48 protein-coding genes (1 of these 48 running past the window's edge) are annotated in these 57,671 nt (G+C 59.9%); 32 read left to right on the top strand and 16 right to left on the bottom strand.

Annotated elements, in window-relative coordinates; all coding sequences use genetic code 11:
• Positions 1–2,673 carry the 5' portion of a PKD domain-containing protein gene (locus tag ACKVY0_RS03135; RefSeq protein WP_409213335.1) on the bottom strand. Its footprint begins 2,046 nt before the window's first position, so the window shows 2,673 of its 4,719 coding nt (coding positions 1–2,673); the start codon lies at positions 2,671–2,673; its stop codon lies beyond the left edge, outside the window.
• Between the two features lie 112 nt (positions 2,674–2,785).
• Positions 2,786–4,216 (bottom strand): protein adenylyltransferase SelO, encoded by a 1,431-nt coding sequence (locus tag ACKVY0_RS03130; protein WP_409213334.1) that lies wholly within the window; start codon positions 4,214–4,216, stop codon positions 2,786–2,788.
• 120 nt (positions 4,217–4,336) lie between these two features.
• On the opposite strand from ACKVY0_RS03130, the gene ACKVY0_RS03125 reads away from it, so the two are divergent.
• The 7 genes from ACKVY0_RS03125 to ACKVY0_RS03095 all read left to right on the top strand — a co-directional run bounded on the left by ACKVY0_RS03125 (position 4,337) and on the right by ACKVY0_RS03095 (position 9,125).
• Positions 4,337–4,798, top strand: coding sequence for a hypothetical protein (locus ACKVY0_RS03125; protein ID WP_409213333.1), 462 nt, complete (start codon positions 4,337–4,339; stop codon positions 4,796–4,798).
• A 59-nt stretch (positions 4,799–4,857) separates the two neighbouring features.
• A complete protein-coding gene (locus ACKVY0_RS03120; RefSeq protein WP_409213332.1) occupies positions 4,858–5,754 on the top strand; it encodes a metal ABC transporter substrate-binding protein in 897 nt (298 codons plus the stop codon).
• Between the two features lie 2 nt (positions 5,755–5,756).
• Positions 5,757–6,182: a hypothetical protein gene (locus ACKVY0_RS03115; RefSeq protein WP_409213331.1), complete on the top strand. Its 426-nt coding sequence runs from the start codon at positions 5,757–5,759 to the stop codon at positions 6,180–6,182.
• Positions 6,179–6,976 (top strand): metal ABC transporter ATP-binding protein, encoded by a 798-nt coding sequence (locus ACKVY0_RS03110; protein ID WP_409213330.1) that lies wholly within the window; start codon positions 6,179–6,181, stop codon positions 6,974–6,976. The genes ACKVY0_RS03115 and ACKVY0_RS03110 overlap by 4 nt, the downstream gene beginning before the upstream one ends.
• A 14-nt stretch (positions 6,977–6,990) precedes the next feature.
• Complete coding sequence (locus ACKVY0_RS03105; RefSeq protein ID WP_409213329.1) at positions 6,991–7,839, top strand: metal ABC transporter permease; 849 nt, start codon at positions 6,991–6,993, stop codon at positions 7,837–7,839.
• A gap of 453 nt (positions 7,840–8,292) precedes the next feature.
• Entirely contained in the window at positions 8,293–8,505 is a 213-nt protein-coding gene (locus tag ACKVY0_RS03100) for a hypothetical protein (RefSeq protein ID WP_409213328.1), read from the top strand.
• 236 nt (positions 8,506–8,741) lie between these two features.
• A complete protein-coding gene (locus tag ACKVY0_RS03095; RefSeq protein WP_409213327.1) occupies positions 8,742–9,125 on the top strand; it encodes a hypothetical protein in 384 nt (127 codons plus the stop codon).
• Between the two features lie 333 nt (positions 9,126–9,458).
• On the opposite strand, the gene pstB (ACKVY0_RS03090) is transcribed toward ACKVY0_RS03095, so the two are convergent.
• From pstB (ACKVY0_RS03090) to ACKVY0_RS03070, 5 genes are all read right to left on the bottom strand, one after another.
• Complete coding sequence (gene pstB, locus ACKVY0_RS03090) at positions 9,459–10,250, bottom strand: phosphate ABC transporter ATP-binding protein PstB (RefSeq protein ID WP_409213326.1); 792 nt, start codon at positions 10,248–10,250, stop codon at positions 9,459–9,461.
• A 38-nt stretch (positions 10,251–10,288) separates the two neighbouring features.
• Positions 10,289–11,077, bottom strand: coding sequence for a phosphate ABC transporter ATP-binding protein PstB (gene pstB, locus ACKVY0_RS03085; RefSeq protein ID WP_409213325.1), 789 nt, complete (start codon positions 11,075–11,077; stop codon positions 10,289–10,291).
• Between the two features lie 14 nt (positions 11,078–11,091).
• The gene (gene pstA, locus ACKVY0_RS03080; protein ID WP_409213324.1) at positions 11,092–12,267 is read right to left on the bottom strand and encodes a phosphate ABC transporter permease PstA; all 1,176 of its coding nucleotides are present in this window, start codon (positions 12,265–12,267) and stop codon (positions 11,092–11,094) included.
• Positions 12,268–12,434: 167 nt separating this feature from the next.
• Positions 12,435–14,369, bottom strand: a complete 1,935-nt coding sequence (gene pstC, locus ACKVY0_RS03075; RefSeq protein ID WP_409213323.1) for a phosphate ABC transporter permease subunit PstC — start codon at positions 14,367–14,369, stop codon at positions 12,435–12,437.
• A 95-nt stretch (positions 14,370–14,464) separates the two neighbouring features.
• Positions 14,465–15,271: a PstS family phosphate ABC transporter substrate-binding protein gene (locus ACKVY0_RS03070; protein WP_409213322.1), complete on the bottom strand. Its 807-nt coding sequence runs from the start codon at positions 15,269–15,271 to the stop codon at positions 14,465–14,467.
• 300 nt (positions 15,272–15,571) lie between these two features.
• Here ACKVY0_RS03070 and ACKVY0_RS03065 point away from each other — a divergent pair, with 300 nt between their 5' ends.
• Entirely contained in the window at positions 15,572–17,113 is a 1,542-nt protein-coding gene (locus ACKVY0_RS03065; RefSeq protein WP_409213321.1) for a porin, read from the top strand.
• Between the two features lie 159 nt (positions 17,114–17,272).
• On the top strand, positions 17,273–18,100 hold the full coding sequence (locus tag ACKVY0_RS03060) for a hypothetical protein (RefSeq protein ID WP_409213320.1): 828 nt from the start codon (positions 17,273–17,275) through the stop codon (positions 18,098–18,100).
• Between the two features lie 91 nt (positions 18,101–18,191).
• Here ACKVY0_RS03060 and ACKVY0_RS03055 read toward each other — a convergent pair whose 3' ends face one another.
• From ACKVY0_RS03055 to pyrH, 4 genes are all read right to left on the bottom strand, one after another.
• Entirely contained in the window at positions 18,192–20,738 is a 2,547-nt protein-coding gene (locus ACKVY0_RS03055) for a DUF6600 domain-containing protein (protein WP_409213319.1), read from the bottom strand.
• Positions 20,739–20,793: 55 nt separating this feature from the next.
• Positions 20,794–21,471 carry a UDP-N-acetylglucosamine diphosphorylase gene (locus tag ACKVY0_RS03050; protein WP_409213318.1) on the bottom strand — a complete coding sequence of 226 codons (678 nt, stop codon included), beginning with the start codon at positions 21,469–21,471 and terminating at the stop codon, positions 20,794–20,796.
• 83 nt (positions 21,472–21,554) lie between these two features.
• Positions 21,555–22,121, bottom strand: coding sequence for a ribosome recycling factor (frr, locus tag ACKVY0_RS03045; RefSeq protein WP_409213317.1), 567 nt, complete (start codon positions 22,119–22,121; stop codon positions 21,555–21,557).
• A gap of 45 nt (positions 22,122–22,166) precedes the next feature.
• Positions 22,167–22,904: a UMP kinase gene (gene pyrH, locus ACKVY0_RS03040; RefSeq protein ID WP_409213316.1), complete on the bottom strand. Its 738-nt coding sequence runs from the start codon at positions 22,902–22,904 to the stop codon at positions 22,167–22,169.
• 76 nt (positions 22,905–22,980) lie between these two features.
• Between pyrH and ACKVY0_RS03035 the strand changes: the two genes are divergently transcribed.
• Both ACKVY0_RS03035 and ACKVY0_RS03030 read left to right on the top strand, forming a co-directional pair.
• Positions 22,981–24,144 (top strand): trans-sulfuration enzyme family protein, encoded by a 1,164-nt coding sequence (locus ACKVY0_RS03035; protein ID WP_409213315.1) that lies wholly within the window; start codon positions 22,981–22,983, stop codon positions 24,142–24,144.
• 162 nt (positions 24,145–24,306) lie between these two features.
• Positions 24,307–24,459, top strand: a complete 153-nt coding sequence (locus ACKVY0_RS03030) for a hypothetical protein (RefSeq protein WP_409213314.1) — start codon at positions 24,307–24,309, stop codon at positions 24,457–24,459.
• Between the two features lie 554 nt (positions 24,460–25,013).
• Here the strand turns inward: ACKVY0_RS03030 and ACKVY0_RS03025 are convergent.
• Positions 25,014–25,511, bottom strand: coding sequence for a hypothetical protein (locus ACKVY0_RS03025; protein WP_409213313.1), 498 nt, complete (start codon positions 25,509–25,511; stop codon positions 25,014–25,016).
• A 139-nt stretch (positions 25,512–25,650) separates the two neighbouring features.
• Between ACKVY0_RS03025 and tig the strand changes: the two genes are divergently transcribed.
• From tig to ACKVY0_RS03005, 4 genes are all read left to right on the top strand, one after another.
• Positions 25,651–27,000, top strand: coding sequence for a trigger factor (gene tig, locus ACKVY0_RS03020; protein WP_409213312.1), 1,350 nt, complete (start codon positions 25,651–25,653; stop codon positions 26,998–27,000).
• A gap of 102 nt (positions 27,001–27,102) precedes the next feature.
• Positions 27,103–27,384, top strand: a complete 282-nt coding sequence (locus tag ACKVY0_RS03015) for a type II toxin-antitoxin system ParD family antitoxin (protein ID WP_409213311.1) — start codon at positions 27,103–27,105, stop codon at positions 27,382–27,384.
• Positions 27,385–27,852: 468 nt separating this feature from the next.
• Complete coding sequence (locus ACKVY0_RS03010) at positions 27,853–29,799, top strand: ATP-dependent DNA helicase RecQ (protein ID WP_409213310.1); 1,947 nt, start codon at positions 27,853–27,855, stop codon at positions 29,797–29,799.
• Between the two features lie 45 nt (positions 29,800–29,844).
• Complete coding sequence (locus tag ACKVY0_RS03005; protein WP_409213309.1) at positions 29,845–30,036, top strand: hypothetical protein; 192 nt, start codon at positions 29,845–29,847, stop codon at positions 30,034–30,036.
• A 178-nt stretch (positions 30,037–30,214) separates the two neighbouring features.
• On the opposite strand, the gene ACKVY0_RS03000 is transcribed toward ACKVY0_RS03005, so the two are convergent.
• On the bottom strand, positions 30,215–30,718 hold the full coding sequence (locus tag ACKVY0_RS03000) for a hypothetical protein (protein WP_409213308.1): 504 nt from the start codon (positions 30,716–30,718) through the stop codon (positions 30,215–30,217).
• Between the two features lie 141 nt (positions 30,719–30,859).
• On the opposite strand from ACKVY0_RS03000, the gene ACKVY0_RS02995 reads away from it, so the two are divergent.
• The 5 genes from ACKVY0_RS02995 to ACKVY0_RS02975 all read left to right on the top strand — a co-directional run bounded on the left by ACKVY0_RS02995 (position 30,860) and on the right by ACKVY0_RS02975 (position 35,938).
• Positions 30,860–32,113 (top strand): SGNH/GDSL hydrolase family protein, encoded by a 1,254-nt coding sequence (locus ACKVY0_RS02995; RefSeq protein ID WP_409213307.1) that lies wholly within the window; start codon positions 30,860–30,862, stop codon positions 32,111–32,113.
• A 104-nt stretch (positions 32,114–32,217) separates the two neighbouring features.
• Positions 32,218–32,976 carry a creatininase family protein gene (locus ACKVY0_RS02990; RefSeq protein ID WP_409213306.1) on the top strand — a complete coding sequence of 253 codons (759 nt, stop codon included), beginning with the start codon at positions 32,218–32,220 and terminating at the stop codon, positions 32,974–32,976.
• 16 nt (positions 32,977–32,992) lie between these two features.
• Positions 32,993–33,286 (top strand): hypothetical protein, encoded by a 294-nt coding sequence (locus ACKVY0_RS02985; protein ID WP_409213305.1) that lies wholly within the window; start codon positions 32,993–32,995, stop codon positions 33,284–33,286.
• Between the two features lie 16 nt (positions 33,287–33,302).
• Positions 33,303–34,544 (top strand): MFS transporter, encoded by a 1,242-nt coding sequence (locus ACKVY0_RS02980; protein WP_409213304.1) that lies wholly within the window; start codon positions 33,303–33,305, stop codon positions 34,542–34,544.
• A 14-nt stretch (positions 34,545–34,558) separates the two neighbouring features.
• Complete coding sequence (locus tag ACKVY0_RS02975) at positions 34,559–35,938, top strand: sulfatase-like hydrolase/transferase (RefSeq protein WP_409213303.1); 1,380 nt, start codon at positions 34,559–34,561, stop codon at positions 35,936–35,938.
• Here ACKVY0_RS02975 and ACKVY0_RS02970 read toward each other — a convergent pair whose 3' ends face one another.
• The 3 genes from ACKVY0_RS02970 to ACKVY0_RS02960 all read right to left on the bottom strand — a co-directional run bounded on the left by ACKVY0_RS02970 (position 35,939) and on the right by ACKVY0_RS02960 (position 40,067).
• Positions 35,939–36,370, bottom strand: a complete 432-nt coding sequence (locus tag ACKVY0_RS02970) for a hypothetical protein (protein WP_409213302.1) — start codon at positions 36,368–36,370, stop codon at positions 35,939–35,941.
• A gap of 11 nt (positions 36,371–36,381) precedes the next feature.
• Positions 36,382–38,685: a response regulator gene (locus tag ACKVY0_RS02965; protein WP_409213301.1), complete on the bottom strand. Its 2,304-nt coding sequence runs from the start codon at positions 38,683–38,685 to the stop codon at positions 36,382–36,384.
• A 131-nt stretch (positions 38,686–38,816) separates the two neighbouring features.
• On the bottom strand, positions 38,817–40,067 hold the full coding sequence (locus ACKVY0_RS02960) for an SHD1 domain-containing protein (RefSeq protein ID WP_409213300.1): 1,251 nt from the start codon (positions 40,065–40,067) through the stop codon (positions 38,817–38,819).
• Between the two features lie 156 nt (positions 40,068–40,223).
• Here ACKVY0_RS02960 and ACKVY0_RS02955 point away from each other — a divergent pair, with 156 nt between their 5' ends.
• The 12 genes from ACKVY0_RS02955 to tnpC all read left to right on the top strand — a co-directional run bounded on the left by ACKVY0_RS02955 (position 40,224) and on the right by tnpC (position 57,542).
• Positions 40,224–40,688 carry a hypothetical protein gene (locus ACKVY0_RS02955; RefSeq protein WP_409213299.1) on the top strand — a complete coding sequence of 155 codons (465 nt, stop codon included), beginning with the start codon at positions 40,224–40,226 and terminating at the stop codon, positions 40,686–40,688.
• Between the two features lie 117 nt (positions 40,689–40,805).
• Positions 40,806–43,256, top strand: coding sequence for a DUF1592 domain-containing protein (locus ACKVY0_RS02950; protein WP_409213298.1), 2,451 nt, complete (start codon positions 40,806–40,808; stop codon positions 43,254–43,256).
• A 51-nt stretch (positions 43,257–43,307) separates the two neighbouring features.
• Positions 43,308–43,688 (top strand): four helix bundle protein, encoded by a 381-nt coding sequence (locus ACKVY0_RS02945; protein WP_409213297.1) that lies wholly within the window; start codon positions 43,308–43,310, stop codon positions 43,686–43,688.
• Positions 43,685–45,004 (top strand): DUF1552 domain-containing protein, encoded by a 1,320-nt coding sequence (locus tag ACKVY0_RS02940; RefSeq protein WP_409213296.1) that lies wholly within the window; start codon positions 43,685–43,687, stop codon positions 45,002–45,004. The genes ACKVY0_RS02945 and ACKVY0_RS02940 overlap by 4 nt, the downstream gene beginning before the upstream one ends.
• A gap of 137 nt (positions 45,005–45,141) precedes the next feature.
• The gene (locus ACKVY0_RS02935; RefSeq protein ID WP_409213295.1) at positions 45,142–45,687 is read left to right on the top strand and encodes a NuoI/complex I 23 kDa subunit family protein; all 546 of its coding nucleotides are present in this window, start codon (positions 45,142–45,144) and stop codon (positions 45,685–45,687) included.
• The gene (locus tag ACKVY0_RS02930) at positions 45,687–46,265 is read left to right on the top strand and encodes an NADH-quinone oxidoreductase subunit J (RefSeq protein WP_409213294.1); all 579 of its coding nucleotides are present in this window, start codon (positions 45,687–45,689) and stop codon (positions 46,263–46,265) included. Before ACKVY0_RS02935 ends, ACKVY0_RS02930 begins: the two co-directional genes overlap by 1 nt.
• Positions 46,262–46,579 carry an NADH-quinone oxidoreductase subunit NuoK gene (gene nuoK / locus ACKVY0_RS02925; protein WP_409213293.1) on the top strand — a complete coding sequence of 106 codons (318 nt, stop codon included), beginning with the start codon at positions 46,262–46,264 and terminating at the stop codon, positions 46,577–46,579. The genes ACKVY0_RS02930 and nuoK overlap by 4 nt, the downstream gene beginning before the upstream one ends.
• Positions 46,580–46,588: 9 nt before the next feature.
• On the top strand, positions 46,589–48,469 hold the full coding sequence (nuoL, locus tag ACKVY0_RS02920) for an NADH-quinone oxidoreductase subunit L (RefSeq protein ID WP_409213292.1): 1,881 nt from the start codon (positions 46,589–46,591) through the stop codon (positions 48,467–48,469).
• Positions 48,470–48,481: 12 nt separating this feature from the next.
• Positions 48,482–49,939: a NuoM family protein gene (locus ACKVY0_RS02915; protein WP_409213291.1), complete on the top strand. Its 1,458-nt coding sequence runs from the start codon at positions 48,482–48,484 to the stop codon at positions 49,937–49,939.
• A gap of 198 nt (positions 49,940–50,137) precedes the next feature.
• Positions 50,138–51,610, top strand: a complete 1,473-nt coding sequence (locus ACKVY0_RS02910; protein ID WP_409213290.1) for an NADH-quinone oxidoreductase subunit N — start codon at positions 50,138–50,140, stop codon at positions 51,608–51,610.
• Positions 51,611–51,645: 35 nt separating this feature from the next.
• Positions 51,646–53,997 carry a S16 family serine protease gene (locus tag ACKVY0_RS02905; RefSeq protein WP_409213289.1) on the top strand — a complete coding sequence of 784 codons (2,352 nt, stop codon included), beginning with the start codon at positions 51,646–51,648 and terminating at the stop codon, positions 53,995–53,997.
• An 812-nt stretch (positions 53,998–54,809) separates the two neighbouring features.
• Entirely contained in the window at positions 54,810–57,542 is a 2,733-nt protein-coding gene (tnpC, locus tag ACKVY0_RS02900) for an IS66 family transposase (RefSeq protein WP_409213288.1), read from the top strand.
• The last annotated feature ends 129 nt before the right edge of the window (positions 57,543–57,671 follow it).

Here is a 57,671-nt window from a genome sequence, read left to right as displayed (position 1 = left end):
GACAGTCTCCTCACGAGTGCCTGCCGCGTTGCGCTCAATGGCGATCCATTGCGCGCCACTCCACGTCAGCAGGCGAAAATCCGGCATTGCAGGCACATTCGCCGCAAGCGTCCAAGTTCGACCGTCGATGCTGCTCAGTACGATGCCGTCATCTGCCACTGCGACGAACCTGCCGTTGCCATGTGCCACCTCTCGAATCTGTGGCAGACCCGTGGGAAAGCTGGCCGTGTACCAGAGACGCCCGTCCGGCGACCAGGCCAACTGCGCCCCACCACCAGTCGCCAGGCCACCCATGACGAAGACATCATTGCCGAAGGCCAGCTTGCCTGAGTTGTCGAAATTCGTCGGCTGTCCTACGCTGCTCCAGGTGACGCCATCCCAGCTCAAATAAACATCACCAAAGTATTCGGAAGCCACAAAACGACCTTCCCCATAAACCACGTCATCCATGTAAGTGCTGCCGGGCGCAGAGGTGGTCCATGTATCGATGGGATCGGTAACAGTCACCGTTTTCGAGACCGTCACCGTGCCGCCCTTCATATCACTGACCGTCGCGCTGAGATTGTACGTGCCGCCGACAGTCCAGCTCATCGTGAGTGAGTTCGCATTCGCCCGCACGATGCCATCCGCACTGTTCCAGTAGTAGGCCAGCGTGTCGTTGTCGGTGTCATTGCCGGTGACGGAAAAGGTGGCGCTGCTGCGTGCGGCCAGTGAGCTGGGGCCGCTGATGGCGGAGCTGGTCGGCACCGCATTGCCTGCGAAGGCCCCCAGGTTCACCCGCACATCCAGATAGGCATCCGCACCGGCGCCACCGGTGGCCAGCGGCGTGATGTGCGCATTTGCCGCTCCATCACTGAACGTGCGGCCGATGGCGATGCCTGCGTCCGTCTTGTCGCCACTGGTGGCCGGCGTCGTGTCCAGCAGCCAGCAGCGTGTCTGCCCGGCTCGTTGCCAGTTCAAATAAGCGCCCTGCGCCAACACCGGCACGCCAGGATAAAGCGCACGATAGTTCAGCCAATAGTACTCCTCGCTTCCCGGCGTGGCGACTTTGGTCACACGCACGCCGCGGTATGTGCCGGTGGTGTAGCGATCATCCACCCGATAGATGCGGTAGGTGCCTGATCCCAGCGCTGTGGCATCAGCCCACTGTGCCGACGTGAGCCAGTCCAGCTTCGCCTTCGCCTGCGCATGAAAATGCGCCTCCGGCAGGTCGCCGCCACCCATGACATCATAAGGGTCACCGTACTCCACCGTGGCACCCGTGCCACTGACGCTGCCATCACTCGTCTGCCAGAAGCTCGCGTGACCGATGCCGTAATTGTGTCCGAACTCATGCACATAGGTGTCCACGCTGTTCGTGCCCTGCATCCAGAGATTGCCGCCCCCGGCCAGACCCGCGTAACTCACACCGCCGCTGATCATCCCGATGCTCGGAAAGATCACCCCCACGATGTCATAGTTGCCAAGGCCATTGTCACCGCTGCCACTGTTATACACCGGCCCGATGTCGATGCCCGCATCCGGCCCGCTGCGGTTATTGCGGAAGCTGTTGCGCGCATCACGCAGCAGCTCGGAGTTCAGACCGCTGCCACCATTGACATAAAAAGCCGTCGTCTGCGGCACCCGGTACACATTCGCACTCACCGTGCCGGTGATGAAGGTCTTGTTGTAGGACATCGTGCGGATGTGCTCCGACGACTCCGCCAGCGCCGTCGTCGTTGCCGCCTGGCTGCCAAAGCCTCCCGCGTTGTCGGAAAAGTCGATGCGGATGATGAAGACCCTCTTCTCCGTCTCCGTCCATGCGCTGGCCTGCTCCTCCGCAGCAGATGAAGCTCCCTCAAGATCAAACCCACCGCCTGCAGCGCCATCCGCCGGCACCGGCTGATAGGCAAAAATACGCTCCGAAGCCGCCACGGGTCCCGGCTTCGTGTCCAGACTGCGCAGCGCCTCATCCAATCGCGTCAGTTCCGTGACATCCCCAAACGCAAACACCTCGCCACCAGCCACCGCGAGCACCTTGGGGCCGGACAGCGCCTTGCCCGTGGCAAAACTCCGCTCCAGCCCCCCAGCATGCGTCGGAAACTGCGCTGCCTCCTTGGCCGACACCGGCTGAAACACCACATCTCCCACCGCCGCCACACCATCCAGCACCACGCCTTGCAGCGGAATGGACTTCTTCCCCGTGATCTCCGCCCGGCTGCCAAACACGAAGGCCTCCACATGCGAGCCATCTTTGAAATGCAGTTCCACCACCGCCTCACGGCCATCAGGCGATGCTCCGCCGCAAATCGGCAAATAAACCATCTCCACTCGCTCATTGAACGGCCGCTCCACCCAAGTCCGCATCTCCGGCGGCAGCGCCGCATACTCTGAAAAGCTCACCGCCTCCGCCAGCGCCTGCCGTGGGGCCTCACGCACCAGTCGGCTCATCCGCTCCCGCCGCGTCTTGGCTAAGGCGATGCCAGCTTGCAGCTCCGCCGGTTCCACCGCCACCTCCGTCTTGCTCACCCACGCCTTCCAGGCCGCCTGGTCGATCTGCGGCATCGCTGCCCTCACTTGCCGCACCTCCACTTTCTCAATCGGTCGCGTCACCTCACCTCCCGGCCTCAGCCCAAACCAAAGAGTCACCAACAACAGCAACGGCAGGCCAACTGACCAGAGAGGACGTTTCATAATTCAAAAAGAGTGTGGCTGGAGCGCATTGCCGACCGACAACACACCCCAGCGTTAACACCGATGCAAACGACCGCAATAACTCCAGCCACCTTCGCATCAAAAAGTTCGTTCAAGTTCCGCAGAACGTCTGATACCCGGTTAAATCCGCAGACTCGCTGAACTCCGGCAAATCCTGCGTGTGATCAAACGGTGCGGCCAGCACCGTCAGCAACCGCTTCATCGGATTGAGATCGCCATGCTCCGAGGCGGCGGCCAGCGTCTCCTCAACCTTGTGATTGCGGGGAATGAAGGCGGGATTGCTGCGACGCATCAGATCAGTCACATCACTGGCCGATTGCGGCTGGCGTTTGAGCCGTTCGGACCACTGCTGCTGCCATTCCCTCGGCTCAATGCGGCCATTCGTCAGATCGCGGAAGGTATTCGTGAAATCCGCCTTCGTCTCACGCATCCAATCAAGCAGCGTTTGAATCAAAGCCTTGTCTTCACTCTCCTCGGTGAAGAGTCCCAGCTTCGCCCGCATGCCCGCGAGCCAGTGGCGCTTGAAGCGCCCCTCAAAACTCCCAATCGCCTCGTTCGCGATCTCGATGGCCTGTTTTTCATCGTCGTGAAACAACGGCAGCATCGCCTCGGCCAGGCGCGCGAGATTCCACTGCGCGATGTGCGGCTGGTTGCCATAGGCGTAGCGGCCATTGCGATCAATCGAGCTGAAGACCGTGGCCGGATCATACGCGTCCATGAACGCGCACGGTCCATAGTCGATCGTCTCGCCGCTGAGCGCCATGTTGTCCGTGTTCATCACGCCATGGATGAAGCCGACGTGCATCCACTGCGCGATCAGCGCCGCCTGCCGCTCCATCACCGCCTCAAAGAATGCTGCGTAGCCGCCTTCGACCTCCGGAAAATGCCGCTGCATCGTATGATCTGCCAGCGCTCGCAGTTCCGCTTTGTCGCCACGAGCCGTCGCATACTCAAACGTGCCGACACGAATGTGACTGGCCGCTACGCGAGTCAGCACCGCTCCTGGCTGCGACTCCTGGCGGAAGACGTTTTCACCCGTCGTCACTACCGCGAGGCTGCGCGTGGTCGGAATGCCCAGCGCGTGCATCGCCTCGCTGATGATGTATTCACGCAGCATCGGCCCCAATGCCGCACGACCATCGCCACGACGCGAAAACGGCGTCGGTCCCGGTCCTTTGAGCTGGATGTCAAACCGTGCGCCGCTTGGCGTGATCTGCTCGCCAAGCAAAATGGCGCGTCCATCCCCCAGCATCGTGAAATGCGCGTATTGATGCCCCGCATAGGCCTGCGCCAGCGGTTCCGCTCCCGGCGGTAGTTCATTGCCCGCAAAGATCGCCGCATCATCCAACGCATCCGCATTCAGCCCCAAAGTCTCCGCCAGCGGCCGATTCAGCACCACCATCTTCGGCTCAGGCACAGGCGTCGGATCGACCCGCACATGAAACGACTGCGGCAGTCGTGCATAGGAATGATCCAACCGCCAGCCGGCCGGTGAACTGAGTGTGTCAGGTGTGTTGGGCATGCAGACCTTGTAGCGCGGAATTCCGATTCCGCGAAGCAGACGAACTCAGCAGCGGCGTTTCCTGCCAAAAAAACCTCCTCAATCTTTGCCAACCGGGCTTCCCGTGCAAAATGCCGCCGAATGGCCACCAAACGCCCCAAAAAAGCCACCCGCGCCGAGCTTGAGCTGAAACAGCTCATTGCGGCGGAAGCCCCCGCCGACCTGCGGCAGATCCAAGCCGTGCTTGGCAAAGTGCAGATCGCCATCGCCGACTACCTGAAATCCGGCGCACCGCTCAAGATCACGCTCAACCCCGTCGAAATCCTCAGCGCCATCGAAGCCGCCATCCGCGAGGCCGAAGGACACCCCAGCCCCTGGCCCGACGGCGCCGACGCCCGCACCTTCTTCATCCACGGCCTCTACGACGACCTCATTCAGCAGCCCAGCAACATCTTCGAAACCAAACGCTTCCCCGACGGCACCGACCGCTACCTCCCCATCAGCCCCGCCACCTGGAAAGCCTGCCTCGAAAAACTGCGCTGCCAGATTATTGAGGCGGGACTGAAAATCGCGAAGCGGGAAGCGGCCAAGCGTAAAGCCTAATTCGCAATCAAGTTGCAACAACGGCATGCGGCGGTTATGGATAAGCAACCCGCCACGCCATGAAAACCTTCCTCGCAGCCTTTGCGCTGTCTCTCGCCATCGGCCAGGCCGCTCCGCTGAAAGTCGCCTCGCTGCATCCTCTCGTGGCCGATCTCGCACGGCAGGTCGGCGGCGCGAATGTCGAAGTCATCGAAATCCTCAAGCCAGGCGGTGACATCCATCACTTTGAGCCAGCCCCCAAGGACATCGCCGCGATGCGTGGCTCCAAATTGCTGCTCGCCTCCGGCAAGGAACTCGAAACCTACCTCGACAAGCTGCGCGACAGCCTCGGCGCGAGCATCAAGCTTGTCGAAGTCGGCGAAAAAATCCCCTCCATCCCTTACGTCTGCAATCACGATCATGGCGATGGCGACCATGATCACCACCACGGCCAGTTCGACCCGCACTGGTGGCACAGCGCCGAAAACATGAAGCGCGCCGCCCGCATCGTGGCCGATGAACTCACCGCCGCCGATCCCGCGAACGCCGCCGCTTACGAAGCCGGTGCCAAAGCCGCCTCCAAGCGCTTCGGCGAACTCAAAGTCTGGGCGCAGAAGGAAATCGCCAAAATCTCCCGCGCGGACCGCAAACTCGTCACCGCGCATGCTGCCTTCGGTTACTTCTGCAAGGAGTTCGGCTTTGAACCCATCTCGCTCCTCGGCGTCGGCCGCAGCGATGATGCCGACTCGAAACACGTCGCCGAAACCATCGCCGAAATCCGCGAGCATGGCATCAAGGCCGTCTTTCCTGAAGATCAGGCCAATCCCAAAGTCCTCGCCGAGATCGCCCGTAGCACCGGTGTGAAGATCGGCGAGCCGCTCATCGCCGACGGCACCGCCAAAATCGCCCACACTTTTGAAACGATGCTCGCGCACAACGTCCGCGCCCTCGTCGCTGCTCTTGCTCCCGTGAAATAATCATGCGTGGCTTCCCGCCCATTCAGATTTTCCTGCTCTGCCTCGCCTTCATCGTGCTGGCGGTGCCGCTGAGCCATCTCACCGGGAACACCAGCAACGCCAAGGTCATCAAAGTCGCCGCCAAAGAAGCCAACAGCGTGAAAGCGCTGCTGCGACTGCGTTTCGCTCACCAACCGAGCACGCTGAGCCTCAAGATCGCCGACAAGGAGCTGATCACGACCACCGACGCTTCACCGCTCGAACTCGATGCCGTGCTGCCTTCCACCAAAGAAGGCGTCGATGTCTTCCTGAGCGCCACTTGGCCGGATAACACGCCCGACACAGCCCTCACGCTCGAACTTGAACCCGACGGCCTCGAAGCACGCAGCCAGACACGCTGGTCCGCCGCAGGCAGTCTCGATGAAGTCATCACCTTCTCCTGGAAATGAGCGCCGTAGCCACGCATGACAAAACCAAGGAGCACGTCTGCTGGGGTGGTGGTTGTGAGCACACGCAGCATCACAAACTCGAAGTCGTTGATTTGAGTGTGCAGTATCAGGAAGTGCGGGCGCTCGAAAAAATCCACTTCGCCACCGAATGCGGTCGCAGTATGGCCCTCATCGGCCCGAACGGCGCGGGTAAGAGCACGCTGCTCAAATCTCTCGCCGGACTCATCCCTGGCGACACCGGCAAGATCCTCTGGCGCGGCAAACCACTCACCCGCAGCAGCCATGAAATCGCCTACCTGCCGCAGCGTGGCGACATCGACTGGAACTTCCCCATCACCGTGCGCGGCCTCGTCGAAATGGGCCGCTACCCGAATCTCGGCTGGTGGCGGCAGTATTCGCGTCACGACGCCGAAATCGTCGAGCGCGCGCTCACCAGCATGGAACTGCGCGATCTCCAGGACCGCCAGATCAGCGCCCTCTCCGGCGGCCAGCAGCAGCGCGCTTTCATCGCCCGTGCCCTCGCTCAAGAAGCCCACGTCCTGCTACTCGACGAACCCTTCACCGGCCTCGACAAGCCCGCGCAGGAAAATCTGAGCCGACTCTTCAAAGAACTCACCGCCGAAGGCCGCCTGCTCATCGCCAGCCATCACGATCTGCAAACCGTCACCGGCAACTTCGACGACGTCCTCCTCATCCGCCGCCATCAAATCGCCTTCGGCCCAGTCGCCGATTCCTTCACGCCTGCCAACGTGTCCCGCGCCTACGACAACCCGGATCAAGCATCCAGCAACTAGCATCCAGCCACCAGATGCCCACGATCACCGACTTCCTTGCCGAACCCATCGCCAAACGCGCGCTGCTCGCGTGTTTGATGATCGGTTTCTCCAACGGCTTCGTCAGCGCGTTCGTCGTGCTGCGGAAATCTGCGCTCAAGATCGGCACCATCTCGCATTCATTGCTGCCAGGCCTCGCTGTCGCCGTGTTGATCGCCGGACTCTCGCAATGGAGCGCCCTCATCGGAGCCATCTTCGCCGCACTCATCGTCGGCCTTGGCTCCATCTTCCTCTCGCGCACTTCCAGGCTCGATCAAGATACCGCCATGGGCGTGCTATACACCACCGCCTTCGCCGCCGGCCTGCTCATCCTCAAAAACCTCGATGTGCGCCAGAAGCTCGATGAATGGCTCTTCGGCAGCATCATCGGCATGGCCGACTCCGACCTGTGGATCGCCTTCGGCATCAGTGCCATCGCCGTCATCACCCTCACCACGCTGCAACGACCTCTGCTCATCTATCTCTTCGAGCCCAACATCGCCGCCAGCCTCGGCGTGCCCGTGCGCTTGCTGAACTACGCCACCTTCGCCGTCACCATCCTCGTGCTCGTGTCCTCGCTGCAAGCCGTCGGCTGCATCCTCAGCGTCGGCCTCATGGTCGCTCCCGCCGCCACGATTTATCTTCTCACCAACAACGCCCGCACGCTCTTCTGGGGCGGCGGCATCCTCGGTGCCGTCGGCTCAGTCGCTGCCTTTTTCATCTCCTACCCGCTCGGCTGGAGCGTCAGCGCCACCATCATCGTCGTGCTCGGCAGCTTCTTCTTCCTCGCCTACATCTTCAGCCCGAAATACGGCCTGTTCAGCAGGCGCCGAGGCGTGGCCTAGTTGGCCTGTTGCTGTGCAACAGGCCTCCGTTCGCCAGTTCAGCGCAACTGGACTACTTTACTTGGCCGGCAGCACGCTCCGCAAACACCCGCCACATGCGGACCCTGTCCTAGCGTCCGCCGTCAGCCCCTCATTCCCGGCTGACAAAACCTCAATACTTTGCCTTGCTGAAGCGCCTTGCTGAAGCGCCTTGAGGAAGTGGCGACGAAGGATTGGCTGGCAGTGCTGCGGGAGGGAAAGTAGTGCTGAGCTTTAGCTCGCACGGGCATGGTTCGCGTGAGAAGGGATCGCCCTGGCCTGCCACGCTTTCACGAGCTGAAGCTCATGACTACTTTGCCTTGCTGAAACGCCTGGAGGAAGTGGCGACGAAGGATTGGCTGGCAGTGCTGCGGGAGAGCACGAAGAAATGACGGCCCATTTGCCAGCGGCAGGCGGTTGCTTCATACTCCCACCATGTCAGTCGCCCAAGTCACCCAGGAGATCGCCCAGATGACGGAGGATGAGCAGTTCCATGTGGCTGCGTTCCTCCAGCACCTCGTTGATGAGCGTGATCCGAATCACGCTGCTGCGATGGCTGCGGCAAACCGTCGGATGGACGAGGGGCAGAAAGTTTCGTTTGAGGAACTCGTCCAGAGACATGAGGCCCTGGAGCGGCAGGGAAAATAAGTCATGACCTCGGCACCGAAACTCGTGCTGGATGGTGAGGCTGTTGAGACTTTGCTGGCGCTGCCACCAGCAGCTCGGCGGCGGGTCTTGAGTGTCCTTGAGCAACTTCGTCACGAGCACCCCCGAACCACCGAAGATTTCTCTGAAACGGATCTAGTGGTCGACATCACCAAAGTTGACGGGTAATGTGTTTAATGCTTCTTAACAATTTCATTTGTCAGTGGTATAGGTCTCGGATGAAGAAATATCGCATCCGTCTGACCCCTGAAGAACGTGCTGAACTCGAAACCTTTGTCGCCAAGGGCAACGGCGCGGTGACCAAAAGGCAACATGCTCATATCTTGTTGGCAGCAGCTGCCACCGGTCCCAACGGTGAGTGTCTCGACGAGGAGATTGTCCGTGTTTTGAGCGTCTCGATCTCGACCATTGACCGGGTTGCTTTTACGCCAGTGCCTGAATCGGCGCATCGCAAGCAAGGAACTCATGGAAACAGAGGCCACGGCTTGGGCAACCCGGCGAAACAAAGGCCAGTGCGGCACCGACTGGAGATTCACGACAAAAGATGCACTTATCAAACTCAAGCGTCTTTACCCAGCAGCTCTGATGGTTTGAACCACTAGCCCCAATGCCGTTAAGCAATCCTGCAACGAACGCCGAACTGGCCCCTCACCTAACCTTTCGCTTCGCGGCGCTTCGCTAGCCCCGAAGCTCGCCTGTTTGCGCAACACGTTTCTCGCGGGGAGAGGGACCTGAATACCGTGCGCCAGCGTCAGGCTCCCTCTCCCCGGCGCGAGACTTGTTTTGCGTTTGGCTTTCTTTCCGGGGAGAGGGTCGGGGTGAGGGGCCAGATTTGCACCTGGGAATAGGGGCGTCATTATTGCTTAACGGCATTGGGGCTAAAGCTCCCTGCCCGCAGTGCTGCGCGGAGCGTTGCAGGCGGGGGCACTACTTTCTCACGTCAGACGGCCGGTGATGTAGGATTCAGTCAGTGGGTTGCCGGGATGGTTGAAGATGGTCATCGTGTCGTCCTCCTCGATCAATTTGCCTTTGTAGAAGAACGCGGTGCGGTCGGCGATGCGTTTGGCCTGCTCCATGTTGTGCGTGACGATGACGAAGGTGTACTGGCCGCGCAGTTGATGAATCAGCTCCTCGATGCGTGCGGTGGCGATGGGATCGAGCGCGGCGCAGGGTTCATCCATCAGCAGGATGCGCGGCTGCAAGGCGATGGCACGCGCGATGCACAAGCGCTGCTGCTGGCCGCCGGAAAGGCCGGTGGCCATCTCGTGGAGGCGGTCTTTGACCTCATCCCACAGCGCGGCGGCCTTGAGGCTGCGTTCGGCGGCTTCTTCGAGGTCGTGGCGGTCCTTGATGCCGGCGACACGCAGGCCATAGACGGCGTTTTCAAAGATGGAACGCGGGAAGGGATTGTACTTCTGGAACACCATGCCGACATTGCGGCGCAGGTTGATGACATCGACGTTCGGAGCGTACAAATCGACGCCGTCGATCTTGATCTGGCCGCTGACGACTCGGGCGGACTCAACGAGGTCGTTGATGCGGTTGATGGAGCGAATGAGCGTGCTCTTGCCGCAGCCGGAGGGGCCGATGAGCGCGGTCACATCTTCGCGGCGCATGTGCAGATCGACATCGAAGAGCACTTGGTGGTCGCCGTAGGCGTAGTTGAACTTCTCCACCTGGATGAGAGGTGGTTCTGCGAGTTCGGTGCTGGTGGGTGTGGCGGGCAAAAAGTGCTCAGTGCTTAGTGCTCAGTTCAGAGCGGGGGTTAACTGAAGGTGCCGCGCAGATAGGCTTCGGTGAGCTTTTCGCGGGGATTGGTGAAGAGTTCTTCGGTGGGAGAGAATTCGACAAGTTTGCCGAGGTGCAGGAAGGCGGTGAAGTCGGAGATGCGCACGGCCTGTTGCATGTTGTGCGTGACGATGACGATGGTGTACTCGCGTGCGAGCTGGCTCATGAGTTCTTCAATTTTCAGCGTCGAGATCGGATCGAGTGCTGAACACGGTTCGTCCATGAGCAGCACGTCAGGGAGTGTGGCGATGGCGCGGGCGATGCAGAGACGTTGCTGCTGGCCGCCGGAGAGGGCGAGGGCGTTGGCGCTGAGGCGGTCCTTCAATTCATCCCACAGCGCAGCGTGACGCAGCGAGCGTTCAACGGCTTCATCGAGCACGTTTTTGTTCTTCTCGCCGTGGATGCGCAGGCCGTAAGCGACGTTCTCGTAGATGCTCTTGGGGAAGGGATTCGACTTCTGGAACACCATGCCGACCTGCTTGCGGAGCTGGGTGAGATCGACATCGGCGTCGTGGATGTTTTTGCCTTTCACCAGCACTTCGCCCTTGGTGACGCGGGCGCTGGGCACGCGGTCGTTCATGCGGTTGATGCAGCGCAGCAGCGTGCTTTTGCCGCAGCCGGAGGGGCCGATGAGAGCGGTGACGCGGTGGTATTCGACTTCGAGGTTGATGTCGAAGAGCGCCTTGCTCGCGCCATAGCAAAAATCCATGTCCCGCACCTGGACGACAGGCGGTGGCGTGGTTTTGGCGGTGGAATCGGCGGACATGAGAGGAGAGACGGTTACCAGCGATACTTGGCGCGCAGACGTTTGCGCAGCAGCACCGAACTGGCGGCCAAAGAAGCAACGAGGACGAGGAACACGAAGACGGAGCCGTATTGCGCACGCTCGGAGTATTCGTTCTGCGGGATCTTGGCGGCGAGGGTGTAGATGTGATACGGCAGCGCCTGGACAGATTCGGTGAAGATGCCGAGGAAGCGTGACACGCTCTGCTCCCAATGCGCGAAGATGGACGCGTCCGCAGGCAGCGGCGGGAGGTCTTTTTGCCACGGCAGCTTGTCTTTGAAGGCCAGCGCGGCGGTGAACATGATCGGGGCCGTTTCACCGGCCGCACGAGCGATGCCGAGGATGCTGGAGGTCAAAATGCCGGGCGTGGCGAAGGGCAGCACGCTGTAACGGATCGTCTGCCAGCGTGTGGCACCGAGCGCCATCGAAGTTTCGCGGAAGCCTTGCGGCACGGCCTGCAAGCACTGCTCGCTGGCGGTGATGATGACGGGCAGGATGACGAAGGCGAGCGTGAAGCCGCCTGACAGCACGCAGGTGTCCCAGCCTTCGAAGCTGAGCGTGGTAAAGCCGAGTGGAATGGCGAAGACGGAGCGATCTGCCGGCACATCGACAAACACGGGTGCGGTCAAAACGAAGGCACCGAGGCCAAAGAGGCCGAACACGACGGAGGGAACGCCCGCGAGGTTCAAAATGGCTAGGCGCACCATTTCGAGGAACTTGCCGTGCTTCGCATACTCACTGAGGTAAATCGCGCAGGCGACGCCGAGGAACAATGCGACGCCAACACTGACGATGACGAGCAGTGCGGTGCCGACAATCGGCCCCAGGATGCCGCCGCCGGAGTAGGCGATGGTTTTTTCGGAGCGGAAGTTGTCGCCGAGCTGCTTCTTGATGGCATCGGCACCGTTCACGCCGGTTTCGTAATGGTTGCCCTGCTTGTCTTCGATGACGTGAAGCTGGGACGGCAGCTCGGTGAGGAACTGCGTGTTCACGAAGGGCCACTTGGACTGAAACGTGACGGGCGCACCCTTGATGAAGATGTGCAGCATGATCGCGAGCGTGATGATCACGACGATATAGCTGCCCACGCGCAAGGCCCAGCGCGCGGCGGTTTCGCGCTGCTGGATGCCGGAGTTGTCGCCAGCGAAGGGATTGGTGGGGTCGGGGGGCATTGCTTGAAGAATCGTCCTCGTCCTCCTACTCGAACTCGTCCTCGATCAAAGAGTGACGACGGAGGAGTTGCGGGAAGGAGCGGTTGTGGACGAACGGAGCATGGGATTGGGGCGGAGCGGAAGAATCGAGGACGAGTAGGAGTAGGAGGACGAGTAGGATTGGTGAATCATGCCTTGTGGGGTTCGAAGCGGCGGGCGACGGCACGGGCGCACCAGTTGACGAGCAGCGAGATGGCAAAGAGCACGATGCCGACCATGAAGAGAGCCTGCCAGTGCGAGCTGCCGCGTGAGACTTCGCCGAGTTCCTGCGCGATGATGCCGGTGAGCGTGTGCGCAGGCTGGAAGATGACGCCGGGACCGGCGCTGAAGTCGGGAATGGCGATGCGGTTGCCTGCGACGAGCAAGACGACCATCGTTTCACCGATCACACGCCCAAGACCGAGCAGGATGGCGGAGAGAATGCCCGAAATGCCGGCTGGAACGATGACGCGGAAGACGGTTTGCAGCTTGGTGGCTCCAAGAGCGTCGGAGGCGTCGATGTAGGCCCGTGGGACGTTGTTCAGCGCGTCTTCGGAGAGGCTGAACATTGTCGGCACGGCCATGAAGGCGAGCAGGCAGCCAGCGTTGAACATGTTAAGGCGCTCCTGGATCGGGAAACCGGGCACCCATTGCAGCCAGCTCACTTCGCTGAAGTCTTTGATCAAATTGCCGACGAGCGAGATGCCGATGAAGCCGAGCACGACGGACGGGATGGCCTGAATGAACTCGATGATGGGCTTGATGAGCTCCTTCTCGCGTTCGGAGGCGAACTGGTTCGTGTAGATCGCGGCGATGACGCTGATCGGCGTGGCGATGAGGATGGCGATAAGGGCGATGACAAGCGAACCGGTCAGCAGCGGCACGAAGCCAAAGAAATCCTGCCAGGAGCTGTTGGTGATCCACTGGGAGCCGAAGAAGAACGCGCCAATGACGCTGATCATCGAAACGGGCTTGTCGGAGCGCCATTGATCGAGCTGTGCGGCAGCTTCGCGCATTTCTTGGACATGCACGGGTAGTTTGGCGCGCACATCGGCCAGCATGGCGGTGGCGGCGGGCGTTCCAGCCTCCTGCGGAAGAGAGGCGGAGGCTGTTTCGGCGGCTTTGACGTAGTTTTCGAGTTGCTCGCGCAATTCACCCGATCGTGCGGTGAGTTCCTTGGTACGTTCTTCGAGATTCACCGGTTCGGCAACGGACGCTTCGGCCTCTTTGGTGAGTTTGGCTTTTTTATCCGCATCCTTGGTCTTTGCGGCGGCTTTGAGAAGGCGCTGGCGGTTGGTTTCGAGAGCGTGGAACGCGTCAGCCGCCTTCTTGGTCTCCTTGGCGTGCTCCTTGAGTTCATCGAGCACTTCTTGAAGACCTTCGGGTGCCTCTTCGAATTCCTCCTGGGCGGTGACGAGCCCTTCGAATTTCGTGCGGGCTTCGCGATCTTTGGCGGTAAAGTCGGCGGCGAGGGTTTGCAGGAAGGGCGGAAGATCGCTGACTTCGGGGGTGAGCGCGGCGAACTCGGTCTGAAGCTGTTGCTTCTCCGCTGCGGTGAAGAGATCGGGGTAAACCAGTGATGCAGCGTCTGCGGCGGCTTTCTGCTGTTCGCGGCGCAGAATGTCGAGTTTGTCAGCGGCAGGCGGCGGGGTTTGCTCCAGAGCTTGTTCGAGGGTTTCGCGCTGCTGCGTGGCTTTTTCCTCGGCCTGGTTTTTGAGCAAAAACGCGGCGTCACGGCGGTCGCGGGCGGTTTTGCCGAGCGTGTCGAGCGAACCGCTGACGGACTGGCGCAGGCTGCTGGAGAGCGATTGGTGCTCTTTGAGCGGCTTGTCGATGATGTCACAAAACTCCAGGCCAGCGCGGCGGTAGGTGACGAGTTCGTCGCGATAGGTGGGCAGGAAGTCGATACCCTCGCGCACGAGGAAGATCATGATGAGCACCAGCACGATGACGGCGACGCTGGCATTGCTGCCGAAGAAATACTTGATGACCTGTTGAGGATCCATCCCCAGCACGGTGCGTTTGCGGTTCCTGACGAGCAGGGTGCGCAACGGCGGCCGCGAAGGTGACTCAGAACTGTCCATGCAGGTTATTTCAGCCCTCTAAACAACAATCCGGCGAAGAGAAGCCAGTTCTCCATCGCCGGATTTTGAGAAGGGTCAACCAACGATTGCCTCACTCAGTTGACGAGAACGAAACCGCCTTTGGTGATGATGGCGGCGCCAGCAGGGCTGCGGCAGAAGTCGATGAAGGCCTTCACATTGCCAGTGGGTTCGCCATTCGTGTAGAGGAAAGTGGGGCGGGAGAGCGGGTAGCTCTTCACGGCGGCAGGATTCGGAGCGGCTCCGTCGAGAGACACGATTTTGATGCCCTTGGCGCCCGAGTAGGCATAGCCGATGTAGCCGATGCCGTTGGAGTTGGAGGCCACTTCGGAGACGATCTGCTCGTTGCCGGCCATTTTCTGGCTGTTGGCACCGTATTCGCGGCCTTTCATGGCCATGCCCATGAAGTCCTTGTAGGTGCCGGAGGAGGTATTGCGGGTATAGACGGAGATGGGGCCGGGGGTGCCGCCGACTTCGCTCCAGTCCTTGATGTCACCGGCGAAAATCTGCAAAATTTGCTTCTTTTTGAGGTCGGCGATGGGGTTGTTCTTGTTCACCACGAGGGTGATCATGTCCCAGGCGATCTCGATCTCGTTGATGTCGATGCCCTTGCTGCGGCAGAGCGTGCGCTCGTCGGCTTTGATCTTGCGGGAGGACATGCCGATCTCGGCGGTGCCGGCAGCGAGATTGGTGAAGGCGGTGGAGGAGCCTTCGGCGGCGATGTCAAAGCTGACTTTGCCGCCCTGCTTCTTGAAGCCTTCCGCCAGGGCGGGGACGAGCTTGGCACCGAGGGTGTCCGAACCACGGATGCGGAGGGTGGTCTGGGCCTGAAGCGAGAGCGCTGCGGCGAAGGTGGTGACGAGGGTGAGGATGGCGGTCTTCATGTGGGAGGGTGTGGATGGTATGCGGTCGCGGTTTGCACCGTGCGCCGGTTGTCAGGCGTCGCGACGATATTGAGCGCGGCAGCCAGCGGGTCAAAACACGCTCTGTGACGAAAGCGTCACAGAGCGTGTTTTGAGAGGCGGCGGCCGGCGGTCAATCGGAATACGCTCAAACATGCATCCGTATGTGTCAAAAGCGTCACATTTAGCATCTGGCGAGATTATCAGGTTACAGCCATGTGACACTCGTCCTTGGGCGATGCCGCATCACCTGGGGAGCATTCTCCACTCCACACATCACCCATGCGCATCACACACTCCCGCATCTCTCGCGTGCTGGCTGCTCTCGCAGCAGTCATCATCGCATTGCCACCCTCCCTGCCCATCGTTGCCAGTCCGGCGATGGAAAAACTGTTCTACATTCTGAAATCGAAGGGGTCCCTGACCCAGGATGAGTACGACATGCTCGTCGCCGCTATGCGTGCGGATGAGAAAAAAGGATCGACTGCCGTTGCCCCGGCTTCTGGATCTTCTTCACCTTCACTGGAAAGGCGTCTGGCCCAAACTGAAAGCAAAGTCGGCAACCTCGAAAACGTAATCACCAATACCAAGGGACAGGTCGAGGAGATTTCCAAGATCACCGACAACACCTCGCCAGCAACGATGTCCAAAGCCGACATTGATGTCCTGCTGGCAGACAAGTGGTACGAGCGCCTCAAGTTGAAAGGCTATGTTCAGACCCGTTTGTACAGCTTGCTCGGTGATGACGATGTTCCTGGAGTGAACGTAGCGAATGACCCCTTTGTGAGCGACACGCAGTCCATGGGCATCCGTCGTGGTCGCCTGGTTTTCAGCGGCGACGTCACCAATCATCTCTATCTGTATGCGCAGATGGATTTCTTTGCGGGCGTGGGCTCGACCAGCGGTGGCACCACCACGGCCCTCCAGGCCCGTGACCTGTATGCGGACATCTCGCTGGATCCGGCTCGTGAGTTTCGCTTCCGCCTCGGGCAGTCCAAGGTGCCCTACGGCTGGTCCAACCTGCAATCCTCGCAAAACCGTCTGGCGCTGGAGCGCGCGGATGCGCTGAACTCAGCCGTTGAGGGTGAACGCGACATGGGGGCCTACCTGATCTGGGCACCCTATGAAATTCGCGAACGGTTTAAAAACCTCGTCAAAATGGGCCTGCGCGGCTCCGGCGACTATGGGGTGTTGAGTGCAGGCGTTTACAACGGCACCGGCATCAACAACAACGATAACAACGGCAAGATGCATTACATTGTCCACGCCGCCTATCCCTTTGAGTTCGACAACGGGCAGTTTTTTGAAATCGGTGCCAGCTTTTACACGGGCAATTTCAGGCCTGGCACGGCCGCCATGGGGGCCTTGGCGGCACCCGCCGTCGCCGCCCACGGCGTCCGCGATCAACGCACTGCGGTCAATGCCATCCTCTACCCGCAACCGTTTGGTCTCGAAGCTGAATATACCTGGGGCAAGGGTCCGCAGCTCAGCCCGAACATGCTCACGATTGCCAGCGAAAGCTTGGAAGGCGGCTATATCCAGGCCTGCTATCGCCATGTGTTTCCAAATCAGTCCGAGCTGATCCCCTTCGTGCGCATGCAGTCGTTTGACGGTGCGCGCAAATTCGCCACCAACGCCCCGAAAAACCGCGTGAACGAGGTCGCCTTCGGCATGCGCTATGTGCCTTACCCGGAGTTCGAAATGACGTTCCTGTACTCCAATGGCACCCGCACCAATACCACGGACAATCCTGGCGGACTCGGCCCACGCTATCGCGATGTGAACGTCAGCTACATCGGCATTCAGGCGCAGATCAATTTCTAACCGTCGCACACGACATCGTTTGGTTGGTCAAGGTCGGGCCGGGCGCATCGGGAGATGCGTCCGGCCTCATCATTTCCGAGCGTGATGCGGATGGAAGCAAGGTTGCTTCACTGGAAAAGTTCCATTAGTCTCGGTGCCGCACCCAGTCCTGCGGCTTTCATGGAAACCATTCTCCAGCACATTCTATATGTCGCGGCGGCCATCATCTTTGCCATCGCCTGCCGCTCGTTCGACAACCGCTTCATTCAGAAGCTCGGCTGGCTCGCGCTACTGGGTGCCTCGTATCTCGGCGGCTATTACCTGAGCGGCGACCAGCATCTCGGTGGTCTCGTCTGCCTCAGCTTCTGGTTCATGCTGCCATGGCTGGAAATCATTTTTCGAGTGCGCCGACTGCGTTTCCCGATCAAGAGCGAGGTCAAACACCGCTTCCCGCCCACGCGGGACGTGTTCCCTGAACTCAGCGATCTCAGCAGCGAGGCGGATGACGCCGGCTTCACCGAAGTCGGTGATACCGGCTGGCAGTGGAGCCAGACCGACACCTTCATGCGTCTGTTTTATCATCAGGAAAAACGCACGCAGGCCTCCATCGCTCTCGCGCAGCAGGGCGAGTTCGGCTTTTCGTATGTGAGCCTCACCTCACGGGCCAGCAGCGACGTCACCTTCACCACGACGAACTATCCCTTCGCCGCCACGATGAAGCATTCGCCCAAACACCGGCTGAACCGCTTCACCCACGCCGCCTCGTTTGAGGAACTGCTGGAACGCCACGATGCCTTTCTCCAACACGAAGGCATCCGCCATGAAGACCTCGCGCTCCAGGACACCGAATTTTTGCACGCCTACATCGAGCGCGACATGAGCGCCCAGATCGACCACAACATCACCGCCGGCGTCATCGAACCCACCGGCAACGGCGAATTCCGTTACTCCTGGCGCGGCTGCATCTTCCTCTACTGGCAGGTGGTGAAGGACATGCTGCGGGTGTGAAGCAGCTTGGCTCTCCAGAGCCGAGATCGAGCGTCCATTGGGTGGCAACCACAGACCCAGCGGCTCGGCTCTGGAGAGCCAAGCTACGGGATCACTGCCCCGGCGGTGCTGGCTGCGGCTGATTGCGGGCGGCTTCTGCGGCGGCGCGTGCAGCAGCTTCAGCAGCAGCTCGCTGGGTTTCTTCCTGAGCACGACGGGCGGCTTCCTCCGCCTGACGTTGCGCCATTTCTTGAGCGGCACGTTGAGCGGCTTCTTGCTGGGCACGCATCTGTTCCTCTGCGGCACGGCGTGCCTGCTCCTCAGCCTGACGCTGGGCCATTTCCTGAACGCGGCGCATCTCCGCCTCCTGGGCACGACGGGCGGCTTCTTCGGCCTGACGCTGCGCCATTTCTTGGGCACGACGCTCCTCCTGTTGTTGGGCAAGACGCATCTGCTGCTCTTCCGCAGCCTTGCGGGCGGCTTCTTCTTGCTGGCGCTGCATAGCGGCGGCTTCAGCCTGCTGACGGGCCTTCTCTGCTTCCACAGCGGCTTGTTCGGCTGCCATGCGTTGTTGCGCAGCCAAGGCTTCCCGCTGCTGCTGCATCGCCGCAGCTTCAGCCTGTTGTCGGGCTTTTTCGGCCTCAACTGCCGCTTGTTCAGCGGCCATGCGCTGTTGAGCCGCAAGAGCTTCCCGCTGCTGTGCTTCAGCAGCCTGCATGCGGACTTTTTCGGCATCGGCGGTGGCAGCGACTTGCTCGGCGGCCATTTTGTCGGCGAGGAGGCGTTGCTGTATGGCGGCAGCGGCTTGAGCCTGCTGCTCGGCGGCCATCAAACGCGCTTTTTCAGCTTCGGCGGCTGCGTTGGCGCTGGCAGCCTGATCAGCGGCCATTTTTTCGGCGGCGGCTTGCTGTGCAGCGGTGGCAGCCGCAGGCTGGGGCACTGTTTCGGTCTGAACAGCAGGCGTCACGGCGGGCATGACGACCACGGGCGTCTGAGGAGCTTTTTCCGGCTCTGTTACAGGGGTGACGACCACGGCAGGCGTCTCCGGCTTCATCGATTCAACGGCAGGAACGGTGGCAGGAGCCGCTGGGACCGAGGCGGGTGCTGCACCACTCTCCACAATCTTGGGTTCGGGCGTGGTGATGGCAGTAGGTGGCATGACCACGGCTGGAACGGTCTCGGGCGCAGTGACCGGTTTGGTTTCGACAACGGCGGCAGGTGCCGACGCATCTGCGGCTGCGGGCGTAATCACAGGCGGTGCGACGGTCGGCGCTGGCGCAGTTTCACTCACGGCCACGGCTGGACGCACGGTTTCCCGTTCGGGTGCCGCCCCCTCGGGCCTTGGGTTCCTCTTTTTAGGCGATTCCGCAGGTTGGTCAGCCACTTCGGCGGGCTTCTCGATCACTGGCTGCTGCTGCACCACCGCCGTCGCTTTTTCTTCGGCAATCGTCTCGCGGATCTCTGCGGCCGCACGCTGCGGCACACCTTCAAAACCACTCACGACTTTCGGCTTTTCGATGCGTTCGACGTTCTGCGGACGCACTGGCGGCGCATCGGCTCTGGCAGCAGGAAGTTCGACGATGGCAAGCTCTGGCGCGACTTCGCGATCTGGGCGTCCATCTCGGCGTTCCCGCTGAGGAGGCAGCTCACTCGCAACAGCTACATTCAACTGCCTTTGAGGCACGCGTGCCCCGCTGGAATGCTCCATCTGCGCCCGCGGCGGACCGCCTTGATGTATAAAGACATTGGCGTTTTCGCGGGAATGACCGCCCCGACGCACGATCTGCGTGTTGTTCACGCTGCTTTGAAAAATCGTGACATTCTGCGTTACAGGCGCGCACACCGTCGTGTAGCTCGGACGCACGAAGTGATTCGTGGTGATGAAGGTGTAGCTGCTCGGTCCGAGATTGTACTGCGAATCGCAATCGCGATACACCCCGCTGTAGCTGCCGCGTTCTGGCGGCAGCGGTGCCCAGCCGACGTGATCGCGGCTCTGCCGCCAAGCGACCCATGCGGGAGCCCAATCACTGCCGGGCACCCATACCCAGCCGTAGCGCGAGAGATTTACCCAACGGCCATAATGATACGTCGCCCAGCCAAACGGTTCGTTCGACTGCCACGTCCAGCCCAGCGACGACCACACCCAGCAGCCATCCACATACGGCCGCCAGCCCTGCGACCCCGTGAGCGTCGGCCGCCAGCAATAGCCGTAGCCGTTCACATCCATCCAACGGCCAAAGGGGGCGAGGCGCTCATAGAACATCGAGTAATCACGCGGCACCGAAACCTGCGGCGGCACGCTGGAGGCGATGCGTTGCGTGATCACGTTGCTCTGCCGCCGTGCGGCCTCCGCCTGCACTCGCAGATCGTCGTTCTGTTGCTTCAAAGCATCGAGCGAACCGCGCAGTTCGGCGTTTTCACGATCCTTGAGCGCTTGTCCCATTTCAGCGAGCTGCTTTTCCATCAGCGCGGTCTTCGTCTCGATCTCCAGGGCCTGTCGCTGCAAGGCATCGCGTGCCTCGGCAAGCTGGTTTTCCGCTTCGGCGGTGATTGGCACGACCACTGCAGCTTCAGCAGCTGCGGGCGGCGTGGATTGGTCACAACTGGCGAGTGGCAGTAGCGCTGTGACGACAAAAAGGGAACGGAGTCGGGCATTCATGGGCTAGGTGATACGACTCTGACGCCACACACGCGCTTGTATTCAACCTTCGCCCTTACTTCCTCCGCTTCACTACCTGCTGCGTCTGCCGCGTCTTCAGCATGAGATCAGACTCCAGCACACCGCTGAAATGCGTCAGCGGATACACGATGCTCCGCCGCCCGATGATGCTGCCGGGGCTGATCACGCTGTTGCAGCCGATCTCCGCGTAGTCGCCAATGATCGCGCCGAATTTTCGCAGTCCGGTGGGGATGATGTCGGTGTCCGTCTTGACGGTGACTTCGAGTCGGTCGAGGCGAACATTGGAAAGGATCACTCCTGCCGCCAGATGCGCCTTGTGGCCGAGGATCGAGTCGCCCACGTAGTTGTAGTGCGGCACCTCACAGCCGTCGAAAATCACGCAGTTCTTGAATTCGCACGAATTTCCGAGCACACAGCCGTCGCCGATGATCACGTTCTCACGGATGTAACAACCTGCGCGAAGCTGGCAGTTCCGCCCGATCCAAGCGGGGCCTTTGATCACCACTCCTGGCTCCAGCGTCGTGCCTTCATCAATGAACACATCCTCGCCGATGAACGCCCCCGGCGGCACCTGCACGCGAATCTCGCGTTGCAGCCGGAACTCCAGATATGACTCGATCCGCGTCAGCGCCGTCCACACCGGCGAGTCATCCGGGAACAGGATGCCATGCTTCGTGTGAGTGAGATCGAGGTAGTCGCAGGCGGGAAACACAGAACAAAAAGTGCTCAGTGTTCAGTGCTCAGTTGAACCCAGTGTCATGGACATGAACTGAGCACTGAGCACTGAGCACTTGGTTAAACAGTCATAATCTCCTTCTCCTTCGACGCTACATGCTGGTCGATTTCGGCGATCTTCTTGTCGGTCATGGTCTGAATTTCCTTCTCCATGCGGTGGAGATCATCCTCAGTGATGCTGCCGTCTTTTTCGCCTTTCTTAATGGCTTCCAGTGCATCGCGCCGCGCAGAACGCACGCGCACGCGGGCGTCTTCGCCGAGGGTCTTGCACATCTTCACCATCTGCTCGCGGCGCTCGGTGGTGAGAGATGGAATCGGCAAACGGATGACCTTGCCTTCGATGCTGCCGTTCAAACCGAGGCGTGATTCACGAATCGCGCGGTCGATGTCTTGGAGCGTGGCAGGATCAAACGGCTCGATGCGGATCAGACGCGCATCTGGCGTGGTGATCATCGCGAGCTGCTTCAGCTTCATGTGGCTGCCGTAGCTCATCACATGCACGTCCATGTTTTCGACCAGCGTGGGGTTGGCCTTGCCCGTGCGCACGGTGGCAAATTCGTGGATGGCGTGCTCGACGGCCTTCGTCATGGCCTCATCGGCCTCCAGCATGGTTATTTCAGGGTCCATAGTCTTGGGATTTGTAATTTCAGATCTCAAATTTGAAATCAAAGATCAGCCGTTGGCATCGACCATCGTGCCGATGTATTCGCCGACGAGAGCGCGGCGAATGTTATCCGGTTCGTTCATGCTGAACACGCCGATGGGCATGTTGTTCTCCATGCACAGCGAGAAAGCCGTGGAGTCCATCACCTTGAGCTGGCGTGTCAGGCACTCGTGGAAGCTGATGCGGTCAAACTTCACCGCGTTCGGATTCTTCGCCGGATCAGCATCGTAGATGCCATCGACCTTCGTGGCTTTGAGCACGATCTCGGCATTGATCTCGCTGGCGCGCAGCGCGGCGGTGGTGTCGGTGGAGAAAAACGGATTGCCCGTGCCAGCGGCGAAGATCACCACGCGGCCCAGTTCGAGATGGCGCATCGCTTTGCGGCGCACGAAGGGCTCGGCCACGTTGTCCATCTTGATTGCGCTCTGCACCCGCGACGGCACATCCATCGCCTCCAGCATGCTCTGCAAGGCCAGCGAATTCATCACCGTGGCCAGCATGCCCATGTAATCCGCCGTGGCACGCTCCATGCCCTTGTTGCTGGCCGTCACACCACGCCAGAAGTTGCCACCGCCGACGACCACGGCGATTTCGAGGCCCGTTTGATGCGCCGCTTTGATCTGCGCCGCCATGTCTTCAACGATGGGCGGAGAGATGTTGTCGGTGCTCCCCGGTTGTCTCAACGCTTCACCGCTGAGTTTGAGCAGAACGCGACGGAATTTTCGAGGAGCAGTAGGGTCAGACATGAAAGATCAGATTTGATTCATAAAGCATGAGCGCAGGGGCCTTGCAAAGCTAATTCTGCATGTCACTCATCACGCCATGAAAGACGACCCCACCATTCCTCCCGACGCACGCTTTGAAACTCGTGCGATTCATGTGGGCCAGGACTACCGCAGCGAGACCGGCGCAGTCATTCCGCCGATCTACATGACGTCCACGTTTGAAACCGGCAATCCCACCGGCTTTGACTACACCCGCTCCGGCAATCCCAACTTCCGCAACCTCCAGACCACCCTCGCCAGCCTCGAAAACGCGACGCACTGCACCGTCTTCGCCAGCGGCCTCAGCGCCATCTCGGCCATCCTGTTTTCACTCAAAGCGGGCGATGTGATCCTCTCCGAGCAGCAGATCTACGGCTGCACCTACCGCATCTTTGAAAAAGTGCTGCGTCGCTTTGGTGTCACCATCAAATACGCCAACCTTGCCAACGCCGCGAACTACGGCCTCATCGCCGACCTCAAGCCCGCGCTCGTCTGGCTCGAATCGCCCACCAATCCGCTGCTGAAAATCCTCGACATCAAGGCCATCAGCGCCGCCGCACACAGCGTCGGCAGCATTGTCGCGGTCGATAACACCTTCGCCTCCAGCCTGCTTCAGCAGCCGCTTGATCTCGGTGCCGATCTCTCCCTGCTCAGCACCACCAAATACACCAACGGCCACAGCGACAGCCTCGGCGGCGCGGTTTGCACCAACTCCGACGAGTGGCAGGAGAAAATGATCTTTGCTCAAAAAGCCATCGGTTTGCAGCCCAGTCCTTTCGACACCTGGCTCACGTCACGTGGCGCCAAAACCGAGGCCTTGCGCATGGAACGCCATTCCTCCAACGCCCTCGAACTCGCCAAGCGTCTCGAAGGCCGCAAAGGCGTGAAGAGCGTCAAATACCCGTTCCTGCCCAGCCATCCGCAGTACAAACTCGCCAAGAAGCAGATGAAATCCGGCTCCGGCATGCTGCTCGCCGACTTCGGCCTCAGCTACGTCAAGACCCTCGATTTCATCCGCCGCCTTCGCCTCTTCACGCAAGCCGAGAGCCTCGGCGGCATCGAAAGCCTCGTTGCCCACCCCGCCAGCATGACCCACGCCTCGATCCCCAAAGCCACCCGCGAAGCCGCCGGCGTCACCGACGGGTTGGTGCGCTTTTCTGTTGGCATCGAGCACGTCGAAGACCTGTGGGCGGACATTGACCGGGCGCTGAAGGAGAAGTGATCATGGCGAGATCAAACGGAAATTTGACACTGACAACGAGTTGGCGGTCAATCCGTCGTCATCCCCCGTTGTAGCTTCGGCGAAGCGGCCTTGGGCCAGCGCGAAAGCGCTGGCCCTTGTTTTTATCCACTTCGCATCGCGTGAGAACAATTGTCTATGTCGATGGCTTCAACCTCTACTTCGGGGCACTGGCTGAACTCGCAGCAGTTGGCGGAACTGCATCTCAAGGGCCATCACCAGATCACCGGGATCAAATACTTCTTCACGACGCCCATCTCGACCGCTTCGACTGCGCGTCGTGATCATCAGTGGTGACTCGGACCTGCTCATGGCCGTAAAGAATGTCCGCCACGAGCTTCACAAAGTCGTCGGCGTGCTCAATCCCCAACGTCATCCCTGCCGCGTGCTCCAGGCTCACGCGAACTTTTACAAGCACCTGCGCCCGAACTTCATCGCGCAGTTTCCAGATCAGCTTACCGACTCTCACGCACCTTCTCCAAACCCTCGGCGTGGTTAGGCTGGAACTGATCACTCCAATGGCAGCTTCCAATAGTCGATGAGTTCGGCCCAAGGGTGCCAAATGGAATGGGATTCATCGTCTTCGTCGATATGCAGTCCTCGGGCGTGAAACCACAAAAACAGTGCGTGTCTTTCCTTGGTGCTTGCTGCTTTGGCTTCTGGTTCGAGGCCGTTCTCTTCACCTGCTAGGATGTTATAATGCAGCCGATTGGACAAGATGACTGGTTTCGGTGTGTTCAGCCGATAAAAGAGATGGACGCAGCTTGGCCCAAACAGGGCCACAAGCAGTAATACAAATGCTCCAACTCCTGCTCGCTAGAGGGATCTGCTTCTCATGAAACAATCGGAAGTTAAGGTGCCCACGCCGCACTCGTCCACACCCTCGGCTTACCATTCGGCAGCTTGTCGAGATCGAGTGGTGTGTTGTTCTTCACTTCCAGCTTCTGACCACGGATTTCCAGGGTCAGGGGGCCGGTGAGGTCGGTTTTTTCCAGCCAGAAGCGCAGGCGGAGGTCGGCGGTGGTTTGGGCCTCGACGGTGGCGGGGCGTTCGACGGGCAGGACGAAAGGTGGCACGTCCTTGCCGGCGGCATTGATCAGGCGCACGTCGGGCGGCTGCATGAAGAGCGGGCGTGGGCTGGCGTTCTTGTAGCGCACTTCGAGATCGAGCCGGGCGTTGCCAAAATCACGCTCCAGCGTGCAGCGGCGGAGTTGCAGGGGCGCATCGGCGTTCATTTCGGCCACGGGACCGTCTTCAGCCGATGGAGCGTCTGATTTAAAGGACCACCAGACGGCGATGCCGCCTGCGATCAGCAGCAGCCAGACCTCAAATCTCTGAAACACGCGCATGGGAGGGGGGAATCGGGGGTTGCGTTCTCTGTTTGTCAAAACCGGCAAACTGTCTATCATGCGCGCCCCTCCGGCCCGGACGCGGCTTCCACCGCCCGGTTTTTGCGATGGAAAACACTTCGCCCCTAAACCCTTTCTCATGAACATCAACGTCGAACATCAGCCCAACTGCCGCGCCGTCGCCCACGTCCGCGTTCCTGCCGACCAAGTCGGCAAGGAGCGTGACGAGATCCTCACCTATTTTGCCAGCATGGTGCGCCTGCCCGGCTATCGCCCCGGCAAGACGCCGAAAAGCATCGTCGCCAAGCGCTACGAGAACGAGGTGAAGGACGAACTCGAGAAAAAACTCATCAGCGCAGGCCTGCGTCAGGCCGTGAAGAGCGAAGGCCTCGAACTCCTCAACGTCCTGGCCGTGAACGACAAGATGTATCACGACACGGACAAGAGCTTCAGCTTCACCATCGAGATGAGCCTCGCACCGAAGTTTGAGCTGCCCGAGTACACCGGCATCCCCGTCAAACTCCCGCGCATCGAAGTCACCGACGCCGATGTGGACCACGATCTCCTCCACCTGCGCGAAAACCAGTCTTCCTATGAAGACGTGGAACGTGCCGCCGCCATTGGCGATGTCGTCGTTCTCAGCGTCACTGGCAGCCTCGACGGCCAGCCGCTGGCCGAAGCCATGCCCGACGCTCCCGCCCATCTCAAGGAGATGCAGGAAAACTGGTTCCTCCTCGCCGAAGAAGACGATTTCCTCCCCGGTTTCTACGCAGGCCTCATCGGCATCGCCAAAGACGACGAGCGTACGCTGAACATCACCATCGCCGATGATTTCAACTTTGAAGCGCTGCGCGGCAAGACGATCGCCCTGGCCGCCAAGTGCCATGGCGTGAAAAACAAGGTCGTGCCCGAACTCACCGAAGAACTGATCAAGAAGGTCGGCGGTGATGACATGACGCTTGAAACCCTGCGTGAAGAAGTGCGCGACGCTATCCGTCGCCGCCGTGAACAGGCCCGTGACGCCGCGAAGTCCAACCAGGTCATCGCCCACCTCTTTGAAAAAGTGGAGTTTGAACTCCCGCAGGAAGTCGTGAACCGCGAAGCGCAGCGCCGCACCAATGAGATCGCCATGCGCGCCATGCAGCAAGGCATCGGCGAGGAAGAACTGATGAAGCAGCAGGACGAAATCCTCAACAGCGCCACCAATCAGGCCCGCCAGAACGTCAAAGTCAGCTTCATCCTCGAACAAATCGCCAAGAAGGAAGCCCTCGAAGTCCCCGGCCAGAAGATCGCCATGGCCCTCGCCCAGCTTGCCGAGCGCCAGAAGGTGCCCGCGAAGAAATTCATGGCCGAGGCGCAGAAGAGCGGCCTCATCGACAACGTGCGCGGCGACCTGCTCCTGCAGGAAGCCATGGAGTTCCTCAAGGACCGTGCCGCCGTCGAAGAAACCGACCCTGAGCCGGAACATTGCGACGCGCATAGCAAGTGATGGGCGGTGGAGCCGTCAAGGATTCGTCAAGAGGTCAAGGAATGGTCAAGCAGGCCATCAACACGACACTTGACCACGTCTTGACCGGCGTAGCCTTGACTGTTGACCGGCTGGCATCGGGATGTCATTCTTGAATCCAAGATGACGATTACCCTGCCAGCCGAACAGGACAGCTTCCTTGGCCGCCTCGTGGCGATGGGCCGTTTTCCATCGCGGGAGGCGGCAGTCGTGAAGGCCGTGGAGTTGTTGGAGACGGAGGAATCCATGAGCTGGCTGTTGCCGCAGCCACTCAGCCGCGAAGATGCAGAGCAAATCTATGCCGCCGACCCCGCTTGGGAAGCGGTGGAAAACTCCGTCGCCGGACTGACCGTGCCCGAAGCATGAAACAGTGGGAGATTCGAACCTATGCCTTTCCTGGAGCGGGTGAGCATCCAGCGGTGATCGTCTCTCATCCACTTCGGGTGGAGCGCAAAGAAACGGTGGAAGTACTTTTCTGCACCACCCTGCGAGCAGGCCACCAGCCCGGTCCGCACTAGGTGATCTTGAATGGAGCCGACGGTTTGAACTGGAGTACGCTCTGCCGCTGCGACCTGATCTATTCGGTACCGCGTGCTCATCTTTCGGAATTGCGCGGCAGTGTCGCGCCTGAAAGACGCCGCGACATCATTCGCAAGATTGTCGCCAGTCATGGCTGGGTGTGACGCCGCCGTCAAAGAGTCGTCAAAGAGGTCAAGAGTTGGTCAAGCAGGTCGCTGCACGACTCTTGACCACGCCTTGACAGGCGAAGCCTTGACCCCAATCAAGTCAACGTTTGCATTGCAGGCAGAAGCCTGAATGTGCCATGAGTGCCGCATGCCTCACGATCTCCACGCCGCCCTCAAACAGCACTTCGGCCACAAGGCCTTTCGTGCCGGGCAGGAGCAGGTGATGGAGGCGCTGCTCGCTGGAAGAAGCGCATTAGCTCTGTTTCCGACGAGCGCGGGCAAATCGCTTTGCTACCAATTGCCCGCGCTGCTCATGGATGGCGTCACGCTCGTCATTTCGCCGTTGATCGCGCTCATGAAGGATCAAGTGCAGGCGCTGCGGGCGCGTGGTATCGCCGCAGCACGGCTGGATTCATCACTCTCGGCCGATGAAGCAGCGCAAGTCTTTGAGGACATGCGCAACGGCACGCTGAAGCTGCTCTACATCGCGCCGGAGCGGCTCATGAATGAAAACTTCGTCGAGCGGCTCAAACGGCTCAAAATCTCGATGATGGCGGTCGATGAAGCGCACTGTATCTCCGAGTGGGGCCACAATTTCCGCCCGGAATACCTGCGGCTCGCACTGGTGGCGAAGGAACTCGGCATTAAGCCCGTGCTCGCCCTCACCGCCACCGCCACACCATCGGTCGCGGCGGATATTCGCCGCGCGTTCGACATCGAGCAGGCGGATCACGTGCAAACCTCGTTCCTGCGGCCGAATTTATATTTCCGCATCACCCCCTGCACCGCGCAGCAGCGCCTCCCCGTGCTCACGAAGCTGCTGCTCAAGCGCAAAGTGCCCTCCATCGTCTATGTGACGCTGCAAAACACCGCCGAGGCCGTGGCGACGCATTTGCAGAAGAGCGGCGTCAACGCTTTGGCCTACCACGCCGGTTTGCCGGATGAACACCGCCACGCCGCGCAGGATGCCTTCATGAACGGCCAGACGGATGTTATCGTCGCCACCATCGCCTTCGGCATGGGCATCGACAAAGCGGACATCCGCGCCGTGTATCATTACAATCTGCCCAAGACGCTCGAAAACTACTCGCAGGAAACCGGCCGCGCCGGTCGCGATGGCAAGACATCCGTCTGTGAGATGCTCGCCTGTGCGGATGACTGCATCGTGCTCGAAAACTTCACTTTTGGCGACACGCCGACACCGCAGGCCATTCGCCAGCTTCTTGACCATCTGCTGCTGCAAGGCGGTGAGTTTGACATCTCGATGTACGACCTCGCCCACGCCACGGACATTCGCCCGCTGGTCATAGAAACGGTCATCACCAACCTCGAGCTCGACGGCATCCTGCGTCCGCTCGGCTCGTTTTATGCCAGCTATCAGTTCCGCTTCATCCAGCCTGAGCAGCGCATCCTTTCCGGTCATAAACCTGAGCGGCAGGCCTTTCTGCGCCGTTTGTTCCAATGCGGCAAACGCGGCACCAAGTGGATCACGCTGAATCCCGACGAAGCCGCCACCGAACTCAATGAACCGCGCGACCGCGTGCTCAAAGCGCTGACTTGGCTCCAAGAATCTGGCGACATCGAACTCAAGCCCAGCGGCAGCCGCCAGAAGTATCGCCTCGCTGAGGATGCGCATCGCCGCGATCCGAAGGAAATCACGAAAAAGATGCAGGCACTGTTTGCTGAACGCGAAAAGCGCGATGTTGAACGCCTGCGGCAGGTGCTGGAGCTGGCACAGCATCGTGGCTGCCTCACGCGCTGGCTGTTGAACTACTTCGGCGAAGCCACGGAAACCGACTGCGGCACCTGCACGAGTTGCAAAGAACGCGAAAAAGGCCGCACCGACGATTCCCCGCGCGAAATCCCGCAATCCGAGTCGCCGCCGATCACCATCGAGCACGTCGCCGCCATTCATGAAGTCATCGCCGAACGCAAAGCCGCGCTCCGCTCCTCCCGCCAGCTTGCCCGCTTTCTCTGCGGCCTCACCAGTCCCGCGACAAGTCGCGAACGCCTCGGCAGGCATCCGAGTTTCGGTTTGCTCGAACGCATCCCGTTTGGTGACGTGCTCGCTCAGACCGAGACGATGCTGCGGTGATTTTCGGGCTTGGCATGCCGCCCGCGTTCGGCATCTTAGCCATCAATGAAAGCGGTCACCAAACTAGGCTCAAACAAAAAGTCCACTGCGCCTAAAGTTCACACGATCAGCGTTGAGGGCGTGAAGATACGCATCCGCACGCCGCGTGACCGCAAGGGGCTGGTCCCCATGGCCACTTGGCAGGCCGCAGTTGCGGCGGTCGTCGCCACCCGTAAAAAGCCCATCTTCGTCCGGTGAAGTCCAGCGACTTAGCCCGGACCAGCGGTGGCGATGTGTATTCAAATGACGACGATGCTCTGATGACCCATTACTCTTTGCCTGCCAGCCACGTCAGACATCATGGGTCCACTTGAGCCAGTCGCTCCGACTCACAGGTTACAAACCTGTGCCACTTTAAGTTTCTGCGACCGAAGTCCTATTTGGCGGAAACTCGATAGTATCGTCGGCTCTCCTTGCTCAAGACGAACCAGCCAAGCAGGGAAAGGACGATGGCAAATCCAACCCACTGACCTGCCACGACCTTCGCATCACCTTCGAGGCCAGGCCAGGTCACGGTCATGGCGGTCGAACCCAACGCCAGGAAACTACTGAAGGCGAGACACGCTGCCGTAAGCCAGTACACCCAGGGCTTTCGCGTGCTTGCCATCATGGCCCGAAATGCCATCAAACAGGTCAAAAACCAAGTCCAGGTCACCACATCGTGGTGAGGTTTCACTTCGCCCATGGAGAACTCGCCCCTGGGATCATGGCCAAACAGCATGCTGATAGTCCACGACACGGCACCGATAACCAGAAAGCACAGCCAAAGCACCGCCATACAGCCCCCTGTGAGCGCCGGCAGCGCGAGGCATCCCGCCGCAGCCTGACTGGACAGTGGCCTCCTCATTGGAGCATCCGCCACGGGTGCTGCTGGATTCATGGTTGGCTCCAATTCACTCATTTGCGGATCATGTTAGCCAACTGCCCTCTGACTGACAAGTCCACGCCCGATGATCACGAAAACAATTCTTGCAAAGCCGCACGCTTTCCGGCGGTATGTGAGTCCCTCCTTCCAACCACCATGCGTCTCCTCTCACTCCTTCCCCTCCTCCTCGTCTCTGTCAGCCTGCGGGCTGAATCTCTGCTGCCCCCGAACGCCCGTGTCGCCGTGATCGGCGACAGCATCACGGAGCAGAAGATTTATTCCAAGTACATCGAGACCTACCTGCTGGCCTGCACGGGCCGCAGCGACATCCATGTGTTCCAGTTTGGCTGGAGCGGCGAGCGTGCGGGTGGATTTGCGGCGCGGCTTGAAAACGACCTGGCGGTGTTCAATCCAAACGTCGCGACGACGTGCTATGGCATGAACGACGGCAGCTACACGGCCTTCACCCCGCAGATCGGCGCTGAGTATGAGAAAAACATGCGCGCCATCCTGGCTGGGTTCAAAAAAGTCGGCGTGAAGCTTGTGGCAGTGGGTTCACCGGGCGGTGTCGATCCGGATTTCTTCACGCGTCCGACGATCAAGGGCGAGATCTACAACGAAAACCTCGCGCAGCTTCGCGACATCGCGAAGAAGCTCGCGGAGGAGAACAAGCAGCCGTTTGCGAACGTGCATGACACGATGATGAGCGCTCTCGAGAAATCGAAAGCCGCGCTCGGCAAAGGCTACGGCCCTTTTGGTGGCGACGGGTTTCATCCTTCGGCTGCGGGCCAGCTTCTCATGGCGCAGGCGTTTCTGAAGGCGCTGGGCTTTGATGGCGAGATCGGCACGATCACGGTGGATATGAAGGGTCAAGGCACTGCCAGCAGTGGCCATGTGGTCAAAGCGGGTCAGGGTGGCAGTGTGTCGCTGGAGAGTTCGAAGTGGCCGTTCTGCTTCGATGCCGATCCCAAGAGCGCTGGTAGCAATCGTAGCATCCTGCCCTTCACCAGCTTCAATCAGGATCTCAACCGCCTCACGCTGCAGGTGAAGAACCTCGGTACCGCGAAGGCCAAGGTCACCTGGGGAGCGCAGAGAAAGGAATTCAGCCGCGAGCAGCTCGAAGCGGGTGTCAATATCGCCGCCGAGTTCACCCAGACGCCGTTTGATGCCGCGTTTGCCGGTTTGATCAACGCCATCGGCCAGAAGCAGACCTATGAGACGACGCTGATCAAAAGCTTCGTCACGCACATGCGGGTCGTCGTCGCCGAGGCCGCCGAGGAACCCAAAGTGGCCGCTGCGCTGGCGAAACTGAAAAAGAAGTTCGCGGACGAGCACGCCAAGATGGACGCCAACGTGCGCAAGCAGATCAAACCGGTCACACACACGATCAAGGTTGAGGAAGTGAAGTAATCCAATCCATTTCACCACAGAGGACACGGAGATGCACAGAGTTCTGAATTCCGGTCTCTGTGCCTCTCTGTGAACTCTGTGGTGAAATAAAAACGTCTCCACTCATGCAATTAGCCGATTTGAAATGGACCGAGGTCGCGGTGCTGAGCCGCGACACACCTGTGATCTTTCCCGTGGCGGCGCTGGAGCAACATGGACGGCACATGCCCCTGTTCACCGACAGCATGCTGACAAACGAACTCATCCGCCGCACTGAGGCAGCGATGGGTCAGCGCGTGTTGATCGCGCCGCTGATGTGGCTGGGCAATTCGCATCACCACATGGATTTCCCTGGCACGCTGTCGGCGGAGCCACGGGTGTATCTCGATCTCCTCAACGGGCTGATGGACAACTTCATCGCCCACGGCTTCAAGCGCCTCGTCTTCATCAATGGCCACGGCGGCAACGACATTCCCGGCAAGCAGGCCGTGTTTGAGACGCGGCAGAAATACCGCGACCGCAAAGATCTGATGCTGCTCTTCGCCACCTACTGGAACCTCGGTGCCGAGCCGTGGACACGCGATCCAAGCATCAAACAACGTGTCATGGGCCACGCCTGCGAGTGGGAGACCAGCATGGTGCTGCGCCTGCGTCCCGAACTCGTCGGCGATCTCACGAAGACTTGCGACGTGCCCTTCGGCAATGCCTTCGAGCCTGCGAGCCGAGGCTGGACGATGACTGACCGCAGCGAACCCGGCCACGTTGGCGATCCTCGCTCTGCGACGGCGGAGAAAGGCGAGGTGCTGTTCTCGTGCTTCACGGATGAAGTCGTGAAGATGCTGGAGCGCGTGATCGCGTGGGATGGAAGGAGCTGGGAGGGGTAGATAAACCTTTTTCGCGATGAGCTTAAATCACGACATGTTGACGCCAATTGGAACTATCGGCTGGTTTGCAATGTTGGTGATCGGACCAATCAGGCGTCAGCAATATGGTGAAATACTGATCCCAGTGATCTTCGGGATGGCGATCATTGATGCATGGGCCGTGGCTCCATCTGCACTGCGCCAGGAGCATTCATCAAGGCTGGAAATGCAACTTTGGGCGGCAGCTCTGTTTCCATACGTGGTTATTTTGTATTGGGCGGGCAAAGCGGTCTTTGGCTCCAGAGAGGCACCAAAGAATGATCTGAAATAACTCTCAAATTGCATGCATGACCACTGAACGCTCCCCCCTCTGGAAATGGTATCTCTGCGGCCTGCTGCTGCTGGCGACGACGATCAATTACATGGATCGGCAGACGCTGGCGAATGCGGCGGTGCGGGTGACGAAGGAGTTTCATCTGTCGCAGGAGCAGTATGGGGATCTGGAGCTGGCGTTTGGGTGGGCGTTTGCGGTGGGATCGCTGGTGTTTGGGTTTTTGGCGGACCGGTTTCGAGTTTACTGGCTGTATCCGGTGGTGCTGGCGGGCTGGTCGCTGATGGGCATTGCCTCGGCGCACACGGATGGCTACTGGCCGCTGCTGACGTGCCGGGTGCTGCTGGGATTTTTTGAGGCGGGACACTGGCCGTGTGCGCTGAAGACGACGTTTGCGCTGCTGGACCCGAAGGATCGAACCATGGGCAACAGCGTGCTGCAAAGCGGGGCGTCCATCGGGGCGATGGTGACGCCGCCGTTGATGATCTGGCTGATGACGGACGACATCAAGAGCTGGCGCTTCGCCTTTGAGATTATCGGCGGCATCGGCTTGCTGTGGGTGGTGGTGTGGTTCGCCTCGATCCGCAAAACGGAGCTGGATGTGGTGATCCCGGATGATCCGTCGAAACGCGAAAGCATGTGGGACATCCTGCTGAGCCGTCGGTTCTGGGCGCTGGCGATTTTGATCTTCGGGGCGCAGACGTGCTGGCATCTGTTTCGCGTGTGGCTGCCGAAGTTCATGCAGGAAGGGCGCGGTTACTCGGAGACGGAGGCGCTGGCGTTCAACTCGGCCTACTACATCGGCACGGACATCGGTTGCATCACTGCGGGGTTCATTTCGCTGTGGCTGGCGCGGCGGTTTGCGATTTCGGCGCATGGGGCGCGGCGCTGGGTGTATGCGGGGGCATGTTTGATGACGTCATTCAGCGTGTTGCTTCTGTGGCTGCCGAAGGGCTGGCCGCTGATGGGCGCGATTCTCATCGTGGGGGCCGGGGCGCTGGCGTTGTTCCCGTGCTACTACAGTTTTGTGCAGGAGCTGTCGGAGCGGCATGTGGGCCGACTCACCGGATTGCTGAGCATGTGGGTGTGGGCGGTATCGTCGCCGATGCACAAGCTGTTTGGCAGGATGGTGGATGAGACGAAGTCGTTTGATCTGGGCATGGCGATGGCCGGTCTGGCGCCGTGGCTCGGTGTGATCGCGATGAAGCTGCTGTGGGACACGCAAAAGGCGGATAGCACGGCGGCGGCGACGCGTTGAAGTGTGCCTCCACCATGAAGGCTCTTCTTTGCTCGTTGTTTCTGCTTCCAGTCGCTGCCTTGGCGGCAAAACCGAATGTTCTCTTCCTGTTTGCCGATGACATGCGTGCCGACAGCATCGCGGCGCTCGGCAATCCTGTGGTGAAGACGCCGAACCTCGATTCGCTCGTGCAGCGCGGCTTCGCCTTCCGCAATGCGTTCTGCTTCGGCGGCAATTCACCTGGGGTGTGCACGCCGAGCCGCAACATGCTGCTCTCCGGCAATGCGTATTTCCGCTGGAAGGGATTTCAGCCGCCCGCCGCGAATCCGAACAAGAAAGGCAAGGGTGGTGGCGCGAAGGGCAGCATCGCTCCCGGCGATGCGCCGAATTTTCCGCTGTCGATGCAGGCTGCCGGTTATGAGACCTATCATCATGGCAAGAAGGGCAACACTGCGCCGCTGATTCAGGCCAAGTTTCAGCACAACAAGTATCTGGAAAACGACGAGGCCGAACGCCAGAGCGGCGAACCAGGGCGTGAGATCGCGGATCATGCGATCACCTTCTTCAAGGAGCGCGATGCCGCGAAACCGTTCTTCATGTATCTCGCCTTCGGCAATCCGCACGATCCGCGTGTCGCGGCGCAGAAATATCTCGATCTCTACCAACGCGACAAGATTCCGCTGCCGAAGAACTACCGGCCGGTGCATCCCTTCGACAACGGTGAGATGGTGATCCGCGATGAGAAGCTGTCACCCTGGCCGCGCACGGAGGATGAGATTCGCCGCACGCTGCACGAGTACTATGCGACGATCACGGCAATGGATTCTCACATCGGGCGCATTTTGACGGCGTTGAAGGAGAGTGGGCAGTTGGAGAACACGATTGTCCTGTTTTCTGCCGATCAAGGCATCGCCGTCGGCAGTCACGGGCTGCTGGGAAAACAGAACCTCTATAACGCGGGCATGAATTCGCCGTTGTTCTTCGCCGGACCGGGCATTCCAGCAGGTGGCAGCAATGCGTTGGTCTATCTATTCGACATTTATCCGACGGTTTGTGATCTCGTGGGCGCGGAGGCACCGAAGACGATTGATGGCGTGAGTTACAGGCCGGTGATTGAGGGCAAAGCCAAGGCGGTGCGTGAAGAGATGTTCTTCGCCTACATGAAGGTGCAGCGCGCGGTCATCGCGGATGGCTACAAGCTGATTCGCTATCCGCAGATCAACCGCTCACAGCTGTTTGATTTCTCGAACGACAAGGATGAACTGAACGACCTGGCGAATGATCCGGCGCAGCAGGAACGAATCACGGCTTTGATGACGAAGATGGAGAAGTGGCAGAAACACTACGGTGATGATCTGCCGCTGACCTCGGCGAATCCAAAGTCGGCGGAGTGGTCGCCGCCAAAGGCGGAGTGATCACGCGAGGAAATCGTCGGCCACGATTTCTTCGTCGCCTTCATCGGCGTGGATGCCTTGGGCAATGACACGGTCAGTCACTTCATCGAGATAGGTGCTCAATTCGTTGCTGAGCGCGATGAATTCGGGCCAGAGCGTTTCCTCCACGAAGGTGCGCGGCACTTTGACCATGACGGTGGTGCGACGCTGCCGGGTGCGGCGGTAAGGCTTGAGCGAATAACGGCGCAGCAGGGCGATGAAGAGTTTTTTCGACCAACCGTCGGTGAGCGTAAACTTGTATTCGATGGGCTGCTCGATCTTGGCGGCTTCACCGAGGCGGCGTTTGATGCGGGCGATGGCTTCGGCGGCGGCCTCTTTCTCGCCGGGCGTGGTGGCACCGGAATACAGGCGCTCGATTTTGCGGAGCTTGTCGAGAAGATCCTGTTCGCGCATGCGGGCCTGATTTATGAGGCGCGACGAATGCCGCGAGTTGCCAGAATGTTGCGCACAAGGCGGAGCATGTCGGCAGGTTCGTAGGGCTTCGGCAGCACGGCGGCGAAGCCGTAGGCGGCGGGTTTGGCCATGACGGGGTCGTCGGAGTAGCCGCTGGAGACGATGGCGAAGACTTCGGGGTCGATGGCGCGGAGTTTTTCCATGGCGCGGACGCCGCCCATGCCGTTCGGGATGCTGAGATCGAGAATGACAAGGTCGAAGGCGCGGCCCTGAGTCATGCTTTCCTGATAGAGACGCACGGTATCGCTGCCTTCAGCGCTTTCAGTGACATCGAAGCCGTTGCTGGTGAGATTGCGCACGATCAAGGAGCGCACGAGCGGATCGTCTTCGAGTACGAGGATGCGCGGCGTGGCGGCGGCGAGTTCGGGCGGGGCATCGAAAACTTTGCTGAGGCCGAAGGCATCGGCTTCCTCGGCATCGGAGTCGAGCGGGAGGTAGAAGCGCACGGTAGTGCCGCGGCCGAGGTCGGAACGCACGGTGAGTGAGCCGCCGTGGGCTTTGGCGATGGATTCGCAGACGGTGAGGCCGAGGCCAGTGGCGTTGTCGGCTTTGCGGGTGCTGAAGTATGGCTCGAAAATGTGCGTCAGGTGGTCGGGCGCGATGCCTTCGCCCTTGTCTTCGACTTCAATGGCGAGACCGGAGGGCTGGAAGTTCGTGTCCGTGACCATTTCGCCGGGGAACATCTCGGCGTGGTCGGGCGCGAAGCAGCGGATGATGATTTCGCCGCCGTTGGGTTGAGCCTGTTCGGCGTTGCGGATGAGATTGCTGAGCAAGCGGCGGACTTGACCGCCATCAATGGCGATCTGCGGCAAACCGGGCTGCACTTCGATGCGGTACTCGATGCGATTGGCACGAGTGTGATGCATGAAGAAGGTGTCGATGAGGTCGCCGAGGCGGACGAGCGCTTTGATCGGCGCACCGCCACGGGCGAAGGTGAGGAGCTGCTGGACGAGGTTCTGCGCCTGAAGCGTGGCCTGTTTGGCGGTGTGCAGCTCGGGCAGCGTGATGGCGTTGCGCAGACGCATTTCGGCGAGCGAGATGTTGCCGAGCAGGACGGTGAGCAGGTTGTTGAAGTCGTGCGCAAAACCACGGGCGAGGAGGCCGAGGGATTCGAGGCGGTCGATGCGGTTGCGGCGCTCGGCTTCCTCACGGCGTGCGGTGACATCTTGTACGAGCAGGAGCAGGCCTTCGCCGAAGGGATAAGCGCGCAGTTCGAGCCAGAGTTGTTTTTCGTCGAGGTAGATCTCCCGGATCACCGTTTCGCGATGCAGCATAGCGTGAGCGAGCGCCTCGTGGTGCAGTTCGCGCGTGGAAGTGGGCATGATGTCCCACAGCGAGAGGCCGAGCATGTGGGCGAGGCCGCGATCAAACAGTCGCAGGGCGCTGGCGTTCGCATACGTCACGCGCCAGCGGGCATCGAGCGCGAAAAGCGGGTCGGAGATGCTTTCGACGACATCGACGAGGGGGGCGGTGTTGCGGTTGGTTTCCGGAGTGACCGCTGCTGCGGGCATGGGGGCTCGGAACAGGATGATGAGGCCGGTGAGCTGGCCCTGGGCATCGCGCAAGGGTGCGGTGCGGTCTTGAACCGGGACGCGTTCACCGGAACGGGTGGTGAGATGGACGGTGCGCTCGCTGGTCTGTGAAGCGGTCTCGGCAGGCAGAATGTCCGCAGGTTCGCCGCTGGCTTGATAAATGCGGAAGACTTCGTTCAAGGAGCGGCCCACGACTTCCTGCGCGTTCCAGCCAGTGATACGGGCGGCGGCGGGGTTCATGAACACAATGCCGCCGGCCAGATCGGCGGCGATGACGCCATCCGCGAGGCTTTGGAAGGCCTCGAAGTAACTATGTTCGCGCCGCTGGCGCGCGTTCTCTTCCAGATGACGCTGGGAGGCGACTTCGACGGTAAGGCGGAGTTCGTCGTGACTGAAGGGCTTCAGCAGGTAGCCGTGCGGGTGTGTTTGCCGCGCACGGGCGACGGTGTCGAGGTCGGCACAGGCGGTGACATAGACGATGGCGACACGGCTGCGGCGTTGGAGTTCGCGGGCGGTGTCGATGCCGTCGAGCTGCCCGGCGAGGTGAACGTCCAGCAGGACGAGGTCGGGGCGAAGTTCTTCAAAGCGTTCGAGCGCTTCTTCCCCCGAGGCACAGATGCCGACGACGAGGTAGCCGAGTTTGCCGAGTGATGCGGCCATGTCGCAGCCGACGAGGCCTTCGTTTTCGACGATCAGTATGCGGATGCGGTCGGAATTGGTCATTTCCCTGAGGATGAGACTATTCTAGCCGAGACAAATTAGAAACGCCATAAGAAATCCATGTCCTTTCTCTAGCGGGTCGAGTTCCGCATGATTCAGGCCACCGCAGCGCGGGTGGTTGAGCGAGGCAGCGATCAGTTGGAGGTCGTGGCCGGACCGTTCTTGCCCGGAGGGAAGAAAGTGATGTCGATGCCCTCTTTGCGCAGGGCTTTCTTCACGTCTTCGGCAAGCTGGGCATAGGTGCGCTCACGCAGGAGGTGTTTTTTGACGGCGGCCTGTTCTTCCTCGTTGCCCTTCGCATTCTGCACCTCGCGCAGGTAGGCGATGACGTTCGCAGCATCGCCTTTGTCGTCGAGGTGGTAGAAATAATAGGTGAGCAGGCCGGCGGAACCGTAGTTTTGCTGGGCGGCTCCGCCTTTGCCAAGGGCGGCGGCCCAGCGCCTGCCATCAATGGTCATGAGTTCCTCCAGATCGATCATGGTGTAGCTCTTGCCGCCACCGGCATAGTTCATTTTCTGCGCATAGCCTTTCAACTGCCGGTTCAAGCCAGCGAGGCTGAAGCGGCCATTGCGGTTGTAATCCAGCATCTCGACATACTCGGCGCTGCCCTCGATATACCAGGTGGGCAGCACGCCCAGCCAGTGGTTCATCATCTGATGGGTGATCTCATGGATGAGCGTGGCGTTGTCATCGTCGTTGTTGTTTTCCAGGGAGACGCGGCTGCCGACCATCTTCACGCCGAGACTGGAGAGCGGCACCATGAGCGCTTTTTTGGCGGACATGTACACGCCGGCGGAGCCGACAACGCCTCCTTCTGTCATGTAATCGTCTTTGCTGGTGAACAGGCGTGCGAGGAATATCTCCCGCAGCTTTTCGGGGGTTGGTTTGAGGTCCAGCGGCAGCATGCAGTTCAGCAGCCAGGTGGATTCAAAGATGCGGCCAAACTCACGCACGACATTGGAGCCGAGCTTGGAATCGCACTGAAATTCGTAGTGTGGCGAGCGGTAGATGAATTCCTTGGTTTCGGCGTCCTCTTTGACCACGGTGACTTCAGGCCGGTCCTCCAAGGAAACCGTGCGCGGCCAGGTAGTGCTGGCGACGGGAGCGCCGGAGGGTGAGGTGGCAGCCGTCGCGGGAGGTGCCGCCGTTTGACCCTTCGCAAAGGCTTGGTCTGCGGCAGACAAACGGGCCAGCGGGATGGTGAAGGTGCTGCCGTTTGCCATGCGAATCTTCACGCCGTCACCTTCCAGCGCCACGAAGGCAGCGTCGATCTTGCGGCCATCCGTGCTCGTCCAACTGCGCATGGCAGGAGCGGCGGTTTGTGCGTGAGCAAAGACGGACAACAAGGCGGCGAGAGCGAGGCACCAATGGTTGGAGAGCTTCATGCTGATGATTTTGGGAGGAGTGCCGCCAAATGTCGAGCATTTAGGCAATCCGGCATGACGTGAGCGCTTTGAAAAAATGCGGTGGGCGGTACTTTTTTCTCGCCAATCGCACCGGCATACGAATAGCCTCCGCACGTCGTTTTATTAACCACTGCTATGAAAACATTCATTTACCTCCTCTCCATCCTCGCCTTCAGCCTGTCGCTTTCCGCTGCCGAGACGGCACCGAAGAAGAAAAGCCCGGCCAAACCCAAAGCTCCCGCCGTCGAGGAGGCCAAGCCTTCCGCCAAGGTCGAAGCCGTCGCCAAGACACTCACACCCTCCCAGCGCACCAAATTGCTCGATCTGCTGAACGAAGGCGATGACAAGGCACTGATGACGATTCCCAATGTGGGTGAGACGCGTGCTGCCGCGATCAAAAAGGCCCGCCCGTTCGCGGATGTGACCAACGTGATGAAGGTCGAAGGCATCGGCGAGGCCACCTTCGCCGAAATGGTCGCGCATGCGAAGGCCGGTTTCCCGCAGCCGGAGAAGACGGAAGCCAAGGAAGAGCCGACCACCGAGAAAAAGAAGGCTCCAGCCAAAGCCAAGACCACGCCGAAGAAAAAGGACACGAAATAAGCGCGGTTTGCGCTCGGATCGTCACTGCGCGAGAAGCGTGGCCGAAAATCTGCCCAAACGGATGCAATGAGTCCGTTTCGCGGCCAGTAGTCGGCCGCTTCTCCCGTTGCGATCATAATGCGTTCTCTTGTTTACCTCATTCTCACCACCGGCGTGGTGTGCGCTGCCCCCACGACAGCCTTAAAGCCCTTTTTCGCCAAGCACTGCACCGAGTGTCATGAAGGGGACGTGAAAAAGGGCGGACTGGATCTCACTGCGCTGCCGTGGAAGCCCGAGGAGCGGAAGAACTTCGATGAGTGGGAGAAAATCTATGACCGCGTGACCAAGGGCGAGATGCCGCCTGCCAAGAAATCACGGCCTGAGGCCAAGGCGCAAAGCGAGTTCCTCGCGTCGCTGCAAAAACCGCTGCACGAATTTAACAAGGAGCAGCAGGCAACCACTGGGCGCACCGTGCTGCGTCGGCTGAACCGCACGGAGTATGAGAACACGGTGCATGATTTGCTCGGCATCGACGTGCCGCTGAAGCACATCCTGCCGGAGGACTCGCTGATGCATGGCTTCGACACCGTGGCCGAGGGCCTGCGTTTCTCGCAGCTTCAAATCGAAAAGTATCTGGAAGCGGCTGATGTCGCCCTAGATGCCGCCATTGTTTTAACCCAAAAGCCGGAGCCGCTGAACAAGCGCTTCAGCTACAAGGAAGAGGAGGGCATTCGCAAGAACCTTGATACACCGCCGGGCACGATCACGGACAAGAACAACCCCAAGTCCGGTCATCGCGTGATGTTCCGCGAGACGCCTGATGCCTTGATCATGTTCAACACTGCCGACTACCTGTCGGGGCTGAAGAAGTGTCGCATCCCTGGTCCAGGGCTGTATCGCATCAAGCTCTCCGGCTACGCGGTGCAGTCGGACGGGCGGCCCATCACGCTCATGATTTACAGCAACAACTACCGCGAGAAGAAGCTGCTGTCGTATTGCGAGCTGCCAGCCGACAAGCCGCGCGAATACGAGTTCACCACGGTCCTGAATGGCAGCGAGCACATTGTGATCAACTCCGACGATGTGGGCCACGACAAGCGCGGCCAAAACGTTTACAACGTGCAGGCGAAGGACTTCACCGGCACCGGCGTGGCCATGCAGTGGCTCGAAGTCGAAGGGCCGCTCGGTGTGGACATGTGGCCGCAGCCAAGCCTGAAGCTAGCGATGGGTGATGTGCCGCTCAAGACACTCCCGCCTTACAAACGCAAGGACCGCTTCGGCAAGTCGATCGGCTTTGAGTTTGCACCTGCTGATGCCAAAGCGGCGATCAGCGCGGGGATCAGCCAGTTTGCCACCCGCGCCTTCCGTCGTCCGCTTGAGGCTGGCGAGACCGACCGCTTTGTGAAGCTCGCCACCGACTCGCTTGATGCAGGCCAGATGTTCGAGGACGCCATGCGCGTCGGCTTGCGCGCGATCCTCACCGCGCCGCAGTTCCTCTTGTTTGAAGAGCGTCCCGGCAAGCTGGACGACTTCGCCGTGGCTTCGCGACTGTCTTATTTCCTCTGGAGTTCGATGCCGGACGCGGAACTCATGCAGCTCGCCGCCGCGAAGAAACTCACCCAGCCTGCGATCCTGCGCGCGCAGGTCGAGCGCATGCTCAAGAGCGGCAAAGCCCAGGCCTTCACCACGAACTTCGTCGGCCAATGGCTCGACATGCGCGGCATCGACGCGACCATGCCGGACAAGAAGTTGTATCCCGAGTTCGACATGGTTTTGAAGCTGTCGATGGTCGCCGAAACCGAGGCCTTCTTCAATGAAGTGCTGACGAAGAACCTGCCCGTGAGCAGCTTCATCGACTCCGACTTCGCCATGGTGAACAGCCGCCTCGCTGAGCACTACGGCATCGACGGCGTGCAGGGCGAGCAGTTCCGCCGCGTGTCACTGCCACCCGACAGCCCACGCGGCGGCGTGCTCACGCAGGCCAGCGTGTTGAAGGTCACCGCGAACGGCACCGTGACCTCGCCCGTGCTGCGCGGCGCCTGGGTGCTCAAGCGCCTGCTCAACCAGCCGCCCTCGCCACCACCGCCGAGTGTGGGGTCCATCGAGCCCGACACACGCGGCACCACCACGATCCGCGATCAACTCGCGAAGCATCGCGACTCTGAGTCCTGCGCAGGCTGCCACCAAAACATCGACCCGCCCGGCTTTGCGTTGGAGAGTTTTGATGTCATCGGCGGCTGGCGAGAAACCTACCGCTCACAGGACAAAGGCACGAACACGAAACGCAAACTCAAGGGCCAGAACATCTGGCAATACAAGGAGGGCCTGCCCGTCGATTCCAGCGGTGAACTGCCCGATGGCCACAAGTTCACCGGCATCAAGGACTTCAAGAAGCTGCTACTTTCTCAGCAGGATTTGGTGCTGAGTGCGCTCGCCTCCAAACTCATGATCTATGGCACCGGCGCTGGCATTCAGTTCGCCGATCACACGGCGATTGATGCCATCGTGAAGCAAACCAAGGCCGAGGGCGGCGGGTTGCGAACGCTGGTTCAAGCGGTCGTGGCTTCGCCGATGTTCCTTTCCAAGTAGATGGGGAGACTTTCAGACCATCAGACTTCCAGATCACCAGAACTCCACACCATGAGCGAGAAGATCAAGCGGCACACGGACCTGAAGGTTTACCAGATGGCATTTTCGACAGCGATGGCGGTGTTTGCTGAGTCCAAGGCTTTTCCGAAGGAGGAGCGCTACTCGCTGACGGATCAGGTGCGGCGTTCATCACGTTCAGTTGCCGCCAACATCTCCGAAGGCTGGCGCAAGCGGCGCTACCCGGCTTCATTCATCAGCAAGCTCAACGACGCCGAAGGTGAAGCGGCAGAAACGCAAACCTGGCTGCAATTCGCCGTGGAGTGTGGTTACATGACCAAAGCGGCAGCGAGAAAACTCTACCTGCAGTGCGATGAAACCATTGCGATGCTCGTCCACATGCAAAACCACGTCGATCAATGGACCCTCAAATGAACTCTCCCATCTCCTCTTCTGACAGTCTGAAAGTCTCCCCATCTCTCCGTCCGGCAGTCTCACGTCGCAGTTTCATCCGTGGCACCAGCGTGTCCCTCGCACTGCCATTCCTCGACGCCATGCTGCCACGCTCATTGCGTGCCGCCGGAGCACAGCCACCGAAGCGCATGGTCTTCGCCTGTGCGTCGCTGGGCATCTATGGACCCAGCTTGTTTCCGAAGGAGACTGGCAAGGACTACACCGCCACGCCTTATCTTGATCTGCTCAAGGATCACCGTAATGACTTCACTATCTTCTCCGGCGTCTCGCATCCCGATCAGAATGGACTCGACGGTCATTCATCGCAGCAAACCTGGCTGACCGCCGCTCGCGGACCGGGTCTCGGCGGCTTCCGCAACACCGTCTCCATTGATCAATACGTCGCAGAGAAGATCGGCTACGAAACGCGTTTCCCCTCGCTCGCGCTCAGCACCAGCGGCCAGTCGAGCCAGAGCTACACGCGCAGCGGCGTCATGGTGCCCGCTTACTCGAAGCCCTCGCAGGTGTTCGCGAAGCTCTTCCTCGACGGCAAGGATTGGGAGATTCAGGCGCAGATGCAGAAGCTCAAGGAAGGCGAGAGCATCATGGACACCGTCATGGAGGAAGCGAAGCGCTTCGAGCGTCGCGTCGGTGCTGCTGACAAGGAGAAGCTCGACGAATACTTCACCTCCGTGCGCGAAATGGAGCAGCGCATGCACAAAGCCGAGGCCTGGGTGACAAAGCCGAAGCCGAAGGTCGATGCCCAGCCACCGCAGGATGTGGACAACGAATCCGATCTCATCGCACGGATGCGCCTGCTCTACGATCTCGTACCGCTTGCCGTGCAGACTGACAGTACCCGCGCCATCACGATCCTTGTCCAAGGCGGCGGCCAGGTTATTCCGGTGCCGGGCGTGACCATCGACCACCACAACCTGTCCCATCACGGCCAGGACCCGCTGAAGATCGACCAGCTCCAGCGCATTGAGAGCGAGGAGTTCAAGGCCTACCGCGACCTGCTCACCGCCTTGAAGTCCAAGAAGGAAGGCGGCGGCACCCTGCTCGACAACACCATGGTCGTGTTCGGCAGCAACCTCGGCAACGCCAACAGCCACGATTGGCACAATTTACCCCTGCTCATGGCCGGTGGCGGCTTCAAACACGGCCAGCACCTCGCCTTTGACGCCAAAAACAACCAGCCCATGAGCAACTTGTTCGTCCAGATGCTGCACCGCATGGGCATTGAGGCCGAGGAATTCGGATCAAGCACGGCCACGAGCCTACCGGGCCTCGTGTGAGGGATTTTTTGGCGCGGGGATTCAAGCCGAGGGCCGTTTGGCTGCCGCCTTGTGAAACTTTTCACAAATTGCGGTTGCCGCTCTGCGGGACACTTGGATAATCAAGCCCGCCTCCCCCTGCGGCTCCCTGCTTTTTCATGGCTACCATCACCGTCCAACGCCCCACTCTTGCCTGGCATGAACGCTGGTTCATATCCACGCTCTGGAAGGGTCTGCGGATCACCGTGGGGCATGGCATCAAAACCTTCCTCCAGATCGCCGGGAAGAAGCCGAAGGTGACGATGGAATACCCCGAGCAGAAGTGGGACGAGCATCTGCCTGAATACTACCGCGGTGCCCCCGCCCTCGTCACCGACGAGCAGGACCGCGAGCGCTGCGTGAGCTGCCAGCTCTGCGAGTTCATCTGCCCCCCGAAGGCCATCAAGATCATCCCGGGCGAGATTCCGAGCGATGATCCGTGGGCGAAGGTTGAAAAGCGGCCCAAGGTCTTCGAGATCGACATGATCCGCTGTATTTACTGCGGCATGTGCGAGGAGGTCTGCCCCGAGCAGGCCATCTACTTGCGCAAAGACTACGCCATCACCGGCCTCTCACGCCAGGAGATGGTTCACGACAAAAAACGCCTCTATGAGATCGGCGGCCAGCGTGTGGGACTGGTAAACAAGTGGAACGACCTCAAGTAATGCCTCCACTGCTGTTCTACCTGTTTGCACTGATCACCCTGGGCTTTGGCTTCATGGTCGTCACCGGTCGCAATCCGGTCACCTGCGCGCTTTCGCTCGCTGCGAGCTTTGTCGGTCTGGCGGCGCTGTTTTTGAGCCTCGACGCTTATTTTATCGGCATCGTGCAAATCCTCGTCTATGCCGGTGCCGTGATGGTGCTGTTCCTGTTCATCATCATGCTGCTCGACATCAAGGCCGAGGAAGGCAAGAAGCTCAACCTGCCCGCCATCATCTCCGGCGTGCTGCTCGCGGTCCTGCTCACGCTGCAAATCATCGCCGTCGTCAGCGGCACCGGCATCGCCAAGAAAAGCACGGAGAACACCCCGCTCGCTCTCGCCGAAGCCGCCGGGAAAATCGGCAAGGCCGCCCTGCCCACGATCACGAACGATCTCAAAACCGGCACGCTGCCCGATGCCAAGCTGATCGGCTTCACGCTGTTCGATCAATACGGCTTCCACCTTCAAGTCATCGGTCTGCTGCTGCTCGTCGGCACGATTGGCGTCGTGGTGCTCAGCAAACGCGAAAGGAGTGCGCCATGATCACGCTCGGTCATTATCTCGTCGTCAGCGGCATGCTGTTCGCACTCGGCCTCGCCGGTGTCATTGCCCGCCGGAACATCCTTATCGTGTACATGTGCCTGGAGATGATGCTCAGCGCCGCGAACCTCGCGCTGGTCGGCTTCTCCCGCTTCCATCTCGTCAACGGCCTGCCGGACTACACCGCGCAGTCGCTCGTCTTCTTCACCATCACCGTGGCCGCCGCTGAGGTGGCCGTGGGTCTTGCCATCATCGTGGCGCTCTTCCGTTCGAAGCAGAGCGTCGATGTCGAGTCTGTCACCAAACTTCAGGGCTAACGCGACACCATGAACGCCAGCATCATCCTCCTGCTGCCCTTCTTTTCGGCGCTGCTCATCCTGCTGGGGCATCGCCAGCTCAAAGGTGCCGCCGTTCTCATCTCCGTCGGTTCTTCCGTCATCGCTTTCCTCGCCAGCGTCGCCTTTCTGGGCGCTGATGACAACGAAGGCACGAAGATGCTGCTCCCTTTCATTGACGTGGCCGGTTTCCGTGCCGGGATCGACGTGCTGAGCGACAAGCAGAGCCAGGGCATGATGTTCATCGTCACCTTCATCGGCATGCTGGTGCATCTCTTCTCGCTCGGTTACATGAAGGACGACGCGGCCAAACCACGCTTCTTCGGCGCGCTGTCGCTTTTCATGTTCTCAATGACCGGCATCGTGCTCGCCGGCAACTTGTTCATGATGTTCATCTTCTGGGAGCTGGTCGGACTCAGCTCCTACCTGCTCATCGGCCACTGGTATGAAAAGGCCAGTGCCGCCGAGGCCTGCAAGAAAGCCTTCCTCACCAATCGCATCGGCGACTTCGGCTTCATGATTGGCATCCTGCTGCTGTTTGGCCTGAACAAGGGCGATGTCGCCATCGACAACCTCCAGGACGCCTTCGTGCAGGGCGGCGCTCTCTTTGATGTGCAGAAAACGAATCCTGGCCTGATCACCGCCGCTGCATTGTGCATCTTCCTCGGTGCTGTCGGCAAATCCGCCCAGTTCCCGCTGCACGTCTGGCTGCCGGACGCCATGGAAGGCCCCACGCCGGTCTCCGCGCTCATCCATGCCGCCACCATGGTCGCCGCCGGTGTTTACATGATGGTGCGCATGAGCTTCCTCGTCACCGCATCGCCACTTGCGGCTGAAATCATCGCGGGCATCGGTTGTTTCACCGCATTGCTCGCCGCGTTGATGGCCACGCAGCAGAACGACATCAAGCGCGTGCTCGCTTACTCCACGCTCAGCCAGCTTGGCTACATGGTCATGGCCGTCGGTGCCGTCGCCATGGCCGCGCAGCATGGTCACGCCGAACACGGCCCCGATCCCGGCCATCCGGCGATGTTCCACCTCTACACGCATGCTTTCTTCAAGGCGATGCTGTTCCTCGGCTCCGGTGCGGTGATCTACGCCTGTCACCATGAGCAGGACATCTGGAAGATGGGCGGCCTGCGCAAGCACATGCCCGTCACCTTCTGGACTTTCGCCATCGGCACCGTTGCCCTCATGGGACTGCCGCCGCTCAGCGGTTTCTGGAGCAAGGAAGCCGTGCTCGGTGCTGCGTATGACAGCGGTTGCAACATCCTCTTCCATGCCGGGACGCTCACCGCCGTGCTGACCTCGTTCTACATGATGCGCCTGCTCATCGTCGCCTTCTTCGGCAAGCCGCGCACCGATTCCGCACATCACGCCACCGAAGTGCCGATGGTCATGCTGCTGCCGCTCGCAGTTTTGGCAATCTTCTCGATCTTCTCCGCCTTCGACATTCTTGCCATGCCACTGCAAGCCATGAAACCGCCGCACGTCGAAGGTCATCAAACCGTGCTGTTCGCCTCGCTTGCCGCTCTCATCATCGGTGCTGGCAGCGCCATCTATCTCTACCGTGGCAAAGACAAAGACCCCGTGAGCATCAAGCTCTTCGCCAACAAGTTCTACTTCGACGAAATGTACGCCGTCATCGTCCGCGTCTGCCAGGACCGCCTCGCCTGGATCGTCACCGCGATGGAACGCGTGTTCGTCGATGGCCTCATCGCCCGTCTGCCCACGGCGATCATCGCCCGCCTCGGTGCCGCTACCCGCATGCTGCAAGGGGGTCATCTACAAGGCTACACCTTCCTGCTGGGCGGCGGCGTCATCGCCGTGATTTATCTTGTCGTGTTTGTGCTGCCCCACATGGGCCATTGATGGAGAAATTGAATGAGCGTTCTTGAACTAATCATCGCACTCCCGCTGCTCGCCGCTTTGGCGATCTGGCTCGGTGCGCCTGTCCGTGCCGCCTCCATCGGTGCCACGCTCATCAATCTCATCCTCGTCTTCGTCACCACGATCCAATACGCGGGCAAAACCGGCCTCGCCTTCACGCAGTCGCGCACCATCCTCGAAAATCCCTCGCTCAGCTTCGCGGTCGGTGCCGATGGCGTCTCGCTCATCCTCGCCCTGCTCACCACGCTCGTGATGCTGGCCGCCGTCTGGCAGATTCAGGATCGCCCTGCCATCTTCTACATCGCCTCGCTCCTCATCGGCGGCGGTGCGCTCGGTGCCTTCCTCACTACCGACGTTTTCTTCATCTACGCCTTCCACGAACTCGCGTTAATCCCGACCTTCCTCATGATCGCGCTGCACGGCCATGCCGATGCCGCCCGCAGAAAGGCCATCGCTTGGAAGGCCACGATTTACCTCGGCGCAGGCAGTCTGGTGCTGCTCGCCGGTCTTGTCTGGGTCGTGCTCGAATTCAGCGGCGGTTCCAAGCTCACCTTCGATCTCGAAGCCTTGCGTGCTCAGGCCGCGCTCACGCCGCTGCCCGTCGAAAAGCAGGCGCAGATTTTCTTCGTCCTCCTGCTCGGTTTTGGTTCGCTCGTCAGTCTGTTCCCCTTCCATAGCTGGGCCGCACCGGCTTATGCCACTGCACCGACACCCGTCGCGATGCTGCACTCCGGCGTGCTGAAAAAATTCGGCCTCTACGGCCTGCTGCGCATCGCCATGCCGCTGCTCCCGCAAGCGGTGCATGTTGAGTGGGTGCAAAACGCACTGCTGCTCATGCTGCTGGGCAACATCCTCGTCATGGGCCTCGTCACCATCCATGCGAACCGTCTCGACGACACATTGGCCAATTCCAGTGTCATGCACATGGGCTACATCTTCCTCGGCATCGCCGCAGGCAGTGAAATCGCCCTCAAAGGCGCGGTGATCCTCATGTTTGCGCACGGTGTGTCCATCGCGTTGCTCTTTGCGCTCTGCGGTCGTCTGCGCAATCAGCTCGGCACCCTCGAATACAACAAGCTCGGCGGTCTCGCCTCGCATGCGCCCTCGTTCACGGTTCTCTTTGCCTTCGGAGCCTTCGCCAGCATCGGTTTGCCCGGCCTCACCAACTTCGCCGGTGAAGTGATGATCTTCGCCGGCAGCTTTACAAATTTCAAAGTGGGTGCGCTCACGAATCTGCACTGGACCGTCTTCCTCGCGCTCTGGGGCGTCGTGATGTCCGCTGTTTACATGCTGCGCGCCTACCGCAGCATCTTCCACGGCAACGCCACCACCGGCCTGTTCATGAGCGACCCCGCTGTTTCGCAGCGTGTGCCGTTCATCCTGCTCGCCACCACGCTGCTCGTCACCGGCTGCTGCCCCTGGCTGCTGCTCAACCTCATGAAGGCCCCATAATCGTCCTCGTCCTCCTACTCGAACTCGTCCTCGATTCTGCCGACCCGCCAGCTCATTATTGTCCGCACTCCCCAGCAGCTCCGCCACACGTTTTCCTAGTTCCGCCATTCCGATTCGCCCTCGCCACCTGCCCGCCACCCGATTTGATCGAGGACGAGTAGGAGTTCGAGGACGAGGACGAAAGAGCGCCACCCGTCCATGAACATCTTCACCATCGAAGCCGGCCTCGCCCTCCTCGGACTTGCCTTGTTGCTCGTCGAGGCCTTCAAGCCCGACATCTCCCGCCGCACCCTTGGCCTCACTGCCATCGCTGGCACCGCGCTTGCCCTCGTGTTGCTCGTCTTCGCGAACCACGACACCGCCAGCCTGCCCAGCTTCATCCAGCCCTGGCATCAGCTCGACACGCTCGCCCTCTTCTACAAAGGCTTTGCGCTCGTCATCACGCTGCTCGTGCTCTGGCTCACGCTGGAATGCGCCCCCTACCTCTCGCGCTACACCGTCGATGGCAAACTCGCTGAAATGTTCAGCCTGCCGCTCATCGTCTGCGCCGGCATGATGTGGATGGCTTCCGCACGCGATTTGGTGACCGTCTTCGTCGCTCTCGAACTCGTCACCGTCAGCTTCTACGTCCTAGTCGCCTTCGCGCGTAAAAGCGCCCTCAGCCTCGAAGCAGGCGTTAAATACCTCATCCTTGGCGCTCTCTCGACCGGCATTCTCGTCTATGGCATCGCCTGGATCTACGGTGCCACCGGCACCATGAGCTTCGACGGCATCGCCAAAGCCCTCGCCAATCCCGCCACCAGCAAAACCACTGCTCTGTTCGGTGCCGCCATGCTGCTCTGCGGTCTCGGCTTCAAAGTCGCCGCCGCACCCTTCCACATGTGGGTGCCCGATGTCTATCAAGGTGCGCCGACTCCCGTCACCGCCTTCCTCTCCGTCGGATCAAAAGCCGCAGGCTTCGTTGTCCTCACGCGTGCGCTCGATGCTTTCCTCGCCGAAGGCTCCATCATCGCCGTTGAAGTCCAATCGCTCCTGCTCGTCGTCGGTTCGCTCACCGTCCTGCTCGGCAGCCTGCCCGCGATGTTCCAGACCAGCGTGAAGCGTCTGCTGGCCTACTCCAGCATCAGCCACGCCGGTTATCTGCTCCTCGCCCTCGCCTGTCGCGAAAGCGCCCGCTTCGATCTCTCTTCTGGCGGCATCGTCGCCTTCTACCTCGCCACCTACCTGCCGATGACCGTCCTCGGCTTCCTCGTTCTCGGCCTCATGCGTGCCAACGGCCTTGGCGAAGACATCAAAGACTTCGCCGGCCTCGCCAAGCGCAATCCGACGCTCGCTTTGCTCATGACGATCTCCTTCGCCTCGCTCGCCGGACTGCCGCTCACCGCTGGCTTCATCGGCAAGCTCTTCGTCTTCCTCGGCCTCGTCGATCACGGCTACTGGGGTGCCCTCAGTTGCGCCGTCATCGCCGCCGCCGCCGGTTTCTATTACTACTTCAAGACCGTCCTCGCGATGTACACCACCGAAGGCACCGACACCAGCGCCCTCACCATCAGCACCGCCTCCAAAGCCGTCGCCGGGGTGCTCGCCGTCGCCATCCTCATCCTCGGCGTGTATCCCAAGCCGTTGCAGAAGGTGCTCACGCCCGCAACTGCGGCAGTGGTGGCGAAATAATTGACAAGTTTTGGTCGCTCCTGCTAAAAGAGGAAATGCAGATCAAGCTCTTTTCACGCATAGCTCTCGTCTTGGGCGTCATCTGCTGTCTCAACGCGTGCCGGGAGCAGGGAAAAATGGCGGGAGGCGGTGACACGATCGCTATTCCACAAAACTTCGAGATCGATTTCGATGGTTTGTTTGATCTGAAGCAGCCCTGCGTGATGACGCCACCGTTGCTTGAGTCTAAAGTTGCAGCCATGGCGGTCATCCCTCGGGAAAAGCTGTGCAAGCCCGTGAAATTCCCTCAGGAAACCTGCCACTACCACTGGTTTAGCGCCAAGGATGCGCCGGTCCACAACCCCGGCTATTCCATCTTCAAGAGTGGAATACATCCCAATTTTGTCAGCGTGGTTTGGCAGGAAGAGGCCATGGAGCGCTTTTATTGCGTCTATCCTGCGGAGAAGGATCAGGCGGTGCCGCCTGAATTGCTTGCCGACATGGACGCCAGCCTGAGCGTGGCCCACACCTTCAACACGGTGCTCAAACAGTTTGAGTGGGAGCTGAAGCACTACTCCGTGAGTGCCAAATACTCGACGAATGTGGGAAAGGGCGATCCGAGTTTTCTAGTCAATGTTCAAAACAAACAGGTCCAGCCAAAGCCACGGATCTTAGCGCAACAATCAGGTGGCCAGACTTTGAAGGTGAACCTTGATGACTTCTTTGATTGGAAAAAACCGACGAGCATGACTGCGGTTGCGTTCCAGGCCAAGATGCTGAACTTCGAGAGCACTTCGGGCAGAAAGCTCCGAGTTTCGGACAGGCCTCCTTACCTCACATATTATTTCGATACGGCTCTTGTTGGCGCAAATGGTTCCTTCTCGTTGCTGGAGGGGCGCTATCAAGCCGTCAATGCCTACTTTCAATGGAAAGAGGGTCGTATTTCCAACATCCGGGTATCTCTGCCTCCGATGCAAGGTGGGAAACCCTTCAATCTTTCCGAGGAGGTTGCATACCTTGACAAGTTTTTTGGAATGACTCACAGCCAGCTCGAAGGCGGCACAGATGTCTGGCGATGGTCCGACTGCCAAATTCGATGCTACAAGTACTCCAACTCCGACGACTACTGCATCGAGCTGGACAGGCATCTCCAATTCCCTCTGGCAGCAACAACTCGTTCCCCGGACCCCGCAGCACCCACGGAGGCAGCAGCAGCTTCGGCTTTACCCACAACTGCGTCATCCACGCCCGCCGCCGCTCCAGCATCTGCCAACCCGGCCTCCAATCATTTCAAACTCCGCCTCACCCAAATGAATGGCCTTTTGATTTCTCAGCTCTCATCTGGTCAAGAAGCTGGGCAGGTCACGAAAATGACTCTCACAGCGCTGCCCAACCGGGGCGACAAAGAAAGCTGGCTCGAATTCAATCAGGAGGTGGGTGGCAGCATGCGGAGATGTCTGAATGAGGTCAGCAAGCTCTCCCAGCTTCGCCACGACGTCTGGCCGCCAGGATATTCCTTGCAGATTGGATTTGAGGACAAATACATCGACAAAGACGGCCCCTCCGCCGCTGTGGCCTGCGCACTCCTGGTTGAGTCGGCCATTACCGGCAAGACTTGGGATCCGACCTTTGCGGTGACGGGCGATCTGAATGCCGATGGCAGCGTGCAGCCGATTGGCGGCGTGCGGGCCAAAATTCGCGGTGCCACCAATGGCAGTTGCAAGCTTGTTGCCGTCCCCGCCAAGAATGAGCGTTCCATTGCAGACATCATGCTTCTCGATGGTCCAGCGCCGCTGGTGGGCATCACCGTATTTGGCATCAAGACCTTCGACGACGCCATGCTCCTGGCGAACTCAGAACGTCCACAGGCATTGAAAAACGCCCTCGCCGATTTTGAATCGATGCGTGGCGTCATGATGCGTGACCCGAAGCAAATCATGCCCCTGCTGCGCACGCCGCATGCCGTCGCACGTTTGCAGGCGCTGCTGGCCGCAGCCCCTGGATGCTATTCGGCCAAGTATCTTTTGCTGCACGCACAAGGCAGAACCGCACGGGTGCTTTCCCTCGGCGGATCGATCGAAGCCGCCCAAAACAGTGCGCAAGCCATCGTTTCGTCCATCGATAACGATGTGGACACCGCCATGACAAGGCTCAAGCCGGACGAAGTGGGCACCAGCATCAACAAGCTGCGCAACCTCCGTCCTCTGCTCGATCAACGCATCTGGCCCTATGTGGACGGCATCACGGACTACGGCGAGGTCATTCGCAGCGCGATCGTCAATCCAGTTCGCTCTGGTGCGCGCTATAACGACCTTGTGTCCAAAGCCAACCAGGCCGCAGGTTCTGCATCAGCGGCCTTCAGGCTGCTCATGAATTCGTCTCAAGTGAGAGAGGAGCTGGGGCTATAGCATTTTGCTGGGCATAATGCCTGGCCTCTTTTTTTTTCAGTGTCGAGCCGAATCCCGATGCTTCGAGTTCCGCCGTGGAAGACCCTCCATGCCGCGTGGACGATTTCTCATGCCGCATGGAGGGCGGCACAGGCGGCATGGACGATCTCTCATGGTGCATGGACGACCTCACAGGCGGCGTGGACGATCCCGCATGCCGCATGGAGGGTCTTCCATGCCGCATGGACGACCTCTCATGGCGCGTGGAAGACCTTCCATGCCCCGTGGAAGAACTCTCATGGCGCATGGAAGAGCTTCCATGCCCTCTGGAAGACCTTCCATGGGAGGTTTAAAGTTCTGAATACCAACGTTTTAGATGGGATATGGGAGGGAATGCACCCTCAAAACGGGGATAGGTAGTGAATGCTCATGAGCCCAACCACCCTTCCAGACCGCGGTCCCGCCCGGCCAGCCCGCGCTCCCCGGCTGCCAGTTCCCAATCCTGGGACTCCACGCCCCGCGCCCAAGGTTCTCACGATGGCTCCCGGTTGTCCCGCCTCCGCTCCCAAGCGCCCAGCCTGCGCTCCCGTCCCGCCAAACCGCGCTCTTGACCGCCCAGCCCGCGCTCCTCACCCGCCAGACCGCGCTCTCAGGAGCGCCGGTCCGCAACCCAGGAATCCCACGAACATCCCGGGAATGCGGCCAAAATCCTGAGATTGATGGCTCAAACCGGGCATAAAACCTGCATAATGACTGGCATCTTTTCTTCGGGTGGATGCAGACCTAATATTCTGGACATCCGACCCCTGGTTGCGCGCGTAATTTGACATCGCATGAAGATCACTCCAGACGTGTTTGAAGCATACCTGAAGTGTCCGACGAAAGCTTGGCTGCGGGCGACCGGCGAACCATCCACAGGTTACAGCTACGCGGAGTGGGCGCACACGCGGGCCGAATCCTACGGCATCACCGCAACAGCACGCTTGGTTGGAGATTCGCCGAGTGAGGAAGTTGCGACGTCACCAGACCTGGCAACTATGAAAACCGCCAAGTGGCGGTTGGCGACATGCTTGGCAGCGCGAGCACAGATCGAAACATGCGTGTTGGAATCGGATCTCCATGCAGTCGAACGCGTGTCCGCCGCAGTCCAAGGGAAACCGGCTCAATTCATCCCGATTCGATTCATCTTCGCCAACAAACTGGGCAAGAATGATAAGCTGCTGTTGGCCTTCGATGCCTACGTGCTCTCGAAATCATTGGGGCGCGATGTCAACAACGGCAAGATCATCCACGGCGACAACGACGCCACGATGAAGATTAAGGCCTCGGGCCTATTCGGCGAAGTGCGCAAGCACCTCGAGAGAATCGTCGTGCTGTTATCCAGTCCGGTGCCACCCGACCTCGTTTTGAACCGGCACTGCGCCGAGTGCGAGTTCCAGGCCCGCTGCCGCCAGAAAGCCATGGAGAAGGACGACCTCAGCTTGCTTACCAGTATGAGCGAGAAGGAGCGCAAGAAATTCCAGAGCAAAGGCATCTTCACCGTTACCCAATTCTCCTACACCTTCCGGCCCCGCCGCCGGCCCAAACGGAAGCGCGACAAGCAGGAGAAGTATCACCACTCGCTCAAAGCGATGGCGATTCGGGAAAAGAGAATCCACATCGTCGGCAGCCCGGAACTACAGATCGACGGCACGCCCGTCTATCTGGATGTCGAGGGGCTGCCGGATAGAGATTTCTACTACCTCATCGGGCTGCGGATCGGCAACGGCGATTCGGCAGTCCACCACAGCCTTTGGGCGGATACCGCCCAGGCCGAGCCTAAGATTTGGAAGAAATTCCTCAGCGTCCTAAACACCGTCGAGAGGCCGGTGCTGATTCACTATGGGAGCTACGAGACAATTTTTTTGAAGCGGATGTCTGAACGATACGGAAAGCCGTCCGAATCCTCTGTGCCAGCCAAGGCCATCCAGACTGCGGTCAACCTGTTGACCGTGACCTTTGCGCGGGTTTACTTCCCCACGTTCTCCAATGGCCTGAAAGAAATTGCAGGATATTTGGGGTTTCGCTGGACTGACCCTCACGGTTCGGGCGTGCAGTCCATCCGTTTACGTCACGAATGGGAAGAATCAGGCTCGCCTTCGCTGAAAACCGCTCTCCTCACTTACAATGCCGAGGACTGCGAAGCCGTGGAAGTGGTGACGAGCAAGCTGTTCGAATTGCACCGGGCGTCCCCTCACTCGGAAGGCACTTCGCTTGCCGGGGTCGTTGACACTACCATGCTCAAGAGGGAGCACCCCTTCGGCTTCAAATGCAATAAATTCGTGTTTCCGGAACTGGAGGTTATCAACAAGGCCGCTTATTGGGACTACCAGCGCGAGCGAGTTTATGTGCGGTCAAGCGCCCGCGTGAAACACGCCGTGCGTCAGACATCAACGCCCAAGAGGGCGGTGTCCCCCGACACAACGATCGAGTGCCCGCGCCCGAAGTATTGTCCCCAGTGCGGCTCATCAAAACTCGTCGCCTATGGAAAGGTGAGCAAGACGGTCTTCGATCTCAAATTCATGCGGCACGGAGTAAAGCGGTGGATTGCCCGTTATCAATTCCACCGATACCAGTGTCAGGTGTGTGGTGCCACCTTCTACCCGGACGAGCGTAGCTGGACGCGAAGCAAATTCGGACCAGATCTCATGGCCTATGCGATCTACCAGAACATCGGGCTCCGTCTGCCGCAGGAAAGTGTTGCCAGCAACTTAAACAAGCTGTTCTGCCTTCAATTGCCGCTTGGAATAGCATCCAAGTTCAAGAAAAGTGCAGCCCAAGCTTACGAGGAGACATACGACGCATTGTTAAAGCGCGTGTGCGCCGGGCGACTCGTCCATGCTGACGAGACGAAGATCAGCCTCAAGAGTGGTGACGGGTTTGTTTGGGTCTTTGCCAATATGGAAGAGGTGGCCTACGTCTATAGTGAAACTCGGGAAGGCGAGCTTATTGCTGACTTGCTCAAAAACTTCACTGGGGTTTTGGTTTCCGATTTCTACGCTGCCTACGACGCGATCCAATGCCCACAGCAGAAGTGCTTGATTCACCTCATTCGGGACATGAACGACGATGTCTTGAAGCACCCCTACGACGAGCAACTGAAGCGTGTCGCTTTGGGCTTCGCGACTCTTGTTAAACCGATGGTTGAGACCGTGGATCGTCATGGCCTCAAGACCCATTTTCTGCGAAAGCACCTCGTGTCGGTAGATCGCTTCTACCGGCAGATCTCCGCCATGGACATTCAGAGTGACGTAGCAGTGAAGCTAAGGGACCGGCTCCAGAAATACCGGGACAAGCTGTTCACATTCTTGAGCATCGATGGTGTTCCTTGGAACAACAACAATGCCGAGCACGCTGTCAAAGCCTTCGCGACTCTCCGGCATTTCATCGCGGGAGTCACCACGGAGAAGGGCATCCGCGAATATCTGATTCTTTTGAGCATCTGCGAGACGTGCAAATACAAGGGCGTGGACTTCCTCGACTTTCTGCGTTCTGGCGAGAAAGACATCGGTGCCTACGGAGCATAATGCCTGGCATCTTTTTTTCGAAGGTGTTTTTGCACCAGTCCTTGATGTTGACGAGGGTGTAGTTCAGCGGCGTGCCGTCGTCGCGGGTGAAAGAGTTGATCTGGCGGAGGAGCTTGGACGCGGTGAAGA

The organism is Prosthecobacter sp., assembly GCF_046154365.1.
Taxonomy (GTDB): Bacteria; Verrucomicrobiota; Verrucomicrobiia; order Verrucomicrobiales; family Verrucomicrobiaceae; genus Prosthecobacter.
Note: the sequence above shows the minus strand (reverse complement) of the source record. Positions and strands in the feature narration are given on the sequence as shown.

Coding starts and splice junctions, on each gene's coding strand:
- ACKVY0_RS03105 (WP_409213329.1), top strand. CDS start 6,991: ATGCCCACGATCACCGACTTCCTTGCCGAACCCATCGCCAAACGCGCG.
- ACKVY0_RS02975 (WP_409213303.1), top strand. CDS start 34,559: ATGAAGGCTCTTCTTTGCTCGTTGTTTCTGCTTCCAGTCGCTGCCTTG.
- ACKVY0_RS02990 (WP_409213306.1), top strand. CDS start 32,218: ATGCAATTAGCCGATTTGAAATGGACCGAGGTCGCGGTGCTGAGCCGC.
- ACKVY0_RS03000 (WP_409213308.1), bottom strand. CDS start 30,718: ATGAATCCAGCAGCACCCGTGGCGGATGCTCCAATGAGGAGGCCACTG.
- nuoK (WP_409213293.1), top strand. CDS start 46,262: ATGATCACGCTCGGTCATTATCTCGTCGTCAGCGGCATGCTGTTCGCA.
- ACKVY0_RS02940 (WP_409213296.1), top strand. CDS start 43,685: ATGAACTCTCCCATCTCCTCTTCTGACAGTCTGAAAGTCTCCCCATCT.
- ACKVY0_RS03055 (WP_409213319.1), bottom strand. CDS start 20,738: ATGAATGCCCGACTCCGTTCCCTTTTTGTCGTCACAGCGCTACTGCCA.
- nuoL (WP_409213292.1), top strand. CDS start 46,589: ATGAACGCCAGCATCATCCTCCTGCTGCCCTTCTTTTCGGCGCTGCTC.
- pstB (WP_409213325.1), bottom strand. CDS start 11,077: ATGTCCGCCGATTCCACCGCCAAAACCACGCCACCGCCTGTCGTCCAG.
- ACKVY0_RS03100 (WP_409213328.1), top strand. CDS start 8,293: ATGTCAGTCGCCCAAGTCACCCAGGAGATCGCCCAGATGACGGAGGAT.
- ACKVY0_RS03110 (WP_409213330.1), top strand. CDS start 6,179: ATGAGCGCCGTAGCCACGCATGACAAAACCAAGGAGCACGTCTGCTGG.
- ACKVY0_RS03070 (WP_409213322.1), bottom strand. CDS start 15,271: ATGAAGACCGCCATCCTCACCCTCGTCACCACCTTCGCCGCAGCGCTC.
- ACKVY0_RS03115 (WP_409213331.1), top strand. CDS start 5,757: ATGCGTGGCTTCCCGCCCATTCAGATTTTCCTGCTCTGCCTCGCCTTC.
- ACKVY0_RS03120 (WP_409213332.1), top strand. CDS start 4,858: ATGAAAACCTTCCTCGCAGCCTTTGCGCTGTCTCTCGCCATCGGCCAG.
- pyrH (WP_409213316.1), bottom strand. CDS start 22,904: ATGTCTGACCCTACTGCTCCTCGAAAATTCCGTCGCGTTCTGCTCAAA.
- ACKVY0_RS02980 (WP_409213304.1), top strand. CDS start 33,303: ATGACCACTGAACGCTCCCCCCTCTGGAAATGGTATCTCTGCGGCCTG.
- ACKVY0_RS03030 (WP_409213314.1), top strand. CDS start 24,307: ATGGCTTCAACCTCTACTTCGGGGCACTGGCTGAACTCGCAGCAGTTG.
- ACKVY0_RS03010 (WP_409213310.1), top strand. CDS start 27,853: ATGCCTCACGATCTCCACGCCGCCCTCAAACAGCACTTCGGCCACAAG.
- ACKVY0_RS03095 (WP_409213327.1), top strand. CDS start 8,742: ATGAAGAAATATCGCATCCGTCTGACCCCTGAAGAACGTGCTGAACTC.
- ACKVY0_RS03005 (WP_409213309.1), top strand. CDS start 29,845: ATGAAAGCGGTCACCAAACTAGGCTCAAACAAAAAGTCCACTGCGCCT.
- ACKVY0_RS02945 (WP_409213297.1), top strand. CDS start 43,308: ATGAGCGAGAAGATCAAGCGGCACACGGACCTGAAGGTTTACCAGATG.
- ACKVY0_RS03025 (WP_409213313.1), bottom strand. CDS start 25,511: ATGCGCGTGTTTCAGAGATTTGAGGTCTGGCTGCTGCTGATCGCAGGC.
- ACKVY0_RS02930 (WP_409213294.1), top strand. CDS start 45,687: ATGCCTCCACTGCTGTTCTACCTGTTTGCACTGATCACCCTGGGCTTT.
- ACKVY0_RS03060 (WP_409213320.1), top strand. CDS start 17,273: ATGGAAACCATTCTCCAGCACATTCTATATGTCGCGGCGGCCATCATC.
- ACKVY0_RS02960 (WP_409213300.1), bottom strand. CDS start 40,067: ATGAAGCTCTCCAACCATTGGTGCCTCGCTCTCGCCGCCTTGTTGTCC.
- ACKVY0_RS02935 (WP_409213295.1), top strand. CDS start 45,142: ATGGCTACCATCACCGTCCAACGCCCCACTCTTGCCTGGCATGAACGC.
- frr (WP_409213317.1), bottom strand. CDS start 22,121: ATGGACCCTGAAATAACCATGCTGGAGGCCGATGAGGCCATGACGAAG.
- ACKVY0_RS02985 (WP_409213305.1), top strand. CDS start 32,993: ATGAGCTTAAATCACGACATGTTGACGCCAATTGGAACTATCGGCTGG.
- ACKVY0_RS02965 (WP_409213301.1), bottom strand. CDS start 38,685: ATGACCAATTCCGACCGCATCCGCATACTGATCGTCGAAAACGAAGGC.
- pstA (WP_409213324.1), bottom strand. CDS start 12,267: ATGCCCCCCGACCCCACCAATCCCTTCGCTGGCGACAACTCCGGCATC.
- ACKVY0_RS02995 (WP_409213307.1), top strand. CDS start 30,860: ATGCGTCTCCTCTCACTCCTTCCCCTCCTCCTCGTCTCTGTCAGCCTG.
- tig (WP_409213312.1), top strand. CDS start 25,651: ATGAACATCAACGTCGAACATCAGCCCAACTGCCGCGCCGTCGCCCAC.
- ACKVY0_RS02955 (WP_409213299.1), top strand. CDS start 40,224: ATGAAAACATTCATTTACCTCCTCTCCATCCTCGCCTTCAGCCTGTCG.
- pstC (WP_409213323.1), bottom strand. CDS start 14,369: ATGGACAGTTCTGAGTCACCTTCGCGGCCGCCGTTGCGCACCCTGCTC.
- ACKVY0_RS02970 (WP_409213302.1), bottom strand. CDS start 36,370: ATGCGCGAACAGGATCTTCTCGACAAGCTCCGCAAAATCGAGCGCCTG.
- ACKVY0_RS03130 (WP_409213334.1), bottom strand. CDS start 4,216: ATGCCCAACACACCTGACACACTCAGTTCACCGGCCGGCTGGCGGTTG.
- tnpC (WP_409213288.1), top strand. CDS start 54,810: ATGAAGATCACTCCAGACGTGTTTGAAGCATACCTGAAGTGTCCGACG.
- ACKVY0_RS03065 (WP_409213321.1), top strand. CDS start 15,572: ATGCGCATCACACACTCCCGCATCTCTCGCGTGCTGGCTGCTCTCGCA.
- ACKVY0_RS02950 (WP_409213298.1), top strand. CDS start 40,806: ATGCGTTCTCTTGTTTACCTCATTCTCACCACCGGCGTGGTGTGCGCT.
- ACKVY0_RS02910 (WP_409213290.1), top strand. CDS start 50,138: ATGAACATCTTCACCATCGAAGCCGGCCTCGCCCTCCTCGGACTTGCC.
- ACKVY0_RS02915 (WP_409213291.1), top strand. CDS start 48,482: ATGAGCGTTCTTGAACTAATCATCGCACTCCCGCTGCTCGCCGCTTTG.
- ACKVY0_RS03125 (WP_409213333.1), top strand. CDS start 4,337: ATGGCCACCAAACGCCCCAAAAAAGCCACCCGCGCCGAGCTTGAGCTG.
- ACKVY0_RS03035 (WP_409213315.1), top strand. CDS start 22,981: ATGAAAGACGACCCCACCATTCCTCCCGACGCACGCTTTGAAACTCGT.
- ACKVY0_RS02905 (WP_409213289.1), top strand. CDS start 51,646: ATGCAGATCAAGCTCTTTTCACGCATAGCTCTCGTCTTGGGCGTCATC.